Source organism: Flammeovirga sp. SubArs3 (genome assembly GCF_947387565.1).
In the GTDB taxonomy this organism is placed as follows: Bacteria; Bacteroidota; Bacteroidia; order Cytophagales; family Flammeovirgaceae; genus Flammeovirga; species Flammeovirga agarivorans.
The window spans coordinates 634,386-692,056 of the sequence record NZ_CANDOA010000004.1; the positions used below are offsets into that span (position 1 = coordinate 634,386).

The following is a 57,671-nucleotide window of genomic DNA, read 5'->3' on the forward strand; positions in this document are numbered from 1 at the left end:
AAAAAAGGTGCCTTTGACTTCATTTCAAAACCACCCGATTTAAATAGACTTTTATTAGCTGTTAGAAATGCTTTAGATAAAAACTCTTTAGTACAAGAAACTAAAGTATTAAAGAAGCAAGTAGCTAAGAAGTACGATATTATAGGTGAATCTGACTCCGTAGTAGCAATGAAAGATACTATTGAGAAAGTAGCGCCAACTGAAGCTAGAGTATTGGTAACAGGACCAAACGGTGCTGGTAAAGAGCTTGTAGCTAGATGGATCCATGGTAAGAGCCCTCGTTCAAAACAACAATTAGTTGAAGTGAACTGTGCTGCAATTCCTTCTGAACTGATTGAGTCAGAATTGTTTGGTCATGAAAAAGGATCGTTTACATCAGCCCACAAACAAAGAATTGGTAAATTCGAGCAAGCTAACGAAGGGACTTTATTCTTGGATGAGATTGGTGATATGAGCCTTTCTGCCCAAGCAAAAGTATTAAGAGCACTTCAGGAAAATCGTATTACTAGAGTAGGTGGAGATAAAGAAATTAAGGTAAATGTAAGAGTTGTTGCTGCAACCAATAAAGACCTTAAAGCAATGATTAAATCAGGTGATTTCAGAGAAGATTTGTATCACAGATTAAGTGTTATTGTTATTAAAGTTCCATCTCTTTCAGATAGAAAAGAAGATATTCCATTGTTAGTGAAGAAGTTCTTAAAGGATATTGCCGGTGAATACGGTAAACCTGAAACGAAGATCACAGAAGAGGCCCTTGAAAAAATGAAAGAGCCAGAATGGACAGGAAATATTCGTGAATTAAGAAACGTAGTGGAACGTCTGACGATTATGAGTCCGACAGAAATTACTAAAGAAGATGTAGAGCAATTTGCCTTCTTATAATCTTAATCGATGAAAATAAACAAAAGCCTTTAGGTCATAAATTTAGATCTAAAGGCTTTTTTGATTTTAGTGTTGAAATTACACAATTATAATCCGGAGAGATGAATAATAGTGAATGTTGTTGACTAAATATTAAATACTTTAATAACAATCCGTTGCAAACTAAAATAGGGACAAAAATCACCAAACTACACCATGAAATTACTTGTTCCGATACCTAGAAAGTGTAATTTTGTGGAATCTTTGGAGCCTATGATGAATGGGTTCCATTTTTTAAGATATGTAACTGAAATAATATTAATAATATCATGTTGAAACAAGTTAATCCTACATCAACAGCGGCTTGGAAAGCCCTAGAAGCACACTTCAACTCTATGAAAGATGTGCACATGAAGGATCTTTTTGATACAGACGCTTCGAGAGCAGAAAAATTCTCTCAAACTTTTGAAGATATATTTGTTGATTACTCTAAGAACATCATCAACGATGAAACAATGAAGTTGCTTTTGGATCTTGCAAAAGAGACAGGAGTTGCTGAAGGTATTCAAAGCATGTTCAATGGTGAGCACATCAATGAAACTGAAGATAGAGCCGTATTCCATGTTGCACTTCGTAACCAATCGAACCAACCAATGAAAGTGGATGGTGAGGATGTAATGGTAGAGGTGAATCATGTACTACGTCAAATGAAGGAATTTACTACTAAAGTAATTTCTGGTGAGTGGAAAGGTTACTCTGGAAAATCTATTACAGATGTAGTAAACATCGGTATTGGTGGATCAGACTTAGGTCCTTACATGGTAACTGAGGCATTAAAACCTTATGCTACTGATGTTAATATTCACTACGTTTCTAATGTAGATGGAACTCACATTTCTGAGACATTAAAAGGATTAGATCCTGAAACTACAATGTTTATCATTGCTTCTAAGACGTTTACAACGCAGGAGACAATGACTAACGCTAACTCAGCAAGAGAGTGGTTCCTTAACGCTGCAAAAAGCGAAAACCATATCATGATGCACTTCGTTGCTTTATCGACAAACGAAGAAAAAGTACGTGAGTTTGGTATTGCTCCAGAGAACATGTTCCGTTTCTGGGACTGGGTTGGTGGCCGTTACTCATTATGGTCAGCAATTGGTTTATCAATCGCATGTAATATCGGATATGATAATTTCGAAGAAGTATTGAAAGGTGCTCATGCCATGGATAACCACTTTAAAACAGCAGAGTTTGAAGAAAACCTTCCTGTAATTCTTGCTGTTTTAGGAGTATGGTATAACAACTTCTTTGGTGCTGAATCTCATGCATTATTACCATATGATCAATATATGCATCGTTTTGCAGCATATTTCCAACAAGGTGATATGGAGTCGAATGGTAAGTATGTAGATAGATCAGGCAAGCCAGTAGATTACCAAACAGGTCCTATTATTTGGGGTGAACCAGGTACAAATGGTCAACATGCATTTTATCAGTTAATCCACCAAGGTACTAAATTGATTCCTGCAGATTTTATTGCTCCTGCAGTATCTCAAAACCCAATTGGTGATCACCATCCAAAATTATTATCTAACTTCTTCGCTCAGACTGAAGCATTAATGACAGGTAAGTCTGAAGAAGCAGTAGTAGCTGAGTTTAAAGCTGCAGGTAAATCAGATGCTGAAATTGAAAAGTTAAAGACTTTCAAAGTGTTTGAAGGAAACCGTCCAACAAACTCAATCTTAATGAAGAAACTAACACCGTTTACTTTAGGTGCATTGATCGCTATGTATGAGCATAAGATCTTTGTTCAAGGTGTAATGTGGAATATTTTCTCATTTGATCAATGGGGTGTAGAGTTAGGTAAGCAATTAGCTAACAAAATTCTTCCTGAATTGACTAATGAAGATAAAGTAGAATCACATGATTCTTCAACAAATCAGTTGATCAACAAATACAAAGAAATGAGATAATCTCATTGAATTATATATTGAACCCGGTTGCATAAATGCAGTCGGGTTTTTTTATGTCATACAATTTGTTTAGAAGTTCTTTATCTGCAATGAAACTTTTATATTGGGGCAAATTATTTTAATTTCACTAACCATATACCTCACTCAGGTAGTCCAAACGTACAAAACGATCATATCATTATGTTTAGAAAGATACAATCTAGTATATTTTCTTATTTTTTTACTATCGTCATTATTGCCTTATTTTTTCTAATTGTTGTGATCAATACGATCATTACAAAAACGGAAAAGAAGGCTGTAGAAAGCAGATTAGAAGTCGTAGCATTAGCTATCTCTGATTTTATAAAAACGAATTTTTCAGAAAAAGAAGCTGCAGCAGTAAGCTTATCTCAAACAATAACAGACAAAGAACTAAACGGATTAAAGAAACAACTACTAAAGGTAAAAGATGATATAGTTGCACCAAAAGCCTATCAGAAAAATTATGATAGGAACTATGCTCAATTTGGTAAAATCAATAATGGAAAATTTGATGCTAAAGCACTCTCTAAATTAATGGAAGATAGTGAATTGGATAAGTCTGCCTACCTTTACCAATTGTGGCTCAATGATAAGCGTAATGAAAAAGATGTTGCCTATTGGAAGTTCTACAAATTAAATAATACACTTCAAAAGTTCAATAAAATATTAAATGCCAAGGAGGCCTATATTATCGATACTGCAGATGGTAAAGTAATCGCTTCCTCTACCAACTTTGTAGAAATTGGTCAGTCTTTCTTTTCTACGTTGTTTACTACCAAGGATGGAGATAAGTTGGTGAGAATGTTGGCAGAAGGTAAGAGAAATCATTATTGGATAGATGTATCGCCAAGTAAACTGAATCTTGGTAAGTTAAGAGGTTATCTTCTGACTAAAACATCTGCTACAGGTAAGTATGTTATCGCATATAGTTACTCCCCTGGAGACTGGGAAATGATGTCTCCAATTGCTTCTAATAATACAGATATTTATCTGGTCGGTAGTGATGGAAGAATAAGAACAACAAGTAGGGAGTTTAAGGAAAACCCTTCTGCTGTGTTATTGAGAATGTCACAGGAAGGATACTCTTTGGATGATCTAGAAGTTGCTAAGAAAAACAACTCAGTGATTGGTCTTCAAAAGGTAGATAGTACATTGTGGAGAAATCTGGGTAAAGAAAATAAGATTTTAGAGGTGAGTTCTGTAAATGGTATCAACGCATTGGTTGATGTTGTTGCATTGAAAAGAGCAGGTTTGGATTGGTCTATCGTTGTAGAATGGGATAGAGATATTGCCTATTACGAATGGGATACGTTAAGAATTTATGTCAATGCCCTTTTGGCGATTATTGCTGCATTTTTCTTGTTAGGTGTAATTTATGGAGGGAGAAAGCTCGCAAAACCTATTTATGCCTTGAAAAGAGCATTGGAAGATTTGGTAGATCAGCCATTGACTTTCTTAGCTAAGAGTCATCAGAATAGTGGAATAACTGATGATATGTTGCAGAAGTTAGAAATTATCAGCGAGGAAGTGAAAACCCTAATGTCTGATAAAGAACACTTGCAAAAGCAATTGGAAGATTTGGCAGGGCAAATGGAGGTTTCAACAAAAACTATTGCACACCAAACGGAAGAACAAAAGAAACTACATGGAATAAAAGATGAACAGCATAAGGTCATTGAAAAGCAGGAGCATCAGTTGGATGATGAATTGAAGTCTGTGAAGAGAGTTTTAAGAACTCCACTCTTTGATAACACAATGTTCAATTCGAGTGTTGAAGAATTTTTCCATATCCATAGTGCCAAAAATGATATATCAGGTGATTTTATCTGGTACCATGAAAGAGACAGTAGAGTATTTTTCTTTTTAGGTGATACAGGTAAGTCAGATATTGATGCTGCATTATTAAGAATGATATTAACATCATTGATCAACGAAACTGTAAAGGTGAAAAAGATTTCTAGCCCAGATAGAATTCTTGAGTCATTGAACAAATCATTATTAGAGATTACAAAGAAAGGGGATAAAGTATTTGATAGTGCTGTCAATTTATCGATATGTGTTTGGGATCGTCAGAAACAAATGATGGAATTTGCAGGAGCGAATCACTCTATCTTTGTAGTTAGAGATGATGTGTTGGATGAACTAAATGGAGATGCTTATGGTATTGGAGGTTTAGGTGCAGACACAACTCTTAAATATAATACTCATTATCTACCATTAAACAGAATAAAACAATGTCGTTTATACCTGTTTAGTGATGGCTTTATGAAGCAAAAGAACGTTGAAAATGAGATGTTCACTCATGAGAGGTTCAAAGAACTACTAATTGATATGCAGATAGAGTCTATTGAAAATCAGAAAGATTATATTAATAGAACGTATATGGAGTGGAAAGGAGACGGTATTCAGGACGATGATACCACTATTTTGGGACTTAAAATACTGTAAGTTTTTAAACTAAGAAAAAAATCATATTTTTGAACATTCTCATTTATGTAAATCTGTAATTACTACCAACAGCCTAACTAACGTCAGAGGTATGAACAATGGAAGTTTAAGAGGGAGAATTCTTACCGCATTTATCTCTTTTTCAATATTATTTAGTTGTATATCTTTTATTACTTACAAATACATTCACAGAAGCGAAGAACTCGATCAGGTAAAAGCTTGGTTAATGAGTATGGAGGTGAGTGTTTTGGACCTAATAAAAGAAGACGCTACAGAACTGTCTGCTGAAAATCATCCATTTTCATCATTATCTTCTGATCGATTGGAAGACCTATTGATTAAGCGAGAAAATAAGGTGGAACTCATCACTGTAAGTATCGATAAGCTGATCAGCCATGAACAAATCCATGAGTGGAAGCTAGAAAATGATATTGTATTTATCGATAGCTTAATTAAGAAATACAACATAACTGTACAGCAATTAATCAAAGCCAAGAAACAGTTGGGTTCTGAAACCTCAGGCTTGTATGGTGAACTTTATAAAAGCATAAAAACCTTATCGGGATTAAAAGAAGAAAGATATGTGAAGCTGTTTAACGAGATGCAGTTGAACGGAATGAAATATCTTTTAAACCCAAAAACATCCTATGTACTAAGAATAAATAAATCATCTGAGCAGTTACTTGATTTACTCCAAAAAAATAATGGATACAAAAAAGAAAGTGCTGCAGCAGAGAAGTATCTAGCTATTTTTAATGATATCGTTTTACTTCAGTATAAGATAGGTAAGAATAATCAAGAAGGATTAAAAGGGAAGTTACATAATACTGCAGCGTATATAGAATCGGAGTTTGATTCACTAAGTACAGATGTCTCAAATAGGTTTGTTACCCTAATGTGGAAAATAAAACTTTCTTATTTGTTAATTAGCTTAGTAGCAGTACTATTTACCGTTTTAGTAGGTTATTATACAGCCTCAAGAGTTTCTTTCCCTATTACTGTTTTGGAAGATAGAACCAGAAGAGTCATTGAAAGTGGTTATATGCAATCGGGAACACCTATTGATTTTAAATCGCTAAAGAGACCTACAAAAGAAGTAGCCGCATTAGCCAATTCTTTCCAGGAGATGTACGATATGATTCAAAATCAATTTGAAGAATTAGAGCAGGGCAATGAAAAATTGATGAGTTCTAAAAAGAAATTGATGGAATCGAATAAGGTTAAGGATCAATTTTTTTCTATCATATCTCATGATTTAAAAGGACCAATTAATACGCAAATAGGTTTCTTGAAAATTCTGATGGAAAGATCAAATGCGTTTACAGCTGATGAAATCACAATGTTGGCAAAAGATATGCATGCCTCTATGAAGAATATTATGGGGTTGATGGATAATCTATTGTCATGGTCAAGATCTGCCTCAAATTCTATCAAAATTGATCGCAAGAAAAATAGATTGAATACACTGGTTGAGAAAAATGTCAATCTATTATCAGGTATAGCAAAAGAGAAAAATATTACATTAAGCTACCATTTAGAGGAAGACTATTATTGTTATATAGATAATAATAGTATGGATTGTGTAATAAGAAATCTTATGTCTAATGCGATGAAATTTACAAAGAATGATGGCAACGGACAAATTAGGATTTCCACTAAAAGAATTGGAGATAAAGTAGAATTGTTGATCGAAGACAATGGTGTTGGGATGACAGAAGGAGAGTTGAAGAAACTATTAAACCCTTCTGTACAATATTCAACAAAAGGTACAAAAAGTGAGAAAGGTGTTGGTCTAGGAATGATCCTAGTACAAGACTTTATAAAAAGAAATAATGGACTATTAAAAGTAGAATCAGAAAAAGGATATGGTACAAAATGCTTTATCCTATTTGATCTTTTATTAGAAAATAACCAAAAGCAAAAAGAGCAGTTACCCTAAGGCAGCTGCTCTTTTTATTCTATCATTCATTGCTCTTCCAAGTCCTTCTTCCGGCATCCATTCACCAAGAATAAAGGATGGATTAAGCTTATCTATAGCTCTTAATGTTTTAAATAAGTTTCTTGCTGCCTCTGATAAATCACCGCTTTCTGATAACTTAAATTGTTTCTCTTCTGAAACAGTAGGAAAGCTTTTATTAAATGACATCGTAACAAAGTTTTCGTCTTTGTATTCCTCAATCATTTCATCAATATTCCCTAGTAATAATTTTGCATTGGGAGCATAGTGTCTATGTAACATTCCCGGAGCTTGTGGTTGTGAAGAAGATTGAGCATTCACTTTCACTTGACCGATTACTCTTTCGATTTCTTCAATAGGAATACCACCTTTTCTGTAAATCGTTGGTACTCCTTCTGGAAAACCAACGATAGTGGATTCTACACCAACCTGACATGGGCCTCCGTCTAAAACATACTCAATTTTATCCCCTAGTTTATCATTTACATGTTGAGCAGTAGTAGGGCTAATATATCCAAAAGGATTAGCACTAGGAGCTGCAACAGGGTAATCTAATTGAGAAAGTAAATCCAATGCCAAAGGATGATTAGGTACTCTTACTGCTACCGTATCTAATCCTGAAGTGATCAAATCGTGAATCTTTTCAGAACGAGGTAAAACCATAGTTAAAGAACCTGGCCAGAATTCGTCTGCTAATTTTTTTGCTTCTTCTGGTATGTCTTTGATAAATGGTGATAGTCTTTCAAGAGAGCTACTATGCACAATCAATGGGTCAAAGCTTGGTCTCGCTTTTACCTCAAAGATACTGGAAGCAGCTACTGGATCTAGTGCATTTCCTGCAAGACCATAAACTGTTTCCGTTGGTAAACCGATTAGTCCACCTTTATCTAATATTTTTTTAGCTTCAGCTACTGATGTATCAACAATTGCCATAACTATATTATTTTCCTTCTTCTTTTTTCTCCTCTTCAAAACCTACTAATACTTCTTGCATCTCAAAACCAGTGAACTCTTTCACCCCTTTGATGAGATACATTAATGCTGCCATCATCACAATTGTAGAAGGAAGTGCAATGACAACCCAACTCCAAGCAGTCATTTGCCCTAGTTCTTTAGTGAATTCAATAGTATGTGATTCACTTTTGATAATAATTTTTGCTAGGATATAATTTAATGCAGAGGATAAGAAGAATGAACCGGCCAACATAAACGAAGTGTTTCTAAGTCTTTTGTTGAAAAGTTCTTTCGTATTTCTGAATTTTAATTGTGTTTCAATTTTATTGATATCAAGAAGTGTATCATTATAAAGTAGTTTCTCGACTAAAGGGTACTTTGTGAATGTAGAGATGAAAACAATGATACCAATAAGTCCAGGTACAGCAGCTTCTTTAATCGCAATAAGGTCAGAAGGAAGATGCAATAATTTAATACCTCCAGTAAGTGCTACATTGACAAGTCCAAGAACCGCAATAATACTTATTTCTTTACGGTCGAAGAAATCATAAATACCATAAACTATCGGGAATGCAATGGCAATAATTACTGAATTTACATCGCCAAGGTATTCAGGATCGCTTAATTTTGACATCACTAAAGAAGGGATGACGATGTTAAGTAATATACTTAAAATGGGTGATTCCTTTTTCTTTTGTTTTTTATCTACTTGCATTTGCATCTTTTGAGGTATGAAGTTTGTTACTTCTTAATTACTTTATAACTACATCTTTGCATGTCAAGAGCAATTTATTAGTTGTCTTGAGATACACAGACTTGCTTATAGAACGTGCAAAGATAAAGAATAATAAATCCCTTTAAAATTCGCAGTGTGAATAGACGTCAAATTTTTATTTTTTTCGTATTGATTTTGGCAACACTAACAGCCAACTCACAAACAATTTTCCCAGATGAATTTAATCAGGAAGGCAACGAACGTTTTCCTAGTATTACTTCGGATGGAAAGACATTACTCTTTGCTAGAGAAAATTCTGAAGGTTTTGACTTTTACTTATCCAATAAAGTCGATGGTAAATTTATGCCTCCAACTCAATTAGTTATCCCTAAGGATATGCCATATCCTACAAGTCCAATGATCAGCTATGATGGTAGATGGATTTATTTCTCAGCCATTAATGGAGAAAATGGATCTGATTTGTATAGAATAAAACGTTGGGGTAGAAGGTTGGGAAAGCCGGAGTTATTACCCGAAATAATCAATTCAGGTGGTTATGAAATGTTTCCTTCAATTACCAAAAATGGAGATGGTCTTTACTTTACTAGACTTAAAGAAGGATCAGATCCTATGAATTTACAATATGCTATCTACTATGCATCTATTGATAAAAAAGGAAATTTTGGAGAGCCTGTAAAACTTCCTGAACCTGTAAACCTTTACAGTGAGAAAGAACCGAGAATAATGCCTGATGGTAAAACGTTGGTTTTTTTATCTAAGATTAGTGATGAAAGCTTCGATTATGAAGTAATGTATGTGACTAAAAGTGATGATGGCTCTTGGTCTGATCCAATGCCAATGGTTGCTCTAAATAATGGAGGAAGCCCTCATTCACCTTGTATTGATGGTATTGCGAAAAAGGCATATTATTCTAAAGATGGCTCTTTGGCATACATCGATATGTCTAAAGTATTTACTTCAGGGTTGAAGGAAGAGGATCAGATGGGTGAAGCACATGCGTCCGTTGAAAAAAGTCGTAGTGGAGACCAAGCGGATGAAAGCAAGACTGCAGAGCAACAAAAGCAAGAAGATACACAGCCAAAAATCTCACCTTTCTCTGATTTAGGTTTTGATATTGTTGAATATAAACCACAGCCAGTATATAGAGCTGTTATCATAGGTATCAATCAATATCAGGATGAGAAAATAGCGAACCTAGATAAACCAGAAGGAGATGCAGCATCTATAGAAGAAATATTAGTTTCAAACTATACTTTCCCAAGAGAAAATGTAATCTCTTTAAAGAGCCCTACAAGAGAGCAGATTATCGAAACATTAGATAACTTAATGGAGGTTTCTACTGAAAATGACCATATTCTTATCTTTTATGCGGGGCATGGCCATTGGGACCCAAGAAGAAAAGCAGGGTATTGGTTGCCATCTGATGCTAAGGCAAAAAGTACAGCAAATTGGGTAAGAAACTCAACAATTAAAGAATATATCGCTTCATATAGAGCCAAACATGTTTTGTTGGTTTCTGATGCTTGTTTCTCTGGAGGTATTTTTAAAACTAGGGCAGCTTTTGATGATGCAGAGAAATCGATAAAAAGTTTGGAGAAGTTGCCATCAAGAAAGGCGATGACTAGTGGAACCCTTAAAGAGGTGCCGGATGAAAGTGTATTTGTAAAGTATCTACAAAAAAGATTGCTTGAAAATACCGAGAAATATATCAGTGCAAGATCATTGTTTGATAGCTTCAGAGTAGCGGTAATGAATAACTCTGAAAATGTACCTCAATTTGGGGTCATCAATTCTACAGGGGATGAAGGAGGAGATTTTATCTTCATCAAAAAGTAAAACAAAAAAGGGTTAACTATCGCAATGATAGATAACCCTTTTTTAATTGTTAAAGGTAGTGAGACATCGTTAAATGTTTCACACTCCTAATTAACAAAATGCTTCACATATTAACAAATAATATATGACTATTTTTGATAATACTATGAAGATAAAAATATGTAATTCAATAAAAGAGAGTTAGTTAATAGAGCTCTCTACATTATGCTTTACCTTTTTGCCAAATTTTTCGATTCCAGACGGTTCAAATTTATTGTAGGCAATAGCTGCTAAGATTACGATAGCGGCAATTACTGCTAAACGAATGACTGCTTTGGCAACTTTAAACAATACAAATAGGATAGCTACAACAGCTATAATAAGTGTGTATTTCTGTTCCTCAGAAAGTACAGCGAAAAACTCTTGAATTTGGTCCATCGTCAAAAAAATGAGTATCAAACTCTTGTTTTAAAATTGATAATAATGTTCGATTCTAGCTTATTCAACTAAAATATAAGTATAGATACATTTAGTTTTTCAATAATCATACAAAATCGAGTGAAATTGTTATAAATCTAGTTATTGTATAGAATTAATATAGCTATTTATGATTATCTTATATACTTTAGCGTTGAACTATATATAATTTATAAAAACGATAGACTAAATATGTTATCCAAAAAGACAAAATATGCACTCAAGGCATTGCGATTTTTGGCTTCTAAATATGGTGACGGACCGATTCTGATCTCTGAAATTGCTAAGAAAGAACATATCTCTCAAAAGTTTCTAGAAAGTATCTTACTAGAACTAAGAAAAGGTAGAATCTTAAGCAGTAAGAAAGGAAAAGGTGGAGGATATTATCTAATTAAAGACCCGCAAGAGGTAACCCTTTGTGATATACATCGAATGATTGAAGGTCCAATTGCTCCTTTACCATGTGTAAGTCTAAATTATTATGAGCCTTGTGAAGACTGTGACGACGAAGTGAACTGTACGTTGAAAGCAGTAATGCTTGATGTTCGAGATGCTCAATTAGAAATTTTAAATCAGAAAACAATTCTCGATTTATTACCTGAGAATTATAATTCCGATATCAAAATAGATGCATAAAAAAATCCCTTACCATTTCAATCTGGTAAGGGATTTTTTTGTTAGCCTTCCATCGCTTCCATTCTTTTTAATAATGGTGGATGTGAGTAGTGCATTTTTACATAGCTTTCATGCGGTGTTAGATTACTAAGTGAATCTACAGATAGCTTTTTCAATGCCTCAATCAATGATGAACTCGAAGAAGTATCTTTAGCATATGCATCAGCCTCAAATTCATTCTTTCTTGAGAAGGCATTCACCACTAAGCCTGTAATCATTGAAATAGGGCTATAAAGCATAGAGAATGCGACCAAGTTTAACGGTGATAAGTAGCTTCCTGTTGTTCCTCTAAAGAAACTGCTTGCTTGAGCAAAAGTATCCGCTCCCATTGCAATTTGAAGCTCTTTAGAATCAATAAACAGACTTAATAACCATAAAGTTACAAACATATTTACAGCAGTGATCAGGAACATTTGTAAAGTATGCTTTCTTTTATAGTGTCCAACCTCATGGGCTAAAACAGCAACAATCTCATCAGTAGATAATTTCTCTACTAGTGTATCATATAATACAATATTTTTATTTCCACCTAAACCACTAAAGAATGCATTTGCTTTAGTTGAACGTTTAGATCCATCCATAATCATAATTTTACCTAAAGGGAAATCTACTTTTTGTGCGTAGTTGTTGATCGCAGTAAGTAGTTCGCCTTCTTCTAAAGGAGTTAATTTATTGAATAATGGTAAGATAACGTTCGCGTAGAACATTGTTGCTCCCAACGCAAAAAGCATAAAGACAACCCATGCAATTACCCAATAAGTATCAGGGAAGTTAGAGTAGAATGAAACAAAACCCCAGATCAATAAGCCTCCAATAGCCCCACCTAGAACATAACCCTTAAGTTTATCCATTATAAAGGTAGAAACCGTCATCTTATTGAACCCGAATTTTTCTTCAATCTTAAATGTATTGTATAATTCAAAAGGTATACTGATAACATCAGAGATCAATGCAATAATGGCAAAGAAGACCAATACTTCCATAGTATTTGATGAAAATGAGTCTCTTGCAAACTCATCAATCCATGCATATCCTCCTGATAGTAATAAAACCATTGTTAAAATATAGCTGGCAGCACTACTATATAAACCTAAACGATCTTTTTCAGCTTGATAATCTTGTGACTTTTTATATTCGGCAGCATCATACAAGCCTTCTAATTTAGAAGGGAGTTTGTTGCTCATTGCCTTGATATTGAGGTAACTTAGCGCTCTTTCTAATACAAATTCTCCTGTTAGAATTGCAACTATAATAATTTTAATAGTTTCTCCACTCATTGTTATAATGTAAAAAATTCTCACAAATCTAATAAATCAATGCAGATGATTGTAGAAATTGGGTTGAAAAGTTAACCGTTGTTTTAGATCTTAGTAGTTCTAATGATAGAAAGTCATTTTTTTTCAAATGAAATAAAGACAAACAAAAGTTCCCTATTTACTTTTGTGATCGCATTGGATAACTCATTTTCTTTTTAAAGACTTTTCAGTAAATATTTAGGTTTTAACATGCAAAAAACTTACAACTGCTTAATTGTTGATGATGAACAATTAGCGAGAAACTTATTGTCGGCATATGTTCAGAAGATACCCTATCTTCATGAAGTAGCGAGTTGTAAATCTCCATTGGAAGCAATGGAAATAATGCAAAAAGAACAAATAGATATTTTGTTGTTGGATATTCAGATGCCAGAACTTTCTGGGCTCGATTTTGTGAAATCTTTACTAGTAAAACCTGTTGTGATTTTTACAACGGCATATTCTGAATATGCGGTGCAATCTTATGAATTGGATACAGTAGATTACCTGTTAAAGCCTTTTTCTTTAGATAGGTTTTTTAAAGCTATCAATAAAGGAGTAGAAAGAATTGAGATGAAGTCCAGTCATCAGCAAGGAGCTGCTGAAGCTGAACCGGCTCATTTGTTTGTTAAAGGAGACAGTAAGACACATAAGATATTGCCAAATGATATTTTATATATCGAAGGACTAAAAGAGTATGTTTCTTACTTTTTGGAAGATCATTCAAGAATTATATCCCTTAACTCATTAACTAAATTAGAAAAGGAACTGAACCAATATGGTTTTATGAGAGTGCATCGCTCATATATTGTCAATGTCAGTAAAGTGACAGCATTTGAAAAACATATGCTTTGGATTGGAGAGCATGAGATTCCAGTCGGTAAAACATATAGAGAGATGGTGAATCAAAAAATGACGACCCAAAAATAATCATTAAAAAGAAGATTCATTATTACACAAAATGATAAATAAGAACTTTAAGATATATAGATCTTCGGCAGGAGCCGGGAAGACATTTACATTAGCAAAAGAATACATTAAAATAGCTCTTCAAATCAATAAATTTGATGAAGAGTTTGACCCTGAATATTACAAACACATTCTTGCTGTAACCTTTACTAATCTGGCTACAGCAGAAATGAAAGAAAGGATCTTATCTCAACTGAAAAACTTTGCGAATGCCATTGATAAAAATTCTGATGATATGCTTAGAGCAATTGTCAATGAATTTTATGGTGTAAAGGAAGATGATCCTAATCCAGAACAAGAGGCTCATCCGGATGAAAAAGTTCTGTTTAATAGAATTAAAAATAGATCCTCACAAGTACATCAAAGGATTCTTCATGGATACTCTAATTTTTCGGTAAGTACAATTGATGCATTTAGTCAGAAAATTGCACAGGCTTTCAAGCGAGATTTGAACTTCCCGTTTAATTATGAGCTAGTACTTGATGCTGATAGCTTATTAGAAGATGCTACTTATGTACTGATGGATAAGTTAGGGCAGGAAGAACATCTGTTGTTAACTGAGGCATTAGAAACTTTTTCTATCAAAAAAGCAGAAGAAGAATCGAGTTGGAATGTTGTTCCTCAGATTAAATCATTTGGTAAGGCATTGTTTGATGAAGATCAAAGAGGTATTATCAATAAACTTGGAACCAATCCGGTGACAAAGACAGAAATGAATATTGAAGAATATTCTAAGCTTGCCAAACGCTTAAAAAAGATTATTTATGAGGATAATCAGACGAAGAAAGATGAACTTCTGGAAAAGCTAAAATTGGATCTGTCAAATGCAGGGGCGCCTGTAGGAGACCTTGCAAAAAATGTTGGAGGCTTTTTAAAACGTTTCGAGGGAGATATTGCGAAAGTAAATACCAAACTTACAAATACAGTAATAAAAGCGCTTGAAGGGGATACCGGCAGGGCAATCGCTACAGCACCTAATTATAAAAAGGCACCCGCAGGATACGATGCAGCTTTGCCAATTTATCAGAATGGTATTGAAGAACTATTGAAACTAGTTGGAGATACTCAGTTGATTAAAAATGTTTACGATAAAATCTACCTTTTAATTACTGCCCAAGTATTGAAAGAGGAGATGGCAAACATGAAAGAAGAGCAAGGGTGGGTGCATATCTCTGAGATTGGTGAGAACATCAATAAAATTGTTGAAGAATCTCCGATGCCCTATTTGTATGAGCGCTTAGGAGAAAAGTATTTTCATATTCTGATAGATGAGTTTCAAGATACTTCAAAAACACAGTGGCATAATTTGATACCATTAGTGGCACATTCGTTATCAATGTATGAGGGTGAATGTTTGGTAGTAGGAGATGCAAAACAATCTATTTACCGTTGGAGGGGAGGAAAGGCTGAGATGTTGGTAGACCTTCCTGAAATACCAACCGCAAAAGGTACAGCTCTAGAAGAAGAGGAATATGTCTTAAAGCAAGATGGAGATCCCAAGAAACTAGGAAAGAACTATAGAAGTAGCCCCAATATCATTCGTTTTAATAACTCATTGTATGAATTTATTAGAACACAGAAAAATGATGAGCTTTTGTCTAAGTTTTATCTTGGGGGTGAGCAAGGAATTGTAAAGAAAGTTGGTGGTCAAGTAAGGTTAACAGCCTGTCAAAAAGATGGGAATAAAGATTTATATGAAGCCCCTTCATTACGAAGGATTACAGATGAAATTGAACACCTAGTCAATGAAAAAAACTTCGACTATAAGGATATTGCTATTCTAGTACGTTTTAATAAACATGGTGCTGCGATTGCTGAAAAATTGGTTCAGGAAGGTATTGAAGTAATATCATCCGAGTCGTTATTGGTAAATTCTGCTCCATCGGTACAATTTATTGTAAATATGATCCGACTTCTAGTTCGTAGAGCTGATAAGATCTTATTTATGAAAATTGCTAGATTCCTGTATGCTCATTACAATGATGTGAAATCACTGCGTTGGGAAATTGTGAATCAAGCGCCTACTCAAATTCATGGAGATGAATACGCTAGAATTGGAGAGGCGGTAGCTGAATGTGTAACTCATCAGGACTTCGAAGAATTTATCAAAAAAGAGTTTGATGTTGAATTTTCGGTATCTACGTTTAGAAGGAAAACTTTATTCGATCAAATTGAATTTTTGATCAAAACTTTTGAGTTAAATAAAAGGACAACGGAGCAGGCGTATCAAATGAAATTTTTGGGGACTGTGCTTCAACATTCTACCAGAAATGGTAATAGTGCTCAAGAATTTCTAAGCAAATGGGAGTTGCTCAAAGAGAAAGAGGCACTAAGTGTTCCTGAAAATATAAATGCAGTACGAATATTTAGTATTCATAAATCGAAAGGTTTAGAGTTTCCAGTCGTCTTATTACCCTTTGCAGATTGGTCAACTACTCCACGTACCAATGATTCCAAATGGTTCGATTGGGAAAATAATAATCTTGTACCTGAGTTGTCAGCGGTTCAGTTAGGTATATCTTCCAAATTAGAAGGGACAGATTTTGAAGAAGGTTACAATCAAGAAATAAGGGATGTATATATCGATGCTATCAATATGTTGTATGTTGCTACAACAAGAGCAAAAAACTATCTCCATATTTTCTTAAATGAAGACCTTAAGAAGAAAACAGCATCGTCAGTAGCCAATCCTATGATAGACTTTATATCGTTTGCAACAGGTCAAAGTGATTTTGATGTTCAAGAAGAGGCTTCTACCACGATAGATGAAATTGTCTTCAAAGAATTTAGATTTTTTGAAGACGAAAAAGTTGTGAATAAGGAAAAAGCTGCTGTTGAACCTGAAAATCGTAGAGAAATTATCCATACTGATAATACGGATAAGCTTCGTATGAAAAGTGGATCACTTGAAATAGGTGAAAAAGTAATTTCTCTAGAGGATAGGTTGTTGGCAAAAGATAAAGGTATTTTACTTCATAAAGCATTCGAAAAAATCAGATTTGCTGAAGATGTTGAAGATGCCATCGCCTTCTTAAAGTCGAAAGGATATATTGACAAAGAAGATGTTACAGATTACCGAGATCACATACTACAGATTATCAATGATGAAGAAATAAAACAATATTTTGATAGTAATAGCGGGTATATTGTTTTAAATGAGTCAGAAATAGTTTCTCCAAAAAAAGAATTAATGAAAGCTTCTGTGATTGATCGCCCAGATAGACTATTGTTGAAAGGAGAGGAAGTAGTGGTGATTGATTATAAAACAGGTTCTTTTAATAAAGAGCATGAGGAACAAATTAAAAGATATGGTAGAACTTTAAAATCTATGGGATTTAAAGATATCAAACTTATATTGTTATATACTGAAAACATTAAATCACATCAAGTAGACCTATAACCTTATGAAAACTATTCAAACCTTAATAATATTCTTATTGTTGACATTCACTGCTTTTGGGCAAAAAGGAAAAATGTTTCCTAAAATGGAAGGAGTTTCCTTGGTAGATAAAAATGTAACCTTACCAGATGCTGTAAAAGGAAAGATTTCTATTGTGGGAGTGGCTTACTCAAAAAAATCACAAGCCAACTTAGAGACATGGATGCAGCCATTTTACAATACGTTCATTAGTCCTCCTAGCTCAGATCTATTTGGAGGATCAACAACATACGATATAAACCTTCAGTTTGTCGCTTTAGCGAGAGGTATTGCTAAAGCAGCGGAAAAAACACTGAAGTCTTCCATGAAAAAGAATATTGATAAAAAGTTGCATGATAATATTGTCATCATATTAGGAAGTGTAAAAGAATACAGAGAAAAATTGAAGTTAGGTGATAAAGATGATCCGTATTTTTTTATTCTTGATGCGAACGGAAAAATTCTTCATGTAACTAGTGGTAAATATTCTAGTTCCAAAATGGAGTCGATCGAGGATGTTTTATATGATTATACAGAATAAAAGGTTGTTAAAGTTTTAAAAATAATACAATAGGTAACTATTCATAATATAAAATAGTAAGCAGTTTTTTAGATTTGCGATACTCTTGAATATATCTTGGGTGTTGTAGAAATCACACAACAAAATATGAAGAAGCTAGATAAGCTATTATTAAAACAATACATAGGTCCATTTGCATTAACATCAGCAGTGGTACTTTTTATTTTTTGGTCACAGTATATGATCTCTAAATTTGTCTATTTTCTAGGCAAAGATTTAGGTTATGATGTGTATGCTGAGTTATTCTTTTGGTTTGCACTAGCGTTAGTTCCTGTATCATTACCGCTTGCTGTCTTATTAGCATCGTTAATGACTTATGGTAGTTTAGGGCAACATTCAGAGTTAACAGCAATTAAAGGGGCAGGTATATCATTACTTAGAGTACTTCGTCCAGTTTTCTTTTTCACTATTGTCGTTACGCTTTTCCAACTAATCTATAACGATACAGTAGTACCTCACGCCAACTTAAAGGCCTACAGCTTACTTTATGATATCAAACAGACAAAACCAACAATGAACCTTAAAGAAGGTGCATTCTATGATGGTTTGGATGGTTACAGTATCAAAGTAGCTAAAAAGGATGAAGATGGTATTGGTATTCATGATGTGATTATCTACAAACATGAAGGGCACCGTGGTAATAAAGAAGTTATCCTTGCCAATCATGGTAAAATGGAATTAATCAATAATGATTCTTATCTAATGCTGACACTATTTGATGGTAACGCATACAGTGAAGTAGAGGATAAGAAATCAAAAGCAGATATTCAATACGTTCATTCAGAGTTTGATTCATCAATCTTCTATTTCAGTATGGATTCCTACGCAATGAATGAAACTAGAGAAGATTTATTTATGGGACATAACCTAATGAAAACAAGCTCTCAATTAAAAGTAGAGCAGGATTCATTAGAGAAAGCAATGGTGGATTATAGTTCTATGCTTGCCAAAAATGGTGAGACTCAGTTCTACTACCGTCATACATCTCATAAAAATGAGCACAATGCTGATAAGGTAACGAAGAAAAAATATGATCCAAATACAAAGGATAATAAGCTTCGTATTGCGTCTTCAGCTTACAACAGTGCTTCAAGTTTCTACAATGTTTTAAAATCAAATGCATCAAGACATAAGAATCAGATTAGAGAGGATGTTCGTTATACTATTGACGTTCAAAAGAAAATCTCTACAGCTGTAGCAATCTTATTGATGTTTATGATTGGAGCACCATTAGGAGCGATTATTAAGAAAGGTGGTTTAGGTGTTCCTGTATTGGTTTCAGTATTTTTCTTTGTGATTTACTATATCTTGACTATTACAGGAGAGAAAATGGCCAAAGAATTATTAATTGATCCAATTTTAGGTACTTGGTTGTCAAATATCTTCTTACTTGTGTTTGGTCTTTTCTTTACATTCCAAGCGAAGAATGATGTTAAGTTATTTGATACTGACTACTATACAGTAATGTTACAAAGACTGTTCAAGAAGAACTAGTTGAAAATATATTATTGCGAAAACCCTATACAGTCCACCTGTGTAGGGTTTTCTTTTGTATATTTATTTCTGATCTATTCATAGGTTACAAAGACAAAAAATCAAATGGAGAAAATTATTATAGCCCTTGACGGACATGCCGGTTGTGGAAAAAGCACTACAGCGAAGGCGGTAGCAAAAGAATTAAATTATGTTTTTATAGATACGGGTGCTATGTATCGAGCGGTAACTCATAACTTCCTAACTAACGAAGTAGACATCGCAGATATCAATGATGTAAACAATGCCTTGTCAAAAATATCTTTGAAATTTGTATTAAATCCTTCTACAGGAATAGGCGAAGTACATGTAAATGGTCAAAATGTAGAGCCATTTATCCGTAACATGGAAATTACTAGTAGAGTGAGTGATGTTGCTGCGATAAAAGAAGTAAGAGTATTCTGTGTAAAGGAGCAACAAACGATGGGTAAGGATAAAGGAATAGTTATGGATGGTAGAGATATCGGTACTGTAGTTTTTCCAAATGCCGAGCTGAAAGTATTTATGACTGCGGATGTAAAGGTGAGAGCGAAGCGTCGTTTAAAAGAAATGGAGTCAAAAGGTGTATCAACTTCTTTAGAAGATGTTATTGCTGATATTGAGAATAGAGATCATATCGATTCGACAAGAAAAGAAAGCCCTTTGAAAAAAGCAGATGACGCTGTGGTAGTTGATACTTCAGGGTTAACGATAGCAGAACAGGTTGCAAGTATATTAAAGCTCGCAAAAGCTAAAATAGGAGCATAATACAAGGTATTTATAAACAAAAAAGAGAGTGATTATTTAAAATCACTCTCTTTTTTTATTGTAGTAAGTGCTAGCTATTAGTTAGCCGCAACTTCTTTTTTCTTTGTTGTGAATAATGTAGGTTTAATCACTAAGCCCATCCAACCCCAGTTGTTAAACTTGTTAGGGTCACCAGGATTGTTTTGTGCTGTAGAGTAAACCATCGAGTCAGTAGCAAACATACCTGACCAACCACCTTGGATTGTGATATATTTGTTGAATTTATAATTGATGATCAAATCAATTTCACTACCTAAACCACTGTCAAGTTCATTTCCATTGTTATCTGCAATTGTTGCAGCTGAAGCAAAGTAGTGGTATCTACCATATACATTCCAATCTTTATCGAATTTATAAGTAGCACCAACATATAAGTCAGTTAAACCACCTCTTGGCATTCTGCCACCAACATAGAAGTAATCCATGTGACCGTTAAATTTGTGGTTTGTACCATAGAATGGGTTAAATGTCATATATGTTTCAGTCTCATCATATGCAGTACCAGATAACATTTCACCACCTACGATAAATCCTAACTTTTCATTTGCATTGAATAATAACTCAAGTAATGCATTGTATGCTGAGATATCTTGCTTTGCAGCTCCAGTTTTACCGAATTGATAGTAGAATGATGCGTTTAAGCCAAATTTACCTGGTCTCCACTCACCGTGAGCACCTAAAGTCTGAGAATATACTGTTTCGAAATCTGCAGGTTGAGGTGTAGCTGCGTTTGTAGTGTTTTGCTCTACACCATTATTAAGGAATAAACCTGATAACTTGAAGTTTTCAAAATCTTTATGGAACCATAAGTATTGCATTGCTTTGTAAGCATTGCCATCGTTTTCAATGTAGTAGTTAGACTCTCCAAATGTAGAGATTGCAAAACCTGCATGAAGTTTAAAGCCTTTTTCATATTTGAAAATTGCAGCATCATGGCTTCTTGCTTGTTGCGCCCAATCCACAGCACCAAAAATCCTTTGATCATCATAAGAAATCTCTTGGCGACCTACCTTTACTGAAAAGGCGTCTGTGAATAATAACTCACCCCATGCTTCATGGATGTTGAAGTTGCCATAATCTTTATTTGCAAAGTTGCCAACTTCACCCCAAGTTCTTACATCTTGCATGGAGAAGCCCATTCTGAATTTTTCACTCTTATCGTTGAATAACATTCTGATTCTTGTTCTTTGGGAAACAAAATCGGCAGGACGATCGGCGTTATTGTCTGTAGGGCGTAATTGGCCAAAACCATTTCTATGTTCGTAACGAGGTTTTACTTGGGCGTCGATACTAAAGTCTTGTCCGTAAGTAGTACCATAGAAAGATAGTATGGCTAGAATTGCTAGTAATCTTTTTAACATAAGTAAATTAAAAATAAGTTAAATACGAATTTATTTAATATAAAATTATCCAAAAATTTATGACATGCAATATTAAATTTTAAAAACCGGACGAAGACTAATAAATATTACATTTCATAGGTGACTTATATCATTAAAGACTATTTTTATTGTGTATAGTATTACAAATTGAATTGCAAAATTGTATTTTCAATTTGAGTTAGATAAAATAAATAAGAAAAGGAACTCATATTAATCGGAATTATTAAAAAACACTATTGTCAATGAGTGAGAAAAAAGATGACTTAAGACTCTCTAGACGAGATTTCCTGAAACTAACAGGTGGTACTGTAGCTGTAGGAGGAGCAGCATTAAGTGGATGGGGATTAACTGAATTAATCGTTGATGAGGGACCAGTAAAATCTTGGCATAAATCTGTTTGTCGTTATTGCGGTACAGGTTGTGGCGTGATGCTGGGTATGAATAAAGATAAATTAGTAAGGGTTAGAGGTGATCAGGAAGCTCATAATAAAGGAGTGATCTGTATCAAAGGCTCAATGCTTGATAAAGTAATGAAAAGCCCTGAAAGATTAAAAACCCCAAAAATTAAGAAAAACGGAAAATTTGTTGAAGCATCTTGGGATGAAGCAATGTCATTAATGACAAAGAAGTTCAAAGAAGCTATGGCTGAAAGTGGCCCAACAAGTGTCGGTTTCTATGGCTCTGGTCAACTATTAATAGAAGAATCTTATACAGCAAATAAGTTATTTAAAGCAGGTTTAGGTTCTAACAACGTCGATGGTAATCCAAGACTTTGTATGGCATCTGCAGCTGTAGGTTACACTCAGACTTTTGGTAAAGATGAGCCTCCAGGGGCTTATGTAGATATAGATCATGCAGAAACATTCTTTTTAATTGGTTCTAATGCGTACGAATGTCACCCACCATTATGGGAGCGTATTATGTTGCGTAAAAAGGCTGATAAGAATGTAAAGATCATTGTTGTTGATCCAAGAAAAACAAAAACAGCAGAACATGCAGACATATATGTACCTGTATTACCAGGTAAAGATATGTTGTTAATCAACTCTATGTGTTGTGTGATTGCTGAGTTGGATTTAATGGACATGGATTTTGTTCAGAAGCATGTTAATTTCAATGATGGCAAAAACAAAATGTCATTAGAGGAATACAAGGAATTCCTGAAAGATTATAGACCTGAAAAGGTAGCTGACGAACTAGGAATTACTCCACGTCTTATTAGAGAAGTAGCTTATCAATTTGCTGCATCTAAAGCGACGATGTCACTTTGGACAATGGGTATCAACCAAAGAGTTCAAGGTGTATTCTTAAATAATACATTAAACTCTCTTCACCTTATTACAGGTCAGATCTGTAGACCGGGAGCAACTCCTTTATCCTTAACAGGTCAATCAAATGCTTGTGGTGGTGTTCGTGATACGGGTTCATTAGCTCATTTGTTGCCAAACGGTCGTTTGATAGCTAAAGAACAACATCGTAGAGAGATGGAAAAACTTTGGAAAGTTCCAGAGGGAACCATCGCACCAAAACCAGGTCGACATGCATTAGCCATGTTTGATGGTATGGTGACAGGGGATGTGAAGGCTGCATTAATTATGTGTACTAACCCTGCACAGTCTCTACCAAACAATAGATACTACAGAGAAGGAATGGAAAAAGCTTTCTTAGTAGTTTCTGAAATTTTTGCTGATACAGAGACAGCAAAATATGCTGATATCTTATTACCTGCAGCTTTATACATCGAAAAAGAAGGTGTATATGGTCAGACAGAAAGAAGATATCAATTAATTGAAAAATTAAGAGAACCAGTTGGTGAAGCTCGTTCAGATTTCGATATCCTAGTGGATTTTGCAAATCGTATGGGTAAAGGAGATCTAATTTCTTACAAAACATCTGCAGAATGCTGGGATGAGTATAGAACAATCTCTAAGGCTTCAAAATATAACTTCTATGGTATCACAAGAGAGAGGCTGAAAAAGGAGAGAGGTATTCAATGGCCTTGTCCTACAGTTGATCACCCTGGTACAGTAAGAAGATATATCCCAGGAGATCCATTCGTTCCGCAAGGAAAAGATGTTTACTTCTATGGTAAACCTGACGGTAAAGCGGTTGTTTTCGCAAGACCATACAAAGCAGGTAAAGAAGATGTGTCAGCGGAAAGACCTCTATTCTTAACTACAGGTAGAGTTATTTCTCAATGGCATACAGGTACAATGACATTTAGGGTTCCAGAATTAAAACATTCTGCAGGGCCAGGTAGATTTGTTTTCCACCCTCAAGATGCAGGATTACATGATCTTAAGAAAGGGGATAAAATTGAAGTGGATAGCTCAAGAGGTAAGATGCAAGGAATTGTAGATGTCTCTGAACATGAAACTCCGGGAGTTGTATTTGCAGCTTTCTACGATGCTAAGTTCATGGTGAACAATGTAGTATCTGATGATCATGATCCAATTTCAAAAGAACCTGACTATAAGGTGACAGCAATTAGTGTTAGAAAATTAAGTTAATCTTCATCGATAAATGGAAACAATATTAGATATTTTAGCAGTAGTGATCCTTATCGTTGAAGTGATCTTACTGTATAAACTCAGAGAAAACAGGTTCAATGATAACCTTACTGGTGCAGTTAGAGGAATGGTATTGGTTGGGATTGTATTATTCCCAATCTTAGCGATTCTTCTTGGTAATTACCATGTGTTTGTATCAACAAAAGAGTCTACTGCTTGTCAAAGTTGTCACGTAATGGCACCAATGGCAAATGACATGATGTTTGATCAAAAATCTCAAACATTAGCTGCTAGGCACTATCAAAACGGTTGGATTGCAGAACATGAATGTTACAGCTGTCACGCAGATTATGGTTTTCAAGGAACTATGAAAGCGAAGTTAGATGGTTACCGCCACCTAATGAGATATGTAACAAAGACATATGAGGAGCCTATCCGATACAGAGGTGAGTTCAACTCAATGAACTGTTATGGATGTCATGAAGGTTCAAGAACATTTGAGGCCGTAGATGAACATCAGCCGGTTGTTGAAAACTTGAAATCAGATGATCCATCAATTTCTTGTTTAAACTGTCATGGTAGAGCCCATCCAGAACCATCAAGAAGAACTCCTGGGCACAAAGATTACAAATGGTTGGCAGATCCTAAAGTAAAAGAGGTGATGTCAGTAAGTAATCCAGAGGAAATTAAAGAATATATTTCAACTCTTGCAGTTTCAAAAAATTAATCTAGAAAGAAATGAGAAAAGTATTTATAGAAGCAATGCTTGTGATTGTGGGGTTAGCGATTTCAATTCCATATGTCATATTTCAAGGACCCTATTTAATGTTCTTGTTCGTATTTGTAGCTCAGCCTTGTATTGCTGTAGCTGTGATACTCGTTCTTTGGGAAGTTTATAAGGACCTTACAAAGTCCAATTTGTTATAATTGTTGAATCAATCAACTGAAAAAAGGCCTTGTAGATGATATCATTTACAAGGTTTTTTTATTATTAGTATCTTAGCGTTATCAAAACAAGAATATGCTAACAGATAAATTCGATAGAGATATAAAATACGTCCGTTTGGCCGTTACGGATAGATGTAACCTTAGGTGTACCTATTGTATGCCTGAGATGATGAAGTTCGTGAATAAAGACCGTCTACTATCTTTTGAAGAGATGCTTCGAGTAGTACGAATTTTGGCTGAAAATGGAGTAGAAAAAGTTAGAATAACAGGCGGAGAACCATTTGTAAGAAAAGGCTTGATGGATTTTCTTACAGAATTAGTAAAAATCGAAGGCATCAAAAAAGTGGGTATCACTTCAAACGGAGTTTTATTAGAAGAATATCTTGATCAATTAAAAAATATTGGTATTACAGATATAAATCTAAGTTTAGACGCTACAACTCAGCATAAATTTTTTGAAATAACAAGAAGAGATGATTTTGATAAAGTTTATTCTTCTTTAGAACAAATGATTACCAAAGGATTTAAAGTGAAAATCAATATGGTGGTCATGGAAGGAAAGAATACAGAGGAGATAGTACCATTGGCGAAATATGCCTTAAAATGGCCAGTAGAGGTGAGGTTTATTGAAGAAATGCCTTTCAATGGAACAGGTAAGGAGGTGTCTAAATCTTGGAATCACCTTGATATAGAAAAAGTACTTATAGATTCATTTATTGGGCTTGAAAAAGTAAGTTCTCATAAATCGAATACTGCTCAAATTTATAAGAGTTCCATTTTAAAAGGGTCGCTAGGTATTATACCAGCCTTTAGTCGTACTTTTTGTGGTACTTGTGACCGTTTAAGAATTACATCCCTAGGTGAAATTCGAAATTGCCTATATTCAGAGAGTGGATTAAATGTTCGAGATTTATTAAGGTCTGATTTGGGAGATCAAGACATTGCCGATAGTATTCAAGGGCATTTGCTCCTAAAGAAAAAATCTGGTTGGGAAGAAGAAAAGAAAAATAAAAATCTAGACTCTATGTCAATGATTGGAGGATAAATAAAATGCCGATAAACGTAAGCTTATCGGCATTTTTATTATTTACTGTTCAATAAAAGGTTTAATAGTTAATATTTTTAAGCCTTTCTTTATTCTAGCATTAGGAGAGTCTTGTTCTTCAAAAGGATCTTCTCCTAAAACAAAACGTTGACAAGATCCTGCTTCGATCGTTAATGAATAACCTTCTAAACCAGTAAACCAAGCACCTTGAGTGTCGTCAGAATCAGCTTCAACGGCATAAACATTATAGTTTCCAGCCGGTAGATCAATGGTAAAGACGTCATTGGCAGTTTCAAGTCCACAATCTGGGCTGTTTGCATATTGTCTTAATACTCCTCTAGTGACCTCATCATCATTTTTATCGGTTATAGTAATTGTGATAGGTTGTTTCGAAAAGCCAACAGAACTATTAGCAAAAAATGTAACGTTGCCATTTAAAATTTCCTGTTCAAAGTCGGCTTCTCCTAATGAAATCAAAGTACAATCATCTGTTGAAATGTTGAAGCTTGTACCATTTTCATTGCCAAAAATATAACTCTTATTATCCTTGTAAGCCACTAACTTGTAGCTGCCAGTTGGTAATTGAACTGAATACACACCGTTATTTGATGGAGTATTTTGACAATCAATTACTTCTGTTAATTGATTGATAGAGCCTGATTGTATTGTATCTTTATTTGATACGATTCTTAATTCTATTACCTCACCATCAGAATAACTTGTTAAATCACTTATATGAATTGTTACTGTACCTACAGTATTTGGCTCTTCTGTTGTTTCTGAACATGAATGAAGTATAAAAGTTAAGCCGATAAGACTTATAATAATAGATAATTTTGAAATGAACTTTCTCATGATTGTTTGAGATTAATTAAATTTGCTATCAATTAAACTTTATTAGTATTGTAAATCAATTATTTATAGGTAATTGATGTTATTGTTGCATAGAATGGTTTACATTCTGACAATTAATTTAAGAAATAGGACAAAATAAAATGACTTCGAACGCTAAGAATTTTGATGATTTAGTACAATCAAGAAGGTCTGTTAGAATTTATGATCAGGATGTAGAGTTCGATCACGGTGCTGTAAAACGTAGTTTAGAGAGAGCAACATTGTCTCCAAACAGTTCAAACATGCAGATGTGGGAGTTCTATAGAATTAAATCTGACGATTTGAAAAAGGAAGTTGCCAACTTATGTATGAAACAGAAGGCGGCTTCAACAGCTCGTGAACTAGTTTTATTTGTAGTTAGACCAACTCTTTGGAAAGAAAGAGCTTCGTTTAATTTAGAAAAAATGAAGTCTTCTTTTGACGAAAAGCCTAGTATGGACGACAAGTCTAAGAAAAGAGCACTTAGTTATTATGAAAAATTAATTCCAACACTTTACAACAATGACAAGTTGGGTTTAAAAAGTGTAGGGAAGAAGATATTTGCTTGGGCAATCGGAACCAAAAGGCCAATGGTAAGACAAGTGACGAAGACTGATGTAAGAGTTACTCTACATAAAAGTGTTTCTTTGGCGGCCATGACTTTTATGTATTCTATGAAAGCAGAAGGCTATGACACTTGTCCCATGGAAGGCTTCGATAGTAAACGAGTGAAGAAGTTATTGAAGCTTCCAAAAGATGCAGAAATAAGTATGATTATCGGTTGTGGACCTGCTGCTGAAGGTGGGATCTACAATGAAAGGGTAAGAGTACCCAATGATGATGTGATCTTTGAGCTATAAAAAAATAAAGGGAGTTTATACTCCCTTTTTTATTGACTAATTATTCAGCAACTACTTCTTTATCTGCAGTAAATGGAAGGTACTTGACCTCCAATTTTTGCTGCTGATGTGCAGGATGGAATAAAGTTTTCAAATCAATTGTTCTACCATCGTTATTTAGTAAGATTCTAAATAAGGCATGGTTGCTTGGATTGTCGTTGACCACCCATAAATATTTGAAGTCTTTTAAGTTGATTGGCTCATCGTCCACAGTGTTAACGTAGGGTACTTCAGAAATACAAACTTCTCTGTTGTCGAAATCCCAAGTAATTAGATGAGGGTTTTGTAAAGATTGGTCTAAAACCTTGACAAAGTGAAGGTTGTGTATAGTTATGACATCTTTTCTATGCTTGATCTGATCCCAGATAGCAGCAATCTCAGTATTATTCACCGTTTGCATATTTAGTTAGGTTTGATGACTGTTTTTTATATATAACGTAACAAGATACCTTTTTTCGTATAACAAAAACTACAAATATTTTGTTAAAGTAATCAATCTTATCAATGTTATTCAGTAATTTTTAGAATTTCATATAAAATCCGTGCCGTTTTAAGTTTCATGGCAAATTTGAATTTAGTAAGTTTGCGAAGAAAATTATAGGAGCGTTTACTCTGTCACTCGATAATATCCGATGTCTAATAACGTGAGATTAAAACAAGGGTTTGATATCAACTTAGTGGGCAAAGCTACTGAAAGCATTGCCAAAAACGTTGATGCACCCAAAAAGTACGCCTTAAAACCAGAAGACTTTCCGGGCATGATTCGTCCGAAAGCTGTGGTTAAGGTAGGCGCAAAAGTTAAGGCAGGTGACCCAATCTTAATTGATGGGAAACTAGATTCAATAAAATATACTTCACCTGTAAGCGGCGAAATCGTTGAAATTCAACGAGGAGAGCGTCGTAAGTTGCTTGCTGTAGTTGTGCAAGCTGACGGTCAAAATGAATACAAAGAATTCCCAGTGAAGCCTGTTGATCAAATCAGTGCTGACGAGGCGAAGGAAGTGATGTTAGAAAGCGGTGTTTGGCCACTTTTAGTTCGTCGCCCATACGCAATCGTTGCTGATCCTTCTGATCAACCAAGAGCAATCTTTGTATCTGCATTCGATAGCCATCCATTAGCACCAAATTATGAGTTTACTTTAAAAGGACAAGAAAGCTACATTCAAGTAGGTATCGATGTACTTAAGAAGTTTGCTTCTAAAGTTTATGTTGGTCAAAATGGAGCAAAACCATCTCAAATTTTTGATGGTATTGTAGGTGTTGAGAAAAACAAATTTACTGGTCCTCACCCAGCAGGTAACGTAGGTGTTCAAATTCACCATACTGCACCAATTTCTAATGTGAACGACGTAGTTTGGACAATCTCACCTGAAGGTTTAGCTCAAATTGGTAAACTTTTCAAAGATGGAAAGTATGATGCAAAGAGAGTTGTCGCTGTTGCAGGACCAAAAGCTGATCAACCAGAGTATGTAGAAACATATGTAGGTGGATGCGTAGATACAATCGCAGCTGCGAAAATTAAGGGAGATAATGTTCGTGTAGTTTCAGGAAACATCTTAACTGGTTCTAAAATCACTAAAGATGGTTTCTTAGGTTTTTATTCGAACATGGTAACTGCTCTAGAAGAAGGTAACAAATCTCGTTTCTTCTTATCTGATGGGTGGTTAGCACCAATTACAAACCGTTTATCTTTCCACAAAGCATTTGGTTTATTAGGATCAACTAAAAAAGAATATGCTTTAGATACTAACACAAACGGTCAAGACAGACCATTTGCTGTTACTGGAGCATTTGAAAAAGTGGTTCCTATGGACATTTACCCAATGTATTTGTTGAAGGCCATCCTAGCTTACGATTATGAGAATATGGAAGCTTTAGGTATTTATGAAGTTGCAGAAGAGGATTTAGCTCTTTGCGAATTTATTGATGTATCTAAGCATGACATCCAATCAATCGTTCGTCAAGGTTTGGATACAATGCGTTTGGACTAATTTAGGTGCAAAATTATTAAGTATAAATAGCTTAAGAAGTAATGAAATTTTTACACGATCTCTTAGAAAAACAAAAGCCTTTATTCGAAAAGGGCGGTAAGCTTGAAAAGCTTTACTATGTTTTCGAAGCAGGTGAAACCTTTATGTTTACTCCTCCGGATGTAACAAAATCAAAAGGTGTTCAAGTTCGTGACGCTGTAGACTTAAAGCGTGTTATGTTTACAGTAGTTATCGCTCTTTTACCTGCAATTATTTTTGGTATTTGGAATGTAGGTTACCAGCATTCAATTGCCACTCAAGATCCTGAGACAGCATCATTTGTTTCTCAATTCTTATTTGGTTTGAAGTTGGCTTTACCTTTAATTATAGTTTCTTATGCTGCAGGTGGTGCTGTTGAATCAGCGTTCGCAGTGTTTAGAAATCACCCAATTACAGAGGGTTTCCTTGTAACAGGTATCTTAATTCCTCTAGTAGTTCCAGCTTCTTTACCTTTATGGCAAGTTGGTTTAGCATCTGCTTTTGCAGTGTTAATCGCTAAAGAAGTTTTTGGTGGTGTAGGTATGAACATCTTGAACGTAGCTTTAACTGCTCGTGCATTCTTATACTTCGCTTATCCTGCTCAAATCTCTGGTGATAAAGTATGGATCGAATTAGGCGAAGGTCTTTCAACTGTTGACGGTTATACTGGTGCAACTTTCCTAGGTTTAGCTGTAGAAGCTCAAAACACAGGTACTGCTGTTGCTGATTTTGTTGCAAATAATGCGCATTGGGTTCAATCTCCTGCGGAGTTAGCAATGACTTCATTCATCGGTTTAATCCCAGGTTCTATTGGTGAAACTTCTGCATTAATGTGTTTGATTGGTGCTTTAGTATTAATCTGGACTCGTGTAGCAGATTACAGAATTATCGTTTCTGGTATCTTAGGTGCGTTAGCAATGGGTGTTTTATTAAACGTTCTTGCTCCAGAAGGTGCTACTTACTTACAAATGCCTGCATACTATCACTTAATCGTTGGTGGTTTTGCTTTCGGTATCGTGTTTATGGCAACAGACCCAGTTTCTGCTTCTCAAACAAACACAGGTAAGTGGATTTATGGTGCGTTTATCGGTGTAATGACGGTAATCATCCGTGTGTTAAACCCAGCGTACCCAGAAGGCATCATGTTAGCTATTCTTCTTATGAACGTTTTAGCTCCATTGATTGACCATTATGTAGTAAATGCAAACAAAAAACGAAGATTAAAACGTGCAACAGTCTAACGGTTATGTCATCGGTTTTGCAGTAGCAATGACGATTATCCTTGGTGGTGTATTGTCTTTTACTGCAGTTTCTCTTAACGAGAAGCAAAAAGAAGAGATCGCTTTGGATACTAAAAAGCAAATTATGCTTTCAGTACTTCCAGAAATGAGTGAGTCTCCAAAGTCAGAAATTGCTCAAGTTTATGATAACCGTATCCAAGTGGTAGGTATCAATGGTGAAGCAATTGATGCAGCTGTTCTTCAGAAATTAGATATTTCAAAAGAATGGAAAAAATTAAAGAAAGGTCAAGACGCAATTTTACCTATTTACAAATTCATGAGTAAAGATGGTAAGAGTGTTGATAGCTATATTTTACCTATGTATGGTTACGGTCTTTGGAATGACATCTGGGGTTACTTCGCGTTAAACTCAGATCTTCAGACTGTAAGAGGTGTAGTATTCTCTCACAAAGGTGAAACTCCAGGTTTAGGAGCTAGAATCGGTGATAAGGAAGTACAAGACCGATACATTGGTAAAAAGATCTTTAATGGTGGTAAGCTTACACCAATCTTTATGGTGAAAGGTGAAGGTCATGCAGATCTACCTAACTATGAAGTTGATGGTTTGTCAGGTGCAACTCTTACTGCAAATGGTCTAAACGAAATGGTTGACAGATACTTGAAAGAGTATAAGCCATTTTTAGAAAAAGGTGCTTCTGCGGTTTCTATGGCCCAGTAGATCGAAATTTGTTAATTTATAAAACAGCAAAAAGCGAAAGAAATGAGCACAGAAACTGTAGCAGCAAAAAAGTCAGAAGCTTTATTCTCTAAGAGAAGAAAAGCGATCGTGACTGATCCTTTGGATGACGATAACCCAGTAACAGTACAAGTATTGGGTATCTGTTCAGCTTTAGCGGTAACATCAAAATTAGAGCCTACGTTAGTAATGTCAATTGCCGTTACATTCGTAGTAATATTCTCTAACTTAATTGTATCGCTTTTACGTAACGCAATTCCTCAACGTATTCGTATCATCGTTCAGTTGGGTATTGTAGCATCACTTGTAATTATTGTAGACCAAGTATTGAAAGCTTACTTATATGATGTATCAAAAGTAGTAGGTGTATATGTAGGTCTAATCATTACAAACTGTATTGTAATGGGTCGTTTGGAAGCTTTCGCTATGGCGAACAAACCTTATGATTCAATTCTTGATGGTCTTGGTTCTTCATTTGGATATGCATGGGTTATCTTGATTGTGGCTTTCTTTAGAGAGTTATTAGGATCAGGAACTTTATTTGATATCCGTGTTTTACCTGAAGCTTATGTGAACAATGGTTTAATGACTTCACCAGTAGGTGCCTTCATTATCATCGGTTTAATCATTTGGGTTCAGCGTTGGAGAAACGGTTACGTAGAAGAGGCTTAGAACAATCATCTTAAAAAAACGATCACAAAATGGATTTATTAAATCTGGCAATCAAGTCGATCTTTATCGACAACATGGTGTTCGCCTATTTCTTAGGAATGTGTTCTTATTTGGCCGTATCTAAGAAAGTGGACACAGCATTAGGTCTTGGTGCTGCGGTAACATTCGTATTAACGATTACTGTACCACTAAACTGGTTAGTTTATAACTATATCTTAAAAGAAGGTGCTTTATCTTGGTTAGGTGAGCAGTATGCAGGCGTAAGCTTGGACTTCTTAACATATATCTTATTCATTGCTGTAGTAGCTTCGACTGTACAGTTAGTGGAAATGATTATTGAGAAATTCTCCCCATCACTTTATGGTTCACTAGGTATTTTCCTTCCTCTGATCGCGGTAAACTGTTCGATCTTAGGTGCAGCATTCTTTATGGTGCCAAGAGAATATACTATTGTTGAGGCAGGTGTATATGGTTTCTCTTCAGGTATCGGTTGGTTAATTGCAATTATTGCATTAGCAGCGATCCGTGAGAAAATGAAATACTCGAATGTTCCAGATCCATTAAAAGGATTAGGTATCACTTTCATCATCACTGGTTTGATGGGATTAGCATTCATGTCATTCATGGGTATCTCTTTATAATCTTAAGAGAAAAGATTTTAAAAGGCATCTACTTCGGTAGATGCCTTTTTTTATTATAAAAACATGTGACTGAACTTATTTGTCACAAGGAATATGCTTAATTTTAAGTATGAAAATTTTATTATTTGGTATCGCTAAAGATATCATTGGTGGTAATATTCTAGACTGGGAATTGTCACAATCAGAACAAACTTCTAGTCAATTATTAGAAGAGCTAAAAGTAAAGTATCCAGAATTGTCCAAACTAAGATCTATTGCTCTTGCTGTTAATGGCGAGCATGCTGATGGTACCGAAAAAGTGACGAGTGATGATGAGGTGGCTTTAATTCCACCAATGTCTGGGGGATGATATAAATAATTGACAAGACTATGATTGAGTTAAAAGAGACAAAAGAAATAAATGTAGCTGAGATAATAGATAGCGTAAAATCGGACTATTGTGGAGCGATTGATGTATTTATTGGAACAGTAAGAGATAATCCAACAGGAAATAAAGTAACAAAGCTATTCTTTGAATCTTATACACCAATGGCCATTTCAGAATTGGAGAAAATTGCTAATAGTGTGAAAGAAAAATATCAGGCAGATAAGGTAAGTATAGTTCATGCTCTCGGTGACTGCCTTGTAGGAGAAATCGCAGTTGTGATAGCTGTATCAACACCTCATAGAAAAGCGAGCTTCGATGGCTGTCAGTATGCTATAAATACTTTAAAAGAAACAGTGCCTATTTGGAAGAAAGAATATTTTGAAGATGGTTCTCATTGGGTATTTTCGCATCCTTAGGATATGAGAGATTTCAAATCTATTGAATATTTGTCGAAAGGGAATTCCATTCAGCAAGCTTCATATAAGGTGTTATTGAAAAGTAAAATCTTACATGTTTTAAAAGATTTTGATATCACCTTAGCTGGTACTATACCCATTGAAATAAATTTACCTGAGAGTGATCTTGATTTAATTTGTGAAGTAAAGGATAGGCAACGGTTTATACATTTACTAAATGAAAACTTTCAATCCTATCAACATTTCAAATTAGAAGAGAAAGATCAATTTATTCTATCTTCTTTTGAGTTTGAAGGATTTCAGTTTGAGATATATGGAGAAGATAAACCTGTGTCTTTGCAAAATGCCTACAGGCATATGTTGATAGAGTATTCTATTTTGAAAGAAAAAGGAGAGGAGTTTAGGCGGGAGGTATTAGCTTTGAAAAAGTCAGGTATTAAAACTGAACCCGCTTTCTCAATGTTATTAGGAATTAAAGGAGATCCATATCAAGGATTGTTAGATTATGGGGTATTAAAAAAGCACTTGTAAATAAATACAAGTGCTTTTTTAATTTATTGTGGCATCTCAATTTCTTGAAATGATTCTTTGTCAGCATCACAAGTTGGACAAGTAAATGAGCTTGGTAAGAAATTAAATTGTGTATTTCTTGGTATTCCTTCTTCAGGCATTCCTAAGCTTTCATCATAAATGCTTAAACAGTTACTACATTGATAAACTTTTACAGTTTGAGAAGTATTTGTCTGTTTTGGTTCATCGATATCATAATTACTATTGTCTAGCTTCTCATAATATAGATGACTTAACTCGATTAGAATTGGAGGAATGGCCTCTTTGGGTACTCTTTTGACAAAGGTGATATACTTAGGCTCATTACAGTTAAAGTCCTTTGCATAAAGAATATTATAAGTGCTTCCATTACTAGATTCAATACTTTCAATGACTACAGATGTAAATAAAATTACAGGCTTAGTCTTTATGGTAAATGTTAAGCCATATGTACTGATATCTTGCTTGTCTAAAGCTCGAACTAAGTAATTCTTTAAGTCAAGAGCCTCTTGGTCCAATACGGGTAAGTGCCAGTTAAGTTCTAATGAAGAGTGTCTAACATTAATACCAAACTTACCTAGTAATTTTTCCCAATTAATGATATGTTTATTATCAATACCTTTTACAATAAACGATTTCCATGGAGTTAATGTGATTTTACCAATACCTGTTTTTAGGCAAAGCTCACACATTTGTTTTAGGAAAGGAATATCGAATTTATTATTTCTCCAATATAACCCTAACCAATATTTTCCACTGATCATTCTATGCATACCTTCATAGTAAGGGAAAGGTCCAGTAGGAAGCTTCAATTTATCACCTTTTGCAAGGGTGTTAATATCTAAGCTACTTACAATAGTCTTCCATACTTTAGCACTTTCAATGTTTTTACCTGGTACATATAACCCTTCAAAGGCTTTTACCACCTTTGCAATGTCATAGTTATAGATCAGGTTAGGACATTCCCATAATACTTCAGCATTTTCCTCTTCTCTAATGTATAAATGCCAATACCCGTCTTTCTCGGAAGCAATAAAATTTAATTGTCCTGTAAATAGAGGTACCATAGTTTGAGAAGGATCCGTGATATTGACTTTCAATTTTGGTTGAAAGTCGAAAGTATCAAGGATATAATGATATGTATGTGCAGCTAACCAAGATGTACTAGGAATTACATCTAATGCTACATAAGAAGTAACAATATTTTGATACGACTCCCCATCACAATCATATGTGGTTTTAATAGAGTCGAAAGTTTCTCTTAATTTTGCTCTACTGATATTAGGAGAAGCAAATAATATATCTTGTCGAGATCCAAAGTGTAAGTGTTCAACACCTATTTCTTCAGCGACTTGAATAATTTGAAGTAAATCACCTGGAGAAGATATTCCACCTTTAATAAAAACGCGTACAAGATCTTCTTTTACTAATGTCGTGTTTTCTACTTGATCTAACATTTGTTGATTTAATTTAGTGGATTACAAAGTAAGTAATTTTTCTTCATGAGTTTTAAGAATACTCTGAAGTTCTGTTTTACAGCTACCACAACCAAGTCCAGCACCTGTTGACTCACACAATTTATTTAGTGTTGTACAACCATTGTTTAGTGCTTTTTCTATATTTCCAGAGCCAACATTACCACAAGAACAAATGACTTCACCCATTAAAGGTTCAGCATCACTCTTGCCTCTTAGAAGTTCTGTTCTACGATCTCCAAGCTCAGTTTTTAACTCAATAAGTTTTTTGTAATCTGCAAACTCAGCTTTATCTCCAAGTAATATTGTTCCTACTAATTTATCATCTTTAATGATACATTTTTTGTAGAAAGCTTCAGCTTTATCTAGTAAAATTACTTCTTCGTAAGATTTATCTTTTCTTGGATAATCAACAATACCTAAAGAACATAAAGAAAGATCTGAGAATTTAAGGATATTCATTGGAAGAGTACCTGAGTATCTGCTCAATAAATCACCAGAAATAAATCTTGCACAAGAATCTGCTTGCTCTTCAGCACCTGCAGTTGTACCGTTTAATTGACCTTCAAATTCTGCAATCTCACCCATTGAGAAAATAGATGGATCAGAAGTTTGAAGATATTCATTAACTAATAAACCTCTCGATGTCTTTAATCCAGCCTCTTTACCTAGTTCAACATTAGGTCTTGTACCAATTGCATATACAATAGCATTGCTTTCGATGGTTCTACCACCTTTAAGTTTTGCTTTGTAAGCTTTGTCTCCGACTTTTTCTATTGTTTGTACCTGGTCATTAAGAAGTACCTCAATTCCTTTATCTTCAACGTGATTTAGTAGAAGTTCACTGGCAATTGGGTCTAATTGACGGTCCATTAATCTTGATGCTAACTGTACAATTGTAACATCAATATTTATTTCTCTTAAAGAAGCGGCTAATTCAAGTCCAAGTAAACCACCACCAACAATTACAACAGAACCTTTACCGTTCATGTATTGCTTCAGCTTATCTGCGTTTTTCTTGTTACGCATTGTGAATACCCCTTCTAAATGAATTGGCACATCAGCTGGAACAAATGGACGGCTACCAGTAGCGATGATTAATTTGTCATAGTTGTATTTGTCTCCAAATTGATCTATAATTTCTTTTTCATCTCTATTAATACTTTGAATCGATTTACCTAAATGTAGTTTGATATTTAATTCGTCGAATTCCGTGAGATCATCAAACTTTTGTAAATCTTTCCACAGTAATGTTTCATTGACATACTCTGGTAATAGTACCCTGTTATAGAATGGTGTACTTTCTTTAGAGAATACTTCGATCGTATCTTCTTTGTTTATATTTCTATAAGTATAAACAAATCTGTAAGCAGCAGCACCGGCACCAATAACAAGAATCTTTTCTGGTTGTTTTTTGAATTTAACGACCTGAGCAGATGAGAATTTGAAATCTGGTTCTTTAGAAATAGGGTCGATATGATTAGCAGTCAAGTTATTTGTTCTACCAAAGATCTCATTGCTTATCTTACCCCAGTGCATTGGCATAAAGATGACACCTTTTTTAATGTCTTGAGTGATATTTACGTTTACTCTACACTCGCCTCTATGCGTTTGAATTACTGCAGTATCTCCATCACTGATGTTTCTGCTTTTAGCATCATCAGGGTGGATTTCTAAGAATGGTAAGCCAATATGTTGATTCAACTTATTCACTTTGCCTGTTCTTGTCATAGTATGCCATTGATCCCTAATACGTCCCGTCGTAAGTACTAATGGATAATCAGGGTCAATGGTGTCTGATTCATTTTGTGGACCGTTTGTAAGGATCTGAGCCTTATTATTTGGTGTATAGAATTTATTGTCTGTGAATAGACGATCTGTTCCTTTACCATTAATATAAGGCCATTGTACTGAACGTTCTTTCTTAAGAATATCATAAGTAAGTTCAGCGATATCGATATTTGTACCCTTCGTTAAAAGAGCATGTTCTCTGAAAATATCTTCAGTAGATTGGTAATCGAAACCATGGTAACCCATTTTCTGAGCAAAACGACAGAAGATCTCTGTGTCCGGTAGTGCTTCGCCAGGAGCAGGAATTACTCTTTCTAAGTGACTAATTCTTCTTTCAGAGTTAGTCATCGTACCTTCTTTTTCCAACCAACCTGCAGCTGGTAAAATAAGATCAGCATGTTCAATAGAGTCTGCTTTACCTGAGATATCCTGAACAATGACAAATTTTGCTTTCTTTAAAGCCTCTTCAACTAATTTTGAATCAGGTAAACTGACCATTGGGTTGGTACACACAATCCAGACTGCTTTCATTTCGCCTGAAGCTAAGGCTTCAAACATCTCAGTAGCAGTTTTACCAGGCTTTTCTTGGATATGATCAACGCCCCAATAATCAGCAACTTTTTGTCTGTGTTCTGGATTTTTAAGGTCGTGATGAGCGGCTAATAAAGAAGCCATACCACCAACTTCTCTACCACCCATTGCATTAGGTTGACCCGTTAATGAGAAAGGCCCTGCACCAGGTTTACCAATTTGACCTGTAATAAGGTTAAGGTTTAGTAAAGCTAAGTTTTTGTTTGTTCCTTGAGCAGATTGGTTTAGACCCATTGCCCACATGTTAATGAAGGCATTGGCATTGCCAATATATCTAGCTGCTAATTTGATATCATCTATAGTAACTCCTGTAATCGCAGAAGCTTCTTTGAATGTTCTCGACATTACCTCTTTACGGTAGCTGTCGAAACCATCTGTATTGTTCTTAATAAAGTCCCAATCTAAATCACCTTCTTCAATGATCGCTCTACCAATAGCTTGGTAAAGTACGATATCTGTACCAGGGTTTAGTTGTAAATGTAAATCTGCAAGAGCACATGTTTGAGTTTTTCTTGGATCTACAACGATTAATTTTGTATCAGGGTTGGCTTCCTTATGTGCTTCTATTCTTCTAAATAATATCGGATGACACCAAGCTGGGTTGGCACCTGCAATCATAAAAGTATCGGCCAACTCAATATCTTCATATGAAATAGGTACAGTATCTTCGCCTAATGTTTTCACATAGCCAACTACTGCCGAACTCATACAAAGTCTTGAGTTGGTGTCGATATTGTTTGTTTGGAAGAAGCCTTTTGTTAGTTTGTTTGCTAAATAATATTCTTCAGTTAAACATTGTCCTGATACATACATACCGACAGCATCAGGTCCATGTTTTTTGATAATCGATTTAAAAACGGCTGCAGCTCTTGTGAAAGCAGTATCCCAATCCACTCTTTGTAAATCATGTTGCTTACTCCATCTCATCTGAGGATATAGTAATCTGTCAGAAGTATCTTGTACAACATAATGTAAGTTCATTCCTTTTGAGCAAAGTTTACCTTTATTGACCGGATATGTAGGATCTCCTTCAACCATCAGTTTTCCTTTGCTGTCTTTGTGGACATCAATTCCACAACCAACACCACAGTAAGAACAAGTAGATTTATACGTTGAGATTGTTTTCATCATCTTTTTCTGCGCTTTTTGTTTAAAAATGGGGGAAGGAATCTTCCCCCTAAAGCATGTGTTTGTTTTAGTACACTACAGTTTGTGTTTCTTGTTTATAAATAATGTGGGATTTTTATAATCAGAATACTTTACGTAATGCCTTAATTCAAAAGTAAGTATTATTACGTAAAAATACGTAATAATGGGTCCGTTAATTTTCAGTTAATCAAAAAAAAAGTGGATTTTCTTATTATTAGACATAAAAAAAGCCTTTTCGATACCGAAAAGGCTAAGTATTTACGTAGTTTCTTAATGTTATAAACCTAATTCTGTTTTTAAAGTAGGTAATTCGTTGATTTTAGCGATCAACTCTACAGCACTTTTTACTTCCATTTTTTTCATGATATTGAATCGATGTGTTTCAATCGTTCTCACACTTTTATTAAGTGTTGCAGCGATGTCTTTACTACTTTTTCCTGCAGCTACATATTTAAGGATTTCTTTTTCTCTCTTTGTGAGGTCAAAAGTTTTCTCCTGTTCAGTATCACTGGTAGTGGTAGAGGCAGGATTATTTTTTATGTTTAAGTATCCTTCTACTAAAACCTTCGAGATATCTCCACTAAAGTATTTCTTTCCTTGATGTACTGTTTTGATAGCTTTCAAGAATTCGTCGCTATTAGAATCTTTTAATAGATAACCACTAGCTCCTTTTTCTGCTGCATCCAAAATGTATTCAGCATCATCATGCATGGAAAGGATTAAAACCTGAGTATTAGGGCTGTATTCCTTCACTTTGGAAGTAGCCTCAATTCCATTCATTACAGGCATTCTAATGTCGATCACTAAAACGTCTGGTTGAAGTTTTTTACAAAGATTTAATGCTTCTTGACCGTTAGCTCCTTCTCCAATAACATCAATTTCATGGCTATTTTCTAATAATAGCTTAATGCCGTTACGTACAACTACGTGATCGTCAGTTAATACTACTGAAATTTGACTCATTAAAGTAAAATATTTGATGTGAGGTGTTTATTTCTAATGCAATATAAAAAAATTACTTAGACTTCTTCAATAGGTACTTCTACTGAGATCGTAGTGCCTTTTCCAATTGAAGATGTTACCTCTATACTACCGCCAACGAATCCGGCTCTTTCTTTCATGTTTAGTAGTCCATTTCCACCACCATGAATTTCAATATTATCAGTGTCGAAGCCATCACCATTGTCCTTGATTGAGATATATAACATCTCGAAGTCATGTATCAAATCTATTTCTACTTGTGCGGCTTTTGAGTATTTGATGGCATTATTAACCGCTTCCTGGACGATTCTGTAGATATTAGTTTCTATATGTCTCTCGAACCTTTTATTAAAATCCGATTTATTATTAAAAGTGACATTTACATCAGATAATCTACTAGTCTCGGATGCGAATCGAGTTAATACCGCATTAATACCGTAATCACCTAAAGTATTTGGTGAGAGGTTGAAGGATACTCTTCTTACTTCTCTGATAATATTCTTAAGTAGTTTTTTCGATTCCTTTAATTTTTGAGAAGATAATTTTGCTTGAGCTAGATTAATGGATTCTAAACTAAACTTTAATGCAGTAAGTAGTTGTCCAATGCCATCATGAATATCTTTAGAGATTCTACCTCTTTCTTCTTCTTGTCCCTTTAATATTAATAAAGATCTCGATTTCTGGGTTTCTATATGTTTATCAATTTCTTCCTGATTAATCTCTTTTGATCTTTCTTCTGACTCTTTTTGATCTGTAGTATCTCTTCCTACAATGAGTATTTCAGGTTTATCCTTATGAACTTTTGTGATAATAATTTCTATCCAAACAAAATCACCATCCTCATCAGTTACTTTCAGGTTGCCCATCCAAGTTTCTTCATTTAAAGCAGAATCAAGGATCTCTCTAATCATTTCTTCTTTATAACCTTCAGGAATTAACCAATGGAAGATATTTCTTGGTGTTTCATTTTCTTCAATCTTCAAGATGTCTATTAAGTTCTCAGAAGTTTCTATGAAGTCTCCTTCATCATTTACTTTTCCTAATACTACATGTAGGTTTTCATCCGTTTCTTTCGATTCCGATAAATGTTGATACGCTTGACCTAGAGATCGATAGAGTTGATCAACCTCTTGAATTTTCTCATGATTGATATTCTTTGTTTTTTCGAGCTCTTGGATGGTTTTTTTAATTCTTCTAGCAGTAGGTCTAAATACATAAGCTAATTCGAAGAATAAAATGGTGAGTGTAATTAAGAAAAGTAGGAGGGAAGTATTTTGTACTACATTTAACTTTTGATTCGCGTAGTCAGAATATACACCTACTAACTGATCCATGTAGATCAAATAGTACGCTTCATTATCTAAAACTTCTTGAGTTAATGTTGAGTCAGTTTCATTATTTAGTAGTTTATGAGCATTTTCGAATACCTTTTGTTGGAAGGTATGCATTTTACTATATAGTTCATCAGCTTCAGCTTTAACAATAGAGTTCTGAATTTCATCATTGTGTCTACCAAGTTCAATATGAGATAACTCCCATTCATTTAAGGCAAAGGATAATTCTTTCTTATAACTGCCTTGTTTATCTAATTGAAATAAAAGAACACATTTGGTAATCTTCTGACTTAGCATTCTTTGTCGACCTGCCTTATTGATGATATCAGCATCGACACTTTGTCTTTCGGAAAAAGAATAATTAATTACCTGCGAAAAGGTGATCAATAAAATGATTACAGTAATGGCAATAAAATACAAAGACCATAATTTATTGATACTTAGTTTTTCAATTTTGGACGTAAGGGTACTTTGAGAACTATCTTGTTTTGTCATGAAGCTAAATGTTAGTTTAGAATGCACATGTTATTACAAATAAAATCACTTCCGTTGAATAATGCTTTTAAAATGTAATAATTCTTATGATTAAAATTTGATATTTATTAATCACAATTTGATAGTTATCACAAATTAATGACCGTTTATTTGATAGTATGAAATCAAACATTATTTCTAAGTAAACATCATCATTAGTTATCATGAAAAATCACTTTATAATCATCGTTGCATTATTACTGACTTCTGTTTCGTTATCTGCACAAACGAATTATAATATTGAAGAAAATTCTAGTACCGAATCTCAAACTGTTAGTGCTTCGGACAGTTCTTCTGGAAATACAGTGCCAACAACATCTATTTCTAAAAGTATTGGTCTATATGTTTTTCCATCGAATAATCAAGATCAAGCGACAATGGATGCTGATGAAATGGCATGTTATAAATGGGCCATTGAACAAACAGGTTATGATCCATTAAATCCAACAGTTGTTCAAGCAAAAAAGGCAGATACCTCTGCGGACGGCTCTATGGTAGTAGGAGCAGCAGGTGGTGCAGCAGCAGGAGCTGCAATTGGTGCTATTGCAGGTGATGCGGGAAAAGGTGCGGCTATCGGAGCTGTTGCCGGTGGTCTAAGAGGAAGAAGAGCAAAAAAATATGGTGATGCAGTTGAGCAAAAACAAAATAATCAAGCTGCTGCAACACAAAATGCAGAAGCAAAAGAGAATTTCTCTAAAGCGTTTTCTGCATGTATGGAAGGAAAAGGGTATACAGTAAAATAAAGTTATGGAAACAAAAAAGCGGAGAATGTTAGCATTCTCCGCTTTTTTTAGTCTGTGATAAAGAAAATCTTTCCTTCATAATGGAAATGAACTTTTACTTTTTCACCTGTAGTATCGTCTTCATGACTTACTTTGTTTACTTCGTAAACAGCATCAATGATATACGTTTTATCTTTTCCTTTTGAGATGTTGAATCGATCAATGGTTAGTCCTTCATCATCATGATTTTTTAAGAATAAAGTGAACTCTCCATCAATTTCTGTAGTTGCACCAGCAAATTGAACAGCATAATCTGGAGCAGTAGTAGCATCCTCATTATCTTCCCAATCTGAACCTTTACTGTAATCTCCAGCTAGTTCTTTTGGAGTATCTGCAGAAGTTGTGATTCCTAAAGAAACCATATTTCCTATGAAATCATCTCCTTCGTACTCTTCCAATTCATCAAGAACACTAATGTCTTCCATAAATACCAAGTCAAAGAACCTACCTGAAGAATCATTTTCGAATACTTCATTTTGTCTACCTGCAGCACCTCGAATCTTGAAAACTTCTTCTCCATCGATACTGAAAGTACCATGACCTGCCATTTCTGCTGGAACAGCATAAGAGTGATCTTCACCAAATCCTTCCACATTCTCTAGAAACTCTTCATAATCTGCTCTAGTCATGTTTATGGTTTGAGTAAATGTAGAATCATTTTCTTCGAAGTTTAACTCAATTGTAAAGTTTTCTTCAGTAAGTTCAACGACATCTACTCTATAAATATCATCTTCGATTTTAACTTTTAAAGCTTCCTCACTGTCATCAATCCATTCCCAGATACCGCTTCCATCACTAGTAAGTAATGCACCATCTTTTGTGAAATATACGTAATACCCTTCTTCATCTTTCCAGATATTGGATAAGAACGCAGTTTTTTCAGAATAAGTAGTGTTGTCTAGTGTGGCGTATAAACTTATTTTTTCTTCCGGGTTATCTTCTTTAATAAGTTCAATTTCTATGTTTCCATCCACATTTAAAACTTTGATGGTGCCATATCCTTCAAGATCAATAATTGTATCTGATTGTACGGTGTAACCGCCATAAAAAAGTAAATCTTTTTGTTCTACTAAAGTTCTAGAATTTGATGCTGTTCCTTGGACTGTAGCTAAGCCATCAGATGTAAATGCCATACTAGAAATTGCTCCTCCAGAACTAATATTCCATGTTGCTTCAAAATATTCATTAGCAGTAATGTCAGTATTTGTGTCATCACTATTTGAAGGATCTAATGTGTTTTCTGTATCACAAGCGAAAAATAAACAAGGTAATGTAAGTATTAGAATTAGGTGTTGTATTTTCTTCATAGCTTTTATAATTGGGTTATTTTAATGTTGATAGTACTTACGGGCTTGTTTATAAATGTTTTCAAAATATTAGAATAGTACAATGAAATACATTATAGAATGATAGTCTTTTTAATATCAAAGGGTAATTCGGGTTATTTTATTCGAAAAAGTGATGATTTCTTTCTCGTTGTAAATACATTATATTTGAATCGAAAAACATGTAGCCTATAAATAAGAGAAAACACCTCCATTCGGAAGTGTTTTCAATCAATTTACTTTTCACCTATTTTTTCTCGTAAAGTCCTACGAATACTGTATCGTTCTCTATTTTTATGGGAAATGTTTTAATAGAGTCCTCGCATCCGTTTAGATTCTCTCCAGTCTCTAGAGAAAAAGTTTTCTTGTGATATGGGCAAGCAACTTTAGGCGTGTCCCCTTCAGTACCAAGCATACCTCTTGAAAGGATCATTTGCTTTTTGTGGGGACAAAGATTTTGAGTAGCAAACCATTTATTTAAATGTGAGAAATTGAAAATTGCAATTTGTTCACCTTCATAAAAAATGGATGAACCTCCATCTTCAGGGAAGTCAGAAGTTGGGCCTGCGTTAACCCAAACTTTAACTTCTTCTATTGTATTTGTTTCAAAAATCATAATAATATCTTTTTAATAGGCTGCTTTTACACAGCCAATTGTGATGTATCAATTACCAAGCAACAGGGAATCTTTGGTCTCTCTCTCTTTTGAACTTTTGTGTTGGATCGTCTTGATCCGAGTTGCTAAAGTGAGCGAAACGTTTACGGATTTTAGGATTGTTGATTGCTTCTTTCCATTCACAGCTGTAATTGGCAATCAATACCTCCATATCAGATTCTAGTTGTTCTCCAATTCCTAAAGAGTCTTCTACTACTACTTGCTTTAAGTAATCGATGCCTCCTTCTAATTTTTCTAACCAAGGAGCAGTTCTTTGTAAAGGTTCTGCTGTTTTGATGTAGAACATTAAGAATCTATCAATATATTTTACGACTTCTTCTTTAGTGATATCTCCAGCTAATAAGATAGCATGTTTAGGGTTGGCACCGCCATTACCACCAACATATAGGTTCCATCCTTTTTCTGTAGCAATAACACCAAAGTCTTTACCTCTTGCTTCTGCACACTCACGGATACAACCAGATACACCACCTTTTAATTTATGTGGAGATCTTAAACCTTTGTATCTGTTTTCAATTTCAATAGCAAAACCTACTGAGTCATGAAGACCAAATCGACACCATGTACTACCGACACAACTTTTTACAGTACGAAGTGATTTACCATAGGCGTGACCACTTTCAAAACCTGCTTCAATTAGTTTTTCCCAGATTAATGGTAAGTCGTTTAATGTAGCTCCGAATAAGTCAATACGTTGACCACCAGTGATTTTTGTATAAAGATCGAATTCTTTGGCTACTTCACCGATAGCAATAAGCTTATCAGGAGTGATTTCACCACCAGCGATTCTTGGGACAACTGAATATGAACCACCCTTTTGGATGTTAGCCAAGAATCGATCATTAGTATCTTGAATCGTAGCTTCTTTTAGGATTAAATCGTTCCAAATTGAAGCTAATAAAGAGGCAACGGCTGGTTTACAAGTTTCACAACCTGAACCTTGACCATATTTATTTAATAACTCTTTATATGTTTTGATTTCGTTAACCTTGATTAGATCGAATAATTCTTGACGAGTGTATGGGAAGTGCTCACAGATTTCTTTTCTAATTGTCGCACCCATTTTCTTAAGTGTATCCTCAAGAATGTTATTTACCATTGGTAAACATCCGCCACAACCAGTACCTGCTTTTGTTGCTTTCTTAATTCCATTGATGTCAGTAACACCGTCGTCTTTAATAGCACAACAAACGTCACCTTTAGAAACATTTTCACAAGAACAAACTTGTGCAGTGTCTGGTAAAGCATCTACTCCAATCGCAGCACCACCATCTCCACTTCCTTTGGCAATTAAATCTACAGGATGAGGAGGTAGTGCCATCTCATTTACACACATTTGGTGTAGCATATTGTAGTCTTCAGCGTCGCCAATTAATATACCACCCAACAATGTTTTGCCGTCTTCACTCACATTAATTCTTTTGTAGATTCCAGCTTGTGTGTCTGAAATTGAAATAGGGGAGTGAGGAGTATTATCACAGAATGGATCACCAAAACTTGCTACGTCTACACCAATTAGTTTTAATTTAGTAGACATATCAAATCCGTCGAACTGATATTCATCTGTGTTGTGTACAAGTTGTTCAGCAACTACCTCGGCCATATCATAACCAGGTGCTACTAAACCATATATCATATTATTATGAGAAGCACATTCTCCAACTGCAAAAATAGATGGGTCGTTGGTCTGCATTAACGAGTTAACAACAAAACCACCTCTCTCTGCAACTTCAAGACCTGCTTCTTTACCTAATTCGTCTCTTGGTCGAATACCAGCAGATATAATTAACATATCGACATCTAATTTTGTGTCGTCTGAGAATTCCATCCCTGTCATCGTTCCTTCTCCAGTGATCTGAGAAGTTGCTTTATTTAATAAGATTTCAATACCAAGATCTTCCATCTTTTGCTTTAAAAGGTTTCCACCTTCTTCGTCGATTTGTCTTGGCATTAATCTAGGAGCGAACTCTACAACAGAAGTTTTTAGGTTCATATCTAATGCTGCTTTTGCAGCTTCAAGACCTAATAAACCTCCACCTAATACAGCAGCAGATGAAGCTTTTTTACCATAAGCCATCATCATTTCTAGGTCTTCAATAGTTCTATACACAAATACACCTTTTTTGTCTACTCCTTTAATAGGAGGAACAAAAGCAGCACTACCCGTAGCTAATACTAAGTAGTCATACGCAAATGTATTATTGGTGTGCGTAGTAATTTCCTTCTTTTCTCTATTAATTTTTGAGACTTTTTCTGAAGTAATAAGATCGATACCATTTCCCTCGTACCAATCTCTTGAAGCCATAGATAGTTTGTCTGCATTCGCGTCTTCAAAATATGCACTAAGATGTACTCTATCGTATGCAGGACGCGGTTCTTCGCCTATGACAGTGATAGAAGCGGTAGTATTTTTTTCTACAAGCTTTTCGCACAGCTTATAGCTGACCATACCGTTCCCTACGATTACTATTTTTGTCATAATTGATGTCGTTTAAGTGAAATTTTAAGTAAAACTACGTAATAATACTGAAAAGTCAAATTTCAAATGAAAAAAATGCGTAATTAATCTTGTTTTGAATCATTATAAATAAGTATGTATCCATATATTTCTATATATATTATAAGTAGTATGATATTTGTGTAGGTATATATAAACATCTGATTTCACTTCAAATATCTATGTTGACAATGATTTATTTTGAAAATTAAGTAATAGTACGTAGATTTGAATTATGAATTAACTAAAAGAATTTACTTATGACACCTACTTTTTACTTAATCGGAGCTGGACCAGGAGATGCAGAGTTATTGACACTTAAGGCATTAAGATTACTCAAAGAGAGTAAAGTAGTACTTTATGATGCTTTAGTATCAGAAGATGTATTAGCTTTTATTCCTTCACATGTTGAAAAAATATTTGTAGGTAAAAGAGCTGGAGCACATTACTTAAAACAAGAAGAAACAAACGAGCTTATTGTTGAGATGGCATATAAGTATGGTTCTGTTACAAGATTAAAAGGTGGAGATTCATTTGTTTTCGGTAGAGGACAGGAAGAAATTGAATTCGCAAAGAGTAAAGGAATAAACAGTGTGGTTGTTCCAGGTATTTCGTCTTCATTAGCAGGGCCTACTCTTGCAGGTATTCCAGTTACTAAAAGAGGAATTAATGAAAGCTTCTGGGTAGTTACTGCAACTACTTGTTCTGGTGGTTTATCAAAAGATTTAACTCATGCTGCTGCATCTACTGCAACAATCGTTGTATTAATGGGTGTTGGTAAATTAGAGTTGATCTCCCAATTGTTTACTATGTATAGAAACGAAAACGAACCTATTGCATTAGTACAAGATATTTCACTTCCTACTCAAAAAGTAGTTATCGGAGACCTAAGTAATATTGTTAATAAAGCCAATGAGGCAGGTATCAGACCTCCAGCAATTATTGTAATTGGTGAAGTAGTTAAACTTGGTACTGAAACAGAAATAGTTGAGCATTGTATCAACCACCAATAATAAAGACTATCTAATACGAATAATTTATATATCTAAAGAGCTGCAATTTTGTAGCTCTTTTTTTGATCTACATCAATTTTAAATAGTTAGATAGCTAACATCTTTGTGGTGCTTATTATTACAAATAGAATAAATAACTACGAAGATGAAGAAATTAACTTTACTATTAAATGTAATCATTGCTATCTTAATTTGGGGATGTTCCTCAACAGATGAAGAAGTATCTCCGGAAGGAGGTTACCCAACATTGATATACAAGTTCAATTTTGATTTACATGATGCCGATCAAGCTTTAAGAAGTAATCTTAGAGAGCTGTCTGGCGAATATGAATTAGATGGGGAAGGAAGACAAACAGGAAGGATAATGGGAACATGTACTTATACTTTAGAAGTATGTACATTCTATTATACAGCACCTGAAGTGGAAGGTACAGCAGGAACTTTTGTGATTAATTCATGTGAGGGAACTGAGATTAAAACAGAGTTGATAGAGTTATACCAAAATGGGAATGAGATAGAAAACCTGTTACATCATTGTGGAGAATGATTGATTTCCGATGACGAAGCCGCTCAGTATATTATTTACTGGTCGGCTTAAATTATCTCACATCAATTTGTTTGATATTAATCGTTTTTAATTTTGTGATATCAACTTAAAAATTACAATAATGAAACTACAAAAGATTTACCTTACCTTCTTTGCTTTTACTTTAAGTATAATAGCCTTGTTGTATGGAATTATGCCACAATGGTTTGCTAATACTTTTTTAGGACTTAATCATGTTATTCCTACTGATGCCTCACATATATTACGGGCAGTTTCTGGATTATATCTAGGGTTGGTGGGATTCTTTATTTACGGAATATTTGAAGAACGATATACGGATGCCGCTATTATAGTCACAGCAATTTTTTGTTTTGGACTGGCAATTGGACGTACAATTAGTATGATTACTGATGGTCTTCCATCTCCAATATTAATTCTATATGTTTTGATGGAGTATAGTATTGTTCCTCTAGCATATATGCTTTTGCGATACACAAAAAGACAAAAATTAGCTTTGCAGAATACGTAATTCTACCTTAATGACCACTTTTCATATACAGTGAAAAGTGGTTTTTATTTATAAGTATTGCTGCATATAAGCCCTAGGGGACAACCCAAATTCCTTCTTAAAAGTCCTAGAAAAATGAGGTAAATCAGAAAACCCTAAGTGATACGCAATTTCTTTAGCACCCATTTCTTGTGAAACTAATAAATCTCTTCCTTTTTGAATTCTTTGTTTGAGATGATAGGCCGGTATACTATGCCCAAATATGATTTGAAAATTTTCTTCTAATTCATGTGAGGTCAATTTAAACTCTTTTGATAATTCATAAATATCAGGTTTTTCATCAAGCATTGTCCTTATTTTATTTTGAACCTGAATTATTTTATTAAGTAGATTTTTATTGGAACCGATAATTTTTTGATTAGAATGATCTAGATAATCACTTTTCCTTATGATATATTCAAGTGCCATTCCTAACAAAGAAAATGATAGGTTTTCTTGAACTTTATATTTTACTTCAGATATGTATGAAAAAGTCTGTCTCAATGCATTTCTTAAGAGTATTATATCATGATGTTCATCAAAGAAGTGGAATGATAATTTAGATAATGCCTGGTATGCGTTTTCCCCAAATTGTTTTTTGATAGCTTCTGAGGAGAGTAAAAATGAGATATGATGAGCGTTTCTTCCTTGCAAAAAATCTACATTAATATTATAATCTGCTTTCATGACTACAAATCCATGTGCATTCGCAATGTTATGCTCATTATCATCTGAAGTTGTAAAGCTTAAACCTTTTAAAAAGAATATGACTATATAATCGATGTTGTATTCTTCAGAAAACTCTAATAATGCATTCTTACCCCTATGGTAGTTTAGAACATTAAATATTAAGCTGTAAATACCTTCCTGATGTTGGTAATGGTAAATCTCTCCTTCTTGTAAATCCAGATAATTTTCCTTTTCTGATTTCGCTGAAAAAAGTTCTGAAAGTACCTTAATATGTTCCTGAAAGGAGGTGATGGTATGTGTCATAATTGAGAAGAAGTAGTAAATATTATAACGGGTTTCAACTTTTAGCATTGATTATTCAACTAAATGGATTGGCATATCTATGATATTTGTAATATCAAGAAATTGATAATCATGGTATTAAAATAAGTAATCCAAACCTTAAATAATAAAATTATGAGTGCTAAATTTTGGGAATTCTTCTTACGTTTCTCTGGTGTTGCAACATTATTAGGCCCTTTACCATCTATGATATCGCCAGTTAGTGGAACGCTTTTAACTTTGAAATTGGATATATCATCAGTAAATGGTTTAGCTCCAGTAATTGGCCATTGGGGAATAATGATTGTTGGAATTGGTGTATTAATCTTTCTATCAGCATCACAAAAAGAGATTAGAAAGACGACTCTTTTGTATGCAATTGCAGAGAAAGTTTATATGGTCTCTGGAGGAGTCTATACTTTGATTACTTTACCTGAAGTAGGGATGAATTTTATACCTGTAATTATTTCAGATACTATTCAAATTATTGGTTTTACCCTTTACTTTGCATTTGAAAAAAGACGACAACAAAAACATAAAAGTAGATTAGTCGTAGCTCAATAAGTGATACCATAATGTGGATTTACAAATTATAGTTTCTTTAAAAACCCTTCAAAACATTACATTGTTGTAACAATCAAATAATAAGAAATAAGTATATTGCTTTAAATAAAAAACTATCTGTTATGAAAACTTTAAGCACTACTTTATTATCAATACTCTTATTATTTATCTCATTTTCCTGTAAAGATGCTGTAGTAGACCCTTCATCAATTAATAATATATACTTTGAAACAGATGAGGAAATTATGGTCGGTTTACCGGGTTATGATACAACATTAATGTCTGTTCAGCTATTATTTCAGGCGAACGAACAACGTTTGAAATCGGTAATTACTGGAGACGTTGCATTGCCACCTGATGCTCAGGTTTTTGGAGAATCTGCCAATATGATTATTGAATTGGAAGTGCAAATGTCTGTTGTTACTCAGAATACAGATTTTGACTATTCGTTTATTGTTGAAGATACCGATAATATAACGAGGAGAGTTACCTTAGAAGACTCTGATTTGGGAGTAGAGTGTCAAGAGATCGATAATCAGTCGAGAGCTTTTGGAAGAAGGGTAGAAGGTATTGAGTCTATTCAATGGGATTCTGATTTAGAAAAGTATTATATCACTTTAGATTTACTCTCTGACCTATTTCCAGGGGCAACAACGGCAGTAGATCGGATATATCAAAAGGAGGGAGTTTTAACGAATCCTTGTCAATAATAGAAAAACACTTTGTGAGATAAATCATGAAGTGTTTTTTTCATTTATAAAGAATCTATTGTGATTGAAAATGAAATATCGTTAATAGAATTGACTGTAAATGGAAATAGAATTACCATTGTGAAGCTAAAAATTATTACCAATTTACTTTAACCAATTTAATGAGATTGTACTAACCTTTTGATTATTAGAACCTAATTTTAACTCAAAACCTAAATTATGAAAAACTGTTGGAAGTATGCACTGATGCTTGGTGCTACCTTAGCATTCTATTCATGTGACGAAGATGAAAACGGAGATATGGTTAATCCAGAAGAAACCACATCAATTTATTTTGCTACAGATGGAGATGTATCAAAGACATTTACTTTAAAAGGAGCGAATTCATCCACTGAAATTACTATTGGTCCTATTAACGTTCAAGTTCTTTTTGATGTAGAAAACAAGAAGATGAGAATGGTATCTAAATATGAAGACGAATATGAAACGTCTCCAGGTGTGGGTGTAGACACAATGTATGTAGATGATATCACTGTAGGGTTAACGACAGTTGATCAGAGTGATGATTATGATTGGTCATTTACTTCTAATGAGGACGAAGCTTTAACTTGGTCCTATATGTTCGCCTCAGATTGTAATGTGATAGAACAATCTGAAGAAGGAGAAACCTCAGGAGAAACAGTAGATGTAGATGACTTTATCCATTGGAATCCAGATTCTAGTAATTATTACATATCTCTAAGAGAATTATCGGAAATGTTGGGGGATGATGATGATGTTGAACACCCCATTGATCATACGAGAAGTGCTTTAAGAGCTTTTGATGATGATCCGGATAATCTACCAGAAGAATTTGATATAATCATCTGGGCCAAGGATGGAGCAGTCAAAGATTGTTCTGGCCTGTAAGATATAAGTTGCTAAAGAAGTCAGTATTCGTACTGGCTTTTTTTATTACGAATAGAATTTACTAAAACACGAACAAAACTTATTAATAACAGATAAGTAGAAATTCGTTTTATTGATTAATGAAAATTACAAAACATTAAAAGATGAAAAAGAATATACTACTGTTATTTACTTCTTGGTTCATGATCATTGCCAATTGTATTCATGCTCAAGAAAAAGATATAGAATACCAAATTATGGTGCAAAGGGCCTCACAAGCAGCCATATGGGCAATGCCTGCTGTAGGTTTAGTAGATTTCAAAAAAGCGACTAGGAGAGATTTAGGCGGAGACCTGAATGATGTGGTTTACTTGACCAAACCATTTGATTCAAAACATGGATTCCTAACAGCCAATGACGTAACTGCATATGGATGGGGAAATATCGCCTTGGAAAATGGACCAATGGTAGTTGAAGTGCCTGCAGCTTCTGATAAAGTCAGTTATTTTGGTTCGTTTCTGAATGCTTGGCAAGTACCTATTGAGGATATAGGTCCAGCTGGAGCAGATAAAGGAGAAGGAGGTAAATACCTATTAGTGGCTAATGATTACAAGGGCACATTGCCTCAAGATGGGTATATCATTAGGTATGTTGATACTTATAGAGTGGGTTTTTCTTTTAGACCAAGACTTTATAATGGTGCAACAGATAAAGATGCGGCAGAATATGCTCATCAGGTTAAAATTTATTCATTATCTGAAGAATCAAACCCAAAAGAAACAAACTACTTGGATGCCACTAATGTAAGTTATAACTGTTTGCCAGTTTATGATTTCACATTCTTCCAAGATATTAATGATGTAATTCAAAATAATCCCGTTCGACCTCAGGATAAAGCCATGATGGGAATTCTGAAAAGTATAGGGATTGAAAAAGGAAAGGAATTTAACCCTTCAGACAAACAAAAGAAAGCAATGGAGGAAGGTCTAGCTTTGGCTTATGATTATATGCAAAGTCTTTTTACAACACCCGGAAAAGTGATTGTAGAGCAATGGCCGGGAGAGTCGAATTGGTATAGATGGAATTTCACATCAGGTCAACCTCAATTAGGTTTTCCTTATGAGACCGAAAATGAAGTGTTAATTGATGGAAGAGCAGGTGCTTATTTTTATATCACCTATCTACCTAAATATTTGGGCGGAGGAACATATTATCTGACGGGTTTAAGAGATAAAGCAGGTATGTTCCTTAATGGTGAGGACACCTATAAACTAAGAGTACCTAAAGATACTCCTGTAAAAGATTTTTGGTCAGTTATTGTATACAGTATGAAGACAAAAGGCTTTATACAAGGAGCTGAAAAAGTAGGGTTGTCCTCTCGACAGATTGATGAATTGAAAAAGAATAAAGATGGATCTGTTGATATTTATTTTGGACCAAAACCACCAAAAGGTTTAGAGTCCAATTGGATTCCAACAGGAGAAGACTTCTTTTTATTATTTAGATTATATGGGCCATCGTCAAAAGATTTTTATAAATCATGGTCTTTAGATGACATTGAAAAAGTGAAGTAATTCATTGAAAAAAATACTCAGGGAGAAATCTTTGAGTATTTTTTTGTACAAATCTAATTCAGATGATTAACTTTATTATGATATAGTATTACAGATTATTGTGATACTTAGCGTCCATTCTTCAACTATTGATTACCTACAGATATTTTTGTGGGTATACTTTCTAACTCTATCAAACTATATGAGACTTCTCTTCACTACTCTTTTTATTACGATACAATCTTGTCTTCTTTTTGCTCAGGGAATTGATTCTACAGCTGTAGAAAAGAAGAAATACCCTTATATTTTCCCTATTTGGGGTCAACAAGTACAAGACCGAGGAATAGATTTTCCATTTTCTGCTGGAGTGAGCTTAAACTATGTTTTTAATGAGATGTATCTTGATATTACTCAATTCAGTATGAGCATAGGAGGCATTCCGATGGATGATATCCTAAATGAAGAAACCCTTGGTTTTAAGAAAACAAGAGCTTTTACAAATGGTGGGAATATTAGAGCTGATTTATTCGCATTACCTTTCTTAAATGTGTATGGTTTATTCTCATATTCTCAAGGAGGAACTGAGGTGAGTTTACAACCTCAATTCGAGAATGTTACTTTCCCGGAATTTGGCTCAAAGGTGGTGTTTAATGCTCAAACCTTTGGTGGAGGTATGACGCTACATTATGCTATAAAAAAGTACTTTGTAAGTGTTGATGCTAATTATTCATCTTCACAATCAGCATTATTGGCACAAAGGGTCGGTTTGATTACTTCTTCAATGAGAATGGGTAGACGATTTCAGTTTAAGAACAAGACGAAATTGGCTTTTTATATAGGGGTGATGTATAGAAACTTCACAAATAATAAAGGTAATAGCGGTAGTCTAACTATTGGTGAAGCTTTACCAGGGTTAGAAGATGGTTTAAACAATTGGTATGAAGGCTTAACTGATGCTCAAAAAAGAGTAATTGATCGGGTGCAAGATAGAATTGATGAAAGGTTGGAGGATACTCCTTACGAAAGCATTAGTGATTTAGATATCCAATATCAAATCAAGAAAGATTTAATAAAGAAATGGACTTTCCAATTCGGTGGGAATTATGAAATAAATAAACATTGGATGATACGTGGTGAATATGGCGTATCTGATTATAGTAAATTCTTATTGACTGGTGTAAATTATAGATTTGGTGTTTAATCATCTTCTAATTTTAGCATCACAAAAGCCTCTTCAAAAAGTTTCGTTTGAAGAGGTTTTTTCTTTATTTTTATGTTAATGAATTTTAATCTTTTAGAAAGTACTATTTCCAAGAAATTTTATTTTCAAATAGTCCATCTCATAAAATACAAAAGTTGTTAATTGCGACATATTTTAAAATGTGTTGACTACGTACAACTAATCTCTTGAAATGAAGAACAAAGAACAATTAAAAAGAATCCTAGCAGTGTGGCTAATGTGTATGCTGGGACTGACCTCATTTATCAACGCTCAATCAAAAATCACTGGACAAGTAATTGAAAAAAATCAAAATGCACCCATTGAGTACGCAACAGTAGCTTTATATAATCAAGCCGATAACTCACTGGTTACAGGGGTGGTATCGGCAGGTGAAGGAAAGTTTACTATCAGCAAAGTAAAAGAAGGTACATATAAAATCACTATTGGTTTTATGGGGTTTGAAACTTTTACAAAAGAGAATATCTCTGTTGTAAAAGGTAGTAATGTCAATTTAGGTCAGGTGGCATTAAATGAAGATAGCCAAATGCTCGACGAAATTGAGGTAAAAGGAGAGCAGTTAACTGCTGTGACAAAAGTAGATCGTCAGGTTTATGATGCTACAAAATTTGAAAATGCAGCAGGTGGAACAGCAACAGATGTACTTAAAAATATGCCTTCTGTAAGTATCAACGCTGAAGGTGATCTTGCAGTAAGAGGATCATCAGGATTTGTAGTATTATTAAACGGAAAACCTATCCAGTCTGATGCAGCTACAATTCTGAACCAACTTCCTGCAAACTCTATTAAAAATGTGGAGGTGATTACTGCTCCTTCTGCAAAATATGATTCAGAAGGTAAGGCGGGTATTATTAATATCATTACAACTAAGGGTGCTTCTGACGGAATGTATGCACAAGTGAACGTTCGTTATGGATTACCAAGTATCGAAAATTATGATAATGCCAATAATCCGTTGAGATACGGTGGAGACTTTACAATTGCTCAGCAAAAAGAAAAATTCAATTGGGCATTAGGAGCTTCTTACCAAAGAAATGATAAATCAGGTAGAAGAGAAGGTGATGTTTGGACACAAATTGATGATGATCCTAAGTTTATTTTTCCATCAGATGGTGAGCGTTCGTATGTTGAAGAAAACTATTCTGCGAACCTTTCATTAGGCTTGGACCCAAATGAAAATAATAGTTTCAATTTTGCTGCAATGGGTGGTATTAGAGATAAAACTCGTTTAGCAGATATCTATTATTATGATAATCATTTCGAAGGTGATCCAGAGTCTTTTCAATACTATAACCACAACTCTAGAAATAGACAATCAGACTTCTTTGTAACAAGTTTGGATTATGCTCATACTTTCCAAAACTCGTCAAAATTATCAGCGTCTGTTCTATACGAATATACTTTGTTAGGTGGACCAACTTTTAACGATAACCAAAAGTATGATTTTTCAACACCTGCAGATCAACAGTATTATTATCTAAAAGAAAGAAATACTAACGAGAACCCATTACACGGTTTCAGAGCAAATATTGATTATAGCTTTAAGCCATCAAAGTTAGGACAATTTGAAGTAGGGTATCAGTTTAGAACATTAGATCATAAAGGTGATTTCTTATACGAAAGAGAGGTAATTGATCCTGAAACTGGTAAAGCAACAGGTGAATGGGAAGTAGT

At 34.5% G+C, this 57,671-nt stretch carries 49 protein-coding genes (2 of these 49 cut by a window edge); 34 read left to right on the forward strand and 15 right to left on the reverse strand.

The genetic code is table 11. The features are described from left to right. The 4 genes from QL232_RS14920 to QL232_RS14935 form a co-directional block, all read left to right on the forward strand. Positions 1 to 882, forward strand: partial view of a sigma-54 dependent transcriptional regulator gene (locus tag QL232_RS14920; RefSeq protein ID WP_168881445.1) — the 3' portion only. It extends 279 nt beyond the left edge of the window; only the last 882 of its 1,161 coding nucleotides appear in the window; the start codon falls outside the window, past its left edge; it ends in the stop codon at positions 880 to 882. Positions 883 to 1,190: 308 nt separating this feature from the next. After that, the gene (gene pgi / locus QL232_RS14925) at positions 1,191 to 2,837 is read left to right on the forward strand and encodes a glucose-6-phosphate isomerase (protein ID WP_281614688.1); all 1,647 of its coding nucleotides are present in this window, start codon (positions 1,191 to 1,193) and stop codon (positions 2,835 to 2,837) included. A 180-nt stretch (positions 2,838 to 3,017) separates the two neighbouring features. Then, on the forward strand, positions 3,018 to 5,306 hold the full coding sequence (locus tag QL232_RS14930; protein WP_281614689.1) for a PP2C family protein-serine/threonine phosphatase: 2,289 nt from the start codon (positions 3,018 to 3,020) through the stop codon (positions 5,304 to 5,306). Positions 5,307 to 5,397: 91 nt separating this feature from the next. Continuing rightward, positions 5,398 to 7,245, forward strand: coding sequence for a HAMP domain-containing sensor histidine kinase (locus tag QL232_RS14935; RefSeq protein ID WP_281614690.1), 1,848 nt, complete (start codon positions 5,398 to 5,400; stop codon positions 7,243 to 7,245). On the opposite strand, the gene QL232_RS14940 is transcribed toward QL232_RS14935, so the two are convergent. After that, on the reverse strand, positions 7,237 to 8,196 hold the full coding sequence (locus QL232_RS14940; protein ID WP_168881441.1) for an L-threonylcarbamoyladenylate synthase: 960 nt from the start codon (positions 8,194 to 8,196) through the stop codon (positions 7,237 to 7,239). The genes QL232_RS14935 and QL232_RS14940 overlap by 9 nt on opposite strands. 7 nt (positions 8,197 to 8,203) lie before the next feature. Further along, entirely contained in the window at positions 8,204 to 8,938 is a 735-nt protein-coding gene (locus tag QL232_RS14945) for a VC0807 family protein (RefSeq protein ID WP_168881440.1), read from the reverse strand. A gap of 189 nt (positions 8,939 to 9,127) precedes the next feature. On the opposite strand from QL232_RS14945, the gene QL232_RS14950 reads away from it, so the two are divergent. Next, entirely contained in the window at positions 9,128 to 10,789 is a 1,662-nt protein-coding gene (locus QL232_RS14950; protein WP_168881439.1) for a caspase family protein, read from the forward strand. Positions 10,790 to 10,969: 180 nt separating this feature from the next. On the opposite strand, the gene QL232_RS14955 is transcribed toward QL232_RS14950, so the two are convergent. Further along, positions 10,970 to 11,206 (reverse strand): hypothetical protein, encoded by a 237-nt coding sequence (locus QL232_RS14955; RefSeq protein ID WP_168881438.1) that lies wholly within the window; start codon positions 11,204 to 11,206, stop codon positions 10,970 to 10,972. Positions 11,207 to 11,437: 231 nt separating this feature from the next. Here QL232_RS14955 and QL232_RS14960 point away from each other — a divergent pair, with 231 nt between their 5' ends. Continuing rightward, a complete protein-coding gene (locus tag QL232_RS14960) occupies positions 11,438 to 11,881 on the forward strand; it encodes an Rrf2 family transcriptional regulator (RefSeq protein ID WP_168881437.1) in 444 nt (147 codons plus the stop codon). A gap of 41 nt (positions 11,882 to 11,922) precedes the next feature. Here QL232_RS14960 and QL232_RS14965 read toward each other — a convergent pair whose 3' ends face one another. Continuing rightward, complete coding sequence (locus tag QL232_RS14965; RefSeq protein WP_168881436.1) at positions 11,923 to 13,197, reverse strand: M48 family metallopeptidase; 1,275 nt, start codon at positions 13,195 to 13,197, stop codon at positions 11,923 to 11,925. Between the two features lie 228 nt (positions 13,198 to 13,425). Here QL232_RS14965 and QL232_RS14970 point away from each other — a divergent pair, with 228 nt between their 5' ends. From QL232_RS14970 to cmk, 5 genes are all read left to right on the forward strand, one after another. After that, complete coding sequence (locus tag QL232_RS14970; RefSeq protein WP_281614691.1) at positions 13,426 to 14,145, forward strand: LytTR family DNA-binding domain-containing protein; 720 nt, start codon at positions 13,426 to 13,428, stop codon at positions 14,143 to 14,145. Between the two features lie 31 nt (positions 14,146 to 14,176). Then, positions 14,177 to 17,584 carry a UvrD-helicase domain-containing protein gene (locus tag QL232_RS14975; protein WP_281614692.1) on the forward strand — a complete coding sequence of 1,136 codons (3,408 nt, stop codon included), beginning with the start codon at positions 14,177 to 14,179 and terminating at the stop codon, positions 17,582 to 17,584. Between the two features lie 4 nt (positions 17,585 to 17,588). Continuing rightward, on the forward strand, positions 17,589 to 18,143 hold the full coding sequence (locus QL232_RS14980) for a hypothetical protein (protein WP_281614693.1): 555 nt from the start codon (positions 17,589 to 17,591) through the stop codon (positions 18,141 to 18,143). Positions 18,144 to 18,269: 126 nt separating this feature from the next. Continuing rightward, a complete protein-coding gene (locus QL232_RS14985; protein ID WP_281614694.1) occupies positions 18,270 to 19,676 on the forward strand; it encodes an LptF/LptG family permease in 1,407 nt (468 codons plus the stop codon). Positions 19,677 to 19,781: 105 nt separating this feature from the next. After that, positions 19,782 to 20,462 carry a (d)CMP kinase gene (gene cmk / locus QL232_RS14990; RefSeq protein WP_281614695.1) on the forward strand — a complete coding sequence of 227 codons (681 nt, stop codon included), beginning with the start codon at positions 19,782 to 19,784 and terminating at the stop codon, positions 20,460 to 20,462. Positions 20,463 to 20,539: 77 nt separating this feature from the next. Here cmk and QL232_RS14995 read toward each other — a convergent pair whose 3' ends face one another. Further along, on the reverse strand, positions 20,540 to 21,862 hold the full coding sequence (locus QL232_RS14995) for an alginate export family protein (RefSeq protein WP_281614696.1): 1,323 nt from the start codon (positions 21,860 to 21,862) through the stop codon (positions 20,540 to 20,542). 263 nt (positions 21,863 to 22,125) lie between these two features. Between QL232_RS14995 and QL232_RS15000 the strand changes: the two genes are divergently transcribed. The 4 genes from QL232_RS15000 to moaA all read left to right on the forward strand — a co-directional run bounded on the left by QL232_RS15000 (position 22,126) and on the right by moaA (position 26,386). Then, positions 22,126 to 24,393 (forward strand): molybdopterin-dependent oxidoreductase, encoded by a 2,268-nt coding sequence (locus tag QL232_RS15000; protein WP_168881429.1) that lies wholly within the window; start codon positions 22,126 to 22,128, stop codon positions 24,391 to 24,393. Positions 24,394 to 24,406: 13 nt separating this feature from the next. After that, positions 24,407 to 25,120, forward strand: a complete 714-nt coding sequence (locus QL232_RS15005; RefSeq protein WP_168881428.1) for a NapC/NirT family cytochrome c — start codon at positions 24,407 to 24,409, stop codon at positions 25,118 to 25,120. A gap of 11 nt (positions 25,121 to 25,131) precedes the next feature. Next, on the forward strand, positions 25,132 to 25,320 hold the full coding sequence (locus QL232_RS15010; protein ID WP_168881427.1) for a hypothetical protein: 189 nt from the start codon (positions 25,132 to 25,134) through the stop codon (positions 25,318 to 25,320). Positions 25,321 to 25,414: 94 nt separating this feature from the next. Then, the gene (gene moaA, locus QL232_RS15015; protein WP_281614697.1) at positions 25,415 to 26,386 is read left to right on the forward strand and encodes a GTP 3',8-cyclase MoaA; all 972 of its coding nucleotides are present in this window, start codon (positions 25,415 to 25,417) and stop codon (positions 26,384 to 26,386) included. 42 nt (positions 26,387 to 26,428) lie between these two features. Here the strand turns inward: moaA and QL232_RS15020 are convergent, their stop codons facing one another. Beyond that, positions 26,429 to 27,241, reverse strand: coding sequence for a hypothetical protein (locus QL232_RS15020; protein ID WP_168881425.1), 813 nt, complete (start codon positions 27,239 to 27,241; stop codon positions 26,429 to 26,431). 140 nt (positions 27,242 to 27,381) lie between these two features. Here QL232_RS15020 and QL232_RS15025 point away from each other — a divergent pair, with 140 nt between their 5' ends. Beyond that, positions 27,382 to 28,119 carry a nitroreductase family protein gene (locus tag QL232_RS15025; RefSeq protein ID WP_281614698.1) on the forward strand — a complete coding sequence of 246 codons (738 nt, stop codon included), beginning with the start codon at positions 27,382 to 27,384 and terminating at the stop codon, positions 28,117 to 28,119. Positions 28,120 to 28,159: 40 nt separating this feature from the next. Here QL232_RS15025 and QL232_RS15030 read toward each other — a convergent pair whose 3' ends face one another. After that, a complete protein-coding gene (locus tag QL232_RS15030) occupies positions 28,160 to 28,558 on the reverse strand; it encodes a hypothetical protein (RefSeq protein ID WP_168881423.1) in 399 nt (132 codons plus the stop codon). Between the two features lie 232 nt (positions 28,559 to 28,790). Between QL232_RS15030 and QL232_RS15035 the strand changes: the two genes are divergently transcribed. The 8 genes from QL232_RS15035 (at position 28,791) to QL232_RS15070 (ending at position 34,771) form a co-directional block, all read left to right on the forward strand. Next, positions 28,791 to 30,149 (forward strand): Na(+)-translocating NADH-quinone reductase subunit A, encoded by a 1,359-nt coding sequence (locus QL232_RS15035; RefSeq protein WP_281614699.1) that lies wholly within the window; start codon positions 28,791 to 28,793, stop codon positions 30,147 to 30,149. 41 nt (positions 30,150 to 30,190) lie between these two features. Next, positions 30,191 to 31,408, forward strand: a complete 1,218-nt coding sequence (locus QL232_RS15040) for an NADH:ubiquinone reductase (Na(+)-transporting) subunit B (RefSeq protein ID WP_168881421.1) — start codon at positions 30,191 to 30,193, stop codon at positions 31,406 to 31,408. Beyond that, entirely contained in the window at positions 31,395 to 32,126 is a 732-nt protein-coding gene (gene nqrC / locus QL232_RS15045; protein WP_281614700.1) for an NADH:ubiquinone reductase (Na(+)-transporting) subunit C, read from the forward strand. The genes QL232_RS15040 and nqrC overlap by 14 nt, the downstream gene beginning before the upstream one ends. Positions 32,127 to 32,168: 42 nt before the next feature. Then, positions 32,169 to 32,816, forward strand: coding sequence for an NADH:ubiquinone reductase (Na(+)-transporting) subunit D (locus tag QL232_RS15050; RefSeq protein WP_168881419.1), 648 nt, complete (start codon positions 32,169 to 32,171; stop codon positions 32,814 to 32,816). Positions 32,817 to 32,845: 29 nt separating this feature from the next. Next, positions 32,846 to 33,457 (forward strand): NADH:ubiquinone reductase (Na(+)-transporting) subunit E, encoded by a 612-nt coding sequence (gene nqrE / locus QL232_RS15055; protein WP_168881418.1) that lies wholly within the window; start codon positions 32,846 to 32,848, stop codon positions 33,455 to 33,457. Between the two features lie 109 nt (positions 33,458 to 33,566). After that, complete coding sequence (locus QL232_RS15060; protein ID WP_281614701.1) at positions 33,567 to 33,806, forward strand: MoaD/ThiS family protein; 240 nt, start codon at positions 33,567 to 33,569, stop codon at positions 33,804 to 33,806. Between the two features lie 20 nt (positions 33,807 to 33,826). Then, positions 33,827 to 34,240 carry a molybdenum cofactor biosynthesis protein MoaE gene (locus tag QL232_RS15065; protein WP_281614702.1) on the forward strand — a complete coding sequence of 138 codons (414 nt, stop codon included), beginning with the start codon at positions 33,827 to 33,829 and terminating at the stop codon, positions 34,238 to 34,240. Between the two features lie 3 nt (positions 34,241 to 34,243). After that, positions 34,244 to 34,771 (forward strand): DUF4269 domain-containing protein, encoded by a 528-nt coding sequence (locus QL232_RS15070; RefSeq protein ID WP_281614703.1) that lies wholly within the window; start codon positions 34,244 to 34,246, stop codon positions 34,769 to 34,771. 23 nt (positions 34,772 to 34,794) lie between these two features. On the opposite strand, the gene QL232_RS15075 is transcribed toward QL232_RS15070, so the two are convergent. The 4 genes from QL232_RS15075 to QL232_RS15090 all read right to left on the reverse strand — a co-directional run bounded on the left by QL232_RS15075 (position 34,795) and on the right by QL232_RS15090 (position 42,605). Further along, entirely contained in the window at positions 34,795 to 36,246 is a 1,452-nt protein-coding gene (locus tag QL232_RS15075) for a rubredoxin (protein WP_281614704.1), read from the reverse strand. Between the two features lie 21 nt (positions 36,247 to 36,267). Continuing rightward, on the reverse strand, positions 36,268 to 39,774 hold the full coding sequence (locus tag QL232_RS15080; protein WP_281614733.1) for a nitrate reductase: 3,507 nt from the start codon (positions 39,772 to 39,774) through the stop codon (positions 36,268 to 36,270). A 297-nt stretch (positions 39,775 to 40,071) separates the two neighbouring features. Continuing rightward, a complete protein-coding gene (locus tag QL232_RS15085; protein ID WP_281614705.1) occupies positions 40,072 to 40,758 on the reverse strand; it encodes a response regulator transcription factor in 687 nt (228 codons plus the stop codon). 56 nt (positions 40,759 to 40,814) lie between these two features. Continuing rightward, positions 40,815 to 42,605, reverse strand: coding sequence for an ATP-binding protein (locus tag QL232_RS15090; protein WP_281614706.1), 1,791 nt, complete (start codon positions 42,603 to 42,605; stop codon positions 40,815 to 40,817). 203 nt (positions 42,606 to 42,808) lie between these two features. Here QL232_RS15090 and QL232_RS15095 point away from each other — a divergent pair, with 203 nt between their 5' ends. Next, positions 42,809 to 43,387: a glycine zipper domain-containing protein gene (locus tag QL232_RS15095; protein ID WP_168881412.1), complete on the forward strand. Its 579-nt coding sequence runs from the start codon at positions 42,809 to 42,811 to the stop codon at positions 43,385 to 43,387. Between the two features lie 47 nt (positions 43,388 to 43,434). On the opposite strand, the gene QL232_RS15100 is transcribed toward QL232_RS15095, so the two are convergent. The 3 genes from QL232_RS15100 to nirB form a co-directional block, all read right to left on the reverse strand. Further along, entirely contained in the window at positions 43,435 to 44,733 is a 1,299-nt protein-coding gene (locus tag QL232_RS15100; RefSeq protein WP_281614707.1) for a hypothetical protein, read from the reverse strand. A gap of 265 nt (positions 44,734 to 44,998) precedes the next feature. Next, on the reverse strand, positions 44,999 to 45,367 hold the full coding sequence (nirD, locus tag QL232_RS15105) for a nitrite reductase small subunit NirD (protein ID WP_168881410.1): 369 nt from the start codon (positions 45,365 to 45,367) through the stop codon (positions 44,999 to 45,001). 52 nt (positions 45,368 to 45,419) lie between these two features. Next, positions 45,420 to 47,906: a nitrite reductase large subunit NirB gene (nirB, locus tag QL232_RS15110; RefSeq protein WP_281614708.1), complete on the reverse strand. Its 2,487-nt coding sequence runs from the start codon at positions 47,904 to 47,906 to the stop codon at positions 45,420 to 45,422. A 278-nt stretch (positions 47,907 to 48,184) separates the two neighbouring features. Here nirB and cobA point away from each other — a divergent pair, with 278 nt between their 5' ends. The 3 genes from cobA to QL232_RS15125 all read left to right on the forward strand — a co-directional run bounded on the left by cobA (position 48,185) and on the right by QL232_RS15125 (position 50,013). Continuing rightward, positions 48,185 to 48,937 (forward strand): uroporphyrinogen-III C-methyltransferase, encoded by a 753-nt coding sequence (gene cobA, locus QL232_RS15115; RefSeq protein WP_168881408.1) that lies wholly within the window; start codon positions 48,185 to 48,187, stop codon positions 48,935 to 48,937. A 145-nt stretch (positions 48,938 to 49,082) separates the two neighbouring features. Continuing rightward, positions 49,083 to 49,484, forward strand: a complete 402-nt coding sequence (locus QL232_RS15120) for a hypothetical protein (RefSeq protein WP_281614709.1) — start codon at positions 49,083 to 49,085, stop codon at positions 49,482 to 49,484. 121 nt (positions 49,485 to 49,605) lie between these two features. Continuing rightward, positions 49,606 to 50,013 carry a DUF4345 domain-containing protein gene (locus QL232_RS15125; RefSeq protein ID WP_281614710.1) on the forward strand — a complete coding sequence of 136 codons (408 nt, stop codon included), beginning with the start codon at positions 49,606 to 49,608 and terminating at the stop codon, positions 50,011 to 50,013. Between the two features lie 48 nt (positions 50,014 to 50,061). On the opposite strand, the gene QL232_RS15130 is transcribed toward QL232_RS15125, so the two are convergent. Next, positions 50,062 to 51,024 carry an AraC family transcriptional regulator gene (locus QL232_RS15130; protein WP_281614711.1) on the reverse strand — a complete coding sequence of 321 codons (963 nt, stop codon included), beginning with the start codon at positions 51,022 to 51,024 and terminating at the stop codon, positions 50,062 to 50,064. 153 nt (positions 51,025 to 51,177) lie between these two features. Between QL232_RS15130 and QL232_RS15135 the strand changes: the two genes are divergently transcribed. The 6 genes from QL232_RS15135 to QL232_RS15160 all read left to right on the forward strand — a co-directional run. After that, positions 51,178 to 51,606, forward strand: coding sequence for a hypothetical protein (locus tag QL232_RS15135; RefSeq protein WP_281614712.1), 429 nt, complete (start codon positions 51,178 to 51,180; stop codon positions 51,604 to 51,606). Positions 51,607 to 51,728: 122 nt separating this feature from the next. Further along, the gene (locus QL232_RS15140; protein WP_281614713.1) at positions 51,729 to 52,316 is read left to right on the forward strand and encodes a hypothetical protein; all 588 of its coding nucleotides are present in this window, start codon (positions 51,729 to 51,731) and stop codon (positions 52,314 to 52,316) included. Between the two features lie 219 nt (positions 52,317 to 52,535). Continuing rightward, entirely contained in the window at positions 52,536 to 53,225 is a 690-nt protein-coding gene (locus QL232_RS15145) for a hypothetical protein (protein WP_281614714.1), read from the forward strand. A gap of 143 nt (positions 53,226 to 53,368) precedes the next feature. After that, the gene (locus QL232_RS15150; protein ID WP_281614715.1) at positions 53,369 to 54,778 is read left to right on the forward strand and encodes a DUF1214 domain-containing protein; all 1,410 of its coding nucleotides are present in this window, start codon (positions 53,369 to 53,371) and stop codon (positions 54,776 to 54,778) included. Between the two features lie 181 nt (positions 54,779 to 54,959). Continuing rightward, a complete protein-coding gene (locus QL232_RS15155; protein ID WP_168881400.1) occupies positions 54,960 to 55,958 on the forward strand; it encodes a hypothetical protein in 999 nt (332 codons plus the stop codon). Positions 55,959 to 56,169: 211 nt separating this feature from the next. Beyond that, on the forward strand, positions 56,170 to 57,671 hold the 5' portion of the coding sequence (locus QL232_RS15160) for a TonB-dependent receptor (RefSeq protein ID WP_281614716.1). Its footprint extends 1,096 nt past the window's final position; only the first 1,502 of its 2,598 coding nucleotides appear in the window; the start codon lies at positions 56,170 to 56,172; its stop codon lies off the right edge, out of view.

Coding starts and splice junctions, on each gene's coding strand:
- pgi (WP_281614688.1), top strand. CDS start 1,191: ATGTTGAAACAAGTTAATCCTACATCAACAGCGGCTTGGAAAGCCCTA.
- QL232_RS14930 (WP_281614689.1), top strand. CDS start 3,018: ATGTTTAGAAAGATACAATCTAGTATATTTTCTTATTTTTTTACTATC.
- QL232_RS14935 (WP_281614690.1), top strand. CDS start 5,398: ATGAACAATGGAAGTTTAAGAGGGAGAATTCTTACCGCATTTATCTCT.
- QL232_RS14940 (WP_168881441.1), bottom strand. CDS start 8,196: ATGGCAATTGTTGATACATCAGTAGCTGAAGCTAAAAAAATATTAGAT.
- QL232_RS14945 (WP_168881440.1), bottom strand. CDS start 8,938: ATGCAAATGCAAGTAGATAAAAAACAAAAGAAAAAGGAATCACCCATT.
- QL232_RS14955 (WP_168881438.1), bottom strand. CDS start 11,206: ATGGACCAAATTCAAGAGTTTTTCGCTGTACTTTCTGAGGAACAGAAA.
- QL232_RS14960 (WP_168881437.1), top strand. CDS start 11,438: ATGTTATCCAAAAAGACAAAATATGCACTCAAGGCATTGCGATTTTTG.
- QL232_RS14965 (WP_168881436.1), bottom strand. CDS start 13,197: ATGAGTGGAGAAACTATTAAAATTATTATAGTTGCAATTCTAACAGGA.
- QL232_RS14970 (WP_281614691.1), top strand. CDS start 13,426: ATGCAAAAAACTTACAACTGCTTAATTGTTGATGATGAACAATTAGCG.
- QL232_RS14975 (WP_281614692.1), top strand. CDS start 14,177: ATGATAAATAAGAACTTTAAGATATATAGATCTTCGGCAGGAGCCGGG.
- QL232_RS14980 (WP_281614693.1), top strand. CDS start 17,589: ATGAAAACTATTCAAACCTTAATAATATTCTTATTGTTGACATTCACT.
- QL232_RS14985 (WP_281614694.1), top strand. CDS start 18,270: ATGAAGAAGCTAGATAAGCTATTATTAAAACAATACATAGGTCCATTT.
- cmk (WP_281614695.1), top strand. CDS start 19,782: ATGGAGAAAATTATTATAGCCCTTGACGGACATGCCGGTTGTGGAAAA.
- QL232_RS14995 (WP_281614696.1), bottom strand. CDS start 21,862: ATGTTAAAAAGATTACTAGCAATTCTAGCCATACTATCTTTCTATGGT.
- QL232_RS15000 (WP_168881429.1), top strand. CDS start 22,126: ATGAGTGAGAAAAAAGATGACTTAAGACTCTCTAGACGAGATTTCCTG.
- QL232_RS15005 (WP_168881428.1), top strand. CDS start 24,407: ATGGAAACAATATTAGATATTTTAGCAGTAGTGATCCTTATCGTTGAA.
- QL232_RS15010 (WP_168881427.1), top strand. CDS start 25,132: ATGAGAAAAGTATTTATAGAAGCAATGCTTGTGATTGTGGGGTTAGCG.
- moaA (WP_281614697.1), top strand. CDS start 25,415: ATGCTAACAGATAAATTCGATAGAGATATAAAATACGTCCGTTTGGCC.
- QL232_RS15020 (WP_168881425.1), bottom strand. CDS start 27,241: ATGAGAAAGTTCATTTCAAAATTATCTATTATTATAAGTCTTATCGGC.
- QL232_RS15025 (WP_281614698.1), top strand. CDS start 27,382: ATGACTTCGAACGCTAAGAATTTTGATGATTTAGTACAATCAAGAAGG.
- QL232_RS15030 (WP_168881423.1), bottom strand. CDS start 28,558: ATGCAAACGGTGAATAATACTGAGATTGCTGCTATCTGGGATCAGATC.
- QL232_RS15035 (WP_281614699.1), top strand. CDS start 28,791: ATGTCTAATAACGTGAGATTAAAACAAGGGTTTGATATCAACTTAGTG.
- QL232_RS15040 (WP_168881421.1), top strand. CDS start 30,191: ATGAAATTTTTACACGATCTCTTAGAAAAACAAAAGCCTTTATTCGAA.
- QL232_RS15050 (WP_168881419.1), top strand. CDS start 32,169: ATGAGCACAGAAACTGTAGCAGCAAAAAAGTCAGAAGCTTTATTCTCT.
- nqrE (WP_168881418.1), top strand. CDS start 32,846: ATGGATTTATTAAATCTGGCAATCAAGTCGATCTTTATCGACAACATG.
- QL232_RS15060 (WP_281614701.1), top strand. CDS start 33,567: ATGAAAATTTTATTATTTGGTATCGCTAAAGATATCATTGGTGGTAAT.
- QL232_RS15065 (WP_281614702.1), top strand. CDS start 33,827: ATGATTGAGTTAAAAGAGACAAAAGAAATAAATGTAGCTGAGATAATA.
- QL232_RS15070 (WP_281614703.1), top strand. CDS start 34,244: ATGAGAGATTTCAAATCTATTGAATATTTGTCGAAAGGGAATTCCATT.
- QL232_RS15075 (WP_281614704.1), bottom strand. CDS start 36,246: ATGTTAGATCAAGTAGAAAACACGACATTAGTAAAAGAAGATCTTGTA.
- QL232_RS15080 (WP_281614733.1), bottom strand. CDS start 39,774: ATGAAAACAATCTCAACGTATAAATCTACTTGTTCTTACTGTGGTGTT.
- QL232_RS15085 (WP_281614705.1), bottom strand. CDS start 40,758: ATGAGTCAAATTTCAGTAGTATTAACTGACGATCACGTAGTTGTACGT.
- QL232_RS15090 (WP_281614706.1), bottom strand. CDS start 42,605: ATGACAAAACAAGATAGTTCTCAAAGTACCCTTACGTCCAAAATTGAA.
- QL232_RS15095 (WP_168881412.1), top strand. CDS start 42,809: ATGAAAAATCACTTTATAATCATCGTTGCATTATTACTGACTTCTGTT.
- QL232_RS15100 (WP_281614707.1), bottom strand. CDS start 44,733: ATGAAGAAAATACAACACCTAATTCTAATACTTACATTACCTTGTTTA.
- nirD (WP_168881410.1), bottom strand. CDS start 45,367: ATGATTTTTGAAACAAATACAATAGAAGAAGTTAAAGTTTGGGTTAAC.
- nirB (WP_281614708.1), bottom strand. CDS start 47,906: ATGACAAAAATAGTAATCGTAGGGAACGGTATGGTCAGCTATAAGCTG.
- cobA (WP_168881408.1), top strand. CDS start 48,185: ATGACACCTACTTTTTACTTAATCGGAGCTGGACCAGGAGATGCAGAG.
- QL232_RS15120 (WP_281614709.1), top strand. CDS start 49,083: ATGAAGAAATTAACTTTACTATTAAATGTAATCATTGCTATCTTAATT.
- QL232_RS15125 (WP_281614710.1), top strand. CDS start 49,606: ATGAAACTACAAAAGATTTACCTTACCTTCTTTGCTTTTACTTTAAGT.
- QL232_RS15130 (WP_281614711.1), bottom strand. CDS start 51,024: ATGACACATACCATCACCTCCTTTCAGGAACATATTAAGGTACTTTCA.
- QL232_RS15135 (WP_281614712.1), top strand. CDS start 51,178: ATGAGTGCTAAATTTTGGGAATTCTTCTTACGTTTCTCTGGTGTTGCA.
- QL232_RS15140 (WP_281614713.1), top strand. CDS start 51,729: ATGAAAACTTTAAGCACTACTTTATTATCAATACTCTTATTATTTATC.
- QL232_RS15145 (WP_281614714.1), top strand. CDS start 52,536: ATGAAAAACTGTTGGAAGTATGCACTGATGCTTGGTGCTACCTTAGCA.
- QL232_RS15150 (WP_281614715.1), top strand. CDS start 53,369: ATGAAAAAGAATATACTACTGTTATTTACTTCTTGGTTCATGATCATT.
- QL232_RS15155 (WP_168881400.1), top strand. CDS start 54,960: ATGAGACTTCTCTTCACTACTCTTTTTATTACGATACAATCTTGTCTT.